This window comes from Streptomyces sp. NPDC041784, assembly GCF_055591025.1.
On sequence record NZ_JBVJAB010000018.1, the window covers coordinates 108,227 to 162,424 of the forward strand.

The window sequence follows — 54,198 nt, forward strand, 5'->3', positions numbered from 1 at the left end:
GTCACCCCCACCCCCCCCCCCCCCCCCCCCCCCCCCCCCCCCCCCCCCCCCCCCCCCCCCCCCCCCCCCCCCCCCCCCCCCCCCACGGCCCCTTGCCCAGGAGAACGAAGCCCATGAACAGACGCGTGCCGCTGCTGACGCTGGTCGCGGTGTCCGCCCTCTCGTCGCTGGGAACCGCGGCGACCCTGCTCGCCGTCCCCTGGTTCGTCCTGGAGAGCACCGGCAGCGGCATCAGCACCGGCCTGGTGGCGGCGGCCGAGACCGTGGGGCTGCTGTGCTCCGCCGTCCTCGCCGGCCCCGCCGTGGACCGGCTGCCCGCCCGCACCGCCGGCGTCGCCGCGGATCTGCTGACCGCCCTCGCGATCGGCCTCATCCCCGCCCTGCACCACACCGTCGGCATGTCCCTGCCCGTCCTGGTCGTCCTGGCACTGCTCGCCGGTGCCGCCCGCGGCCCCTCCGACACGGCCAAGCAGGTGCTGGCCATCAGCGCGATGCGCCGAGCCGGTACACCGGTCGAACGCGGCACCAGCGCCATGGAGGGCGCCCGGCGCATCGGCACCATGGCGGGCGCCCCGCTGGCGGGCCTGCTGGTCGCCTCCGTCGGCCCGGTGTCGACGCTGTGCGCGGACGCGGCCGCCCTGCTGCTCTGCGCGATCCTGGTCCGCGCCCTCGTACCCGACGAACCCCGTGCGCCCGAGGGCGCCCAGGCCTCGGACGGCTCCTACGGCTCCCGGCTCCGGGCCGGATTCACGAGCCTGCGCGAGGACCGGCTGATGCGGGCCGTGGTCGGTGTCCTGCTCGTCACCAACGCCCTCGACAGCGGCCTCAACGCGGTCCTCTACCCGGCGTACGGCACCCGGGTGCTGCACAGCAGCTCCCTGCTCGGCGCGATGATGACCGCCATCGGACTCGGCGCCCTCGTCGGGACCGCCCTGCACGGCTGGCTGGGGCACCGCTGGCCCCGCAGGACCGTCTTCGCCGGCTGCTTCGTGCTGCTCGGCGCGCTGCGCTGCGCCCTTCTCGCCCACCAGGCGTCCACCGCCGTCCTGCTGGCGGGCCTGGTGGTCTCGGGCATCGGGTCGGGCGTCGTCAACCCGCTGATGATGTCCGTGGCCTACGAACGGGTGCCGGAGGACGTCCGCGGCCGGGTCTTCGGACTGGTGGTGGCCTGTGCGCTGGCGGCCACCCCGCTCGGTGCCCTCGCCGCCGGACTGCTCCTCGACCGGCTGGACCTGACAGCCGCGCTGGTGCTGTTCGGCGGCGTGTACCTGGCGATCGCGCTGGCTCCGCTGGCGTTCACCGTGTGGCGGGAACTGGACGGGCCCCGGCCGTCCGCCGGAGCGCGGACGGCCGAGGCCCGTGTGTGACTTGTTCATGACCGGTCCATGCACCCGGACGGCACCCGCACCGGCTTGCGCCGGCGGCGGGCGCCCGAACGGCCCGTCACCAGAACGACGGATGCAGCGCGAGCACCTGGAGCGTGCACGGTGTGTGCACGGAGTCCAGGGTGTAGACGAAGCCGCGCGGCACGTACAGCGCCTCACCCACCCGCAGCCGCAGCTCCAGCGAGTGTTCCAGGGCGGCCGGGCCCCCTCCCGGGGGCGGCGCCTCGACCCGGCCGCCGCAGCTGCCCTTCACGGGCAGCAGCACCAGATCGGTGCCGGCGGTGTTGCCCCGGCTGCGCCCGCCGACCGCCAGCGCCACCGAGGAACTGGTGACCTCGGAGCCCAGCAGGGCCCCCAGGGCGGTGGTCAGTTCGGGCAGACCCGTGTCCGCCCCGGCGACCACCGCGTCGATGCCGTCCGGCCACACCAGCGCCGGACTCCGGTCCCGGTGCACCGACAGACACAACGCGAGGTCCCTGACGAACAGGTCCAGCCCGGATTCCGCCCCTGCCGAGGCCGGTTCATAGTCCACGTCCCACTCACGCTCCCCGTCACGCGGGCTCTCCGCGCGTGCCGTGGTCCGGGTCCGGTCGCCCGACGCGCGTCCGATCCGCATGCGGCGGATCTGCGTCGGGGCCAGCAGGTACCGGCATGCGACGCGGCTCGCACACGGACGACCCGTCCCTCGCGCACGGAACACGGATCAGGACGAGCCCGCTGTTCTTCCGTCACATGACCGCAGTGACCGGTGGCACCGTCGGACGGGCCCCTTTCTGCGGAGTTGCAGGAACTTTCGCGCACGGGGAGGTGAACCGGCAGTCCCGGGTTCACGGTACCGCACGGGCAGACGCGGGTGACCGCCCGGGCGGTAGCGTGAACTCACCACGGGGGAAGGGCGGTTCACCCGGACGGCGCGGAGTCCGTGCCCTCGTCGCCGAGCAGCCCCTGACGGGCCGACAGGAAGCCCGCCTGGAAACGGCTCTCGGCTCCCAGGGTCTCCATGATGTCCGCGATGTGCTTGCGGGCCGTTCTCAGGGACATGCCGAGGCGGCGCGCGATGGTCTCGTCCTTCATGCCCGCGGCCAGCAGCCGCACGATGGTCCGGTCGATGTCCTTGGCGACGGCCTCCAGACCGTCGGTCACCGCGTCCGCGAACGGTTCCGCGTGGGTCCAGCTCTGCTCGAACACCTCGCACAGGTAGTGCACCACCGAGGGCTCCCGGATCACCACCGCGCCCCAGTTGTCGCCCTGTTCCGGAATGAACGCCACCCGCCGGTCGAAGACGATCAGACGCCCGAACAGCTCGTGCGCGGTCCGGTACTCCGCGCCGAGGCCCGACACCATGGCGACATAGGCCTGGCTGGGTCCGTTGAACCGGGCCGTGTGGTGGTACAGCGTGCGCATCCGCACCCCGCGCGAGAGCAGCGCGGTGTCGCGGGCCAGGGCCTCCTGGAGGGCGGCCGGCACCCGGTTCCCGCCGGGCTGGCTCGTCAGCATCTCCTCGGCGCACTCGGCGGAGGCGCGGTTGAGGGCGGCGCGCACCTCGTCCAGGCCGGGTATCACCTCCAGGCCGACGGAGACCCGGCTGAGACTGTCCCGGTAGTGGCCGCGCAGATTCGCGAACTGGTCACGGATGCGGTGCAGTTCGGACTGCTGGGCACGGATGGTCTCCTCCAGCGAGGTGGTCACCACCGCCGCGACCAGGTCCGGATCCACCGGGCGCAGCCGGGTGGGATCGTCCACGTCCGCCTTTAACAGGCCCAGTTCGGTCAGCGCCGCGAGGGCCGTGCCGACCTCGCCCCGGGTGAGCCCCAGCTCCCGCGCGGCCCGGTCCGGGTCCAGCCGTTCGTTGCCCGCCACCCATTGATAGAGGGCCACCTCCCGGTCCCCGGGCCACGGGGACGGATCGATTGTCCTGATTTCCTCTGCTTTGAACATTTCGTCCCCTGTTCGTCTTGCTGCGGGGCAGCTTGGTGAGCGCCTCGGTTCATGGCCCGGCCGTCCCCGACACGGAAGTCTTGAAGCACCGGAAGGAGCGGGCACACCGCACCTCCGGATCCGGTCCCAGAAAACGACAGAGGAGAGTCCCCATGTCCCGCATGAAGTCCCTGAACTCGGCCGCCGTCGCCCTTGCCGCCACCGCCGCCATCGCCCTCGGTGCCTTCACCGCCGTCGCCCCGCACGCGCACACCGGGACGGTGGCGGCGGAGAACGCCGGGACGGGCGACACGAACGGGGACAGCGGCTGGGGCGGCCGGATCGCCAATGGCGTCATCGTCGTCACCGGCGCGGTGTCCACGACGGACGGCACGGACAGCGCCGGCGTCTGATCCGGTTCCCGGCGACGGTCGAGGGGACCGCCGGCACGGTGCGCGGGCTCCGGCAGTGGGACCACTGTCCGGCAAGTGCCGCCGCCACGTCGTCTATCGAACACGCGTCGCACCATAACCCGTGCCCCCCTCCGGGACGCCGGAGGCGCGAGGGACGCGCGTGACGCCGCCCGCGGCAGAACCGCCGCCGAGGCCCGTACGACCGTCCGGAACGGCTCCGCCCCGGCGGAGCGCCCCACCCTCCCCGAGGCGCTCGACCCCCATGAAAGGCACGCTCGTGAGTTCGTCCGCCACCGACATACTCGAACTGCTGAGTTCGCGCGAGATCGAGGTGCTGGGCCACCTCGCAGAAGGTCACACCTACACCTCCATCGCACGGAGGATGCAGCTGAGCCCGCACACCGTCGACACGTATCTGCGCAGGATCCGGGGGAAGGCGGGGGTCAGCAACCGGGCCCATCTCATGATCCTGGCGCTCCAGGTCACCCGGCGCGACGGGGTCCGGCTGACGGGCACCTGAAGGGACCCCAGGACCCGCTCACCGGGACGGCGGTGAGGGCCGGCGGCACGCCCCCGCCCGCCCTCACCGGACAGCGGGGGGGGGGGGGGGGGGGAACCCCCCCCCCCCCCCCCCCCCCCCCCCCGCCGTCGTGGCGTCACTCGGGACGCAGCCACACCGCCGTGTCCGACGGCAGCGCTCCTTCCGTCAGGGGACCACTGGAGAGCAGCACCTCGTGCCCGGCGGGGAGCGACACCCGCCGGGGGGAGAGGTTCACCCGGCACATGAGACCGTCCGCCCACCGGAAGGCGAGCACCCCGTCGGGAGCCGGCAGCCAGCGGAAGCCGGCCGCCTCGTCACCCGCCCCCGTCCCCGCCCGCGCCGCGCGTCGCACGGCCAGCGCTGAGCGGTACAGCGACAGCATCGACCCCGGCGCCGCGCGCTGCGCCTCGGCCGTGAGCCCCGCCCACGCCCGCGGCTGCGGAAGCCAGGGCCGCGAACCGCCGGGTCCGAAGCCGAACGGCGCGGCGGTGCCCGACCAGGGCATCGGCACCCGGCAGCCGTCACGCCCCGGATCGGCCCCGCCCGACCGCACGAGCATCGGATCCCGCCGGCACTCGGCGGGCAGGTCCTCCACCTCGGGCAGACCGAGCTCCTCCCCTGGTACAGGTACACCGATCCCGGCAGGGCCAGGGTCAGCAGACAGGCCGCCCGCGCCCGCCGGGTGCCGAGCTCCAGGTCCGCGGGCCCCTCGGACGCCCCCCGCCCGAAGTCGAAGACGTGTCGGCGCGGCCGTACCGGGTGACCGTGCGCGGCACGTCGTGGCTGGCCAGCACCCAGGTCGCCGGCGCGCCCACCGTCCGGTGCACGGCCAGGGTCGCGTCGACGCGGGCCCGCAGCGCCCCCGCGTCCCACGGGCTGCGCAGCAGGCCGAAGTCGAACGCCGTGTGCAGTTCGTCCGGGCGCAGACAGCGGGCGAGCCGCATGGGATCGCGCAGCCATGTCTCCCCGACCAGGATCCGGTCGTCGCCGTACGAGTCCGCGATCCGGCGCCACGCGCGGTAGACCTCGTGCACGTCCTCCCGGTCCGCGTACGGGTGCGGCCCGCCGGCCGTCCGGTCGGGCCGGGGTTCTTGGTGAGGAGGGTGGCGGAGTCGACCCGGATACCCGCCATGCCGCGGTCGAACCAGAAGCGCAGCACCGACTCGTACTCGGCCCGCACCCGGGCATCGGCCCGGTTGAGGTCCGGCTGCTCGGCCGCGAAGAGATGCAGGTACCACTCGCCCGGAGCGCCGTCGGGCGCCACGACCCGGGTCCAGGCCGGCCCGCCGAACTCGGAGACCCAGTCGTTCGGCGGCAGCGCCCCGCCCGGACCCCGGCCGGGACGGAAGTGGAACAGGGCGCGCTCCGGGCCGCCGGGCGGCGCAGCGAGAGCGGCCCGGAACCACGGATGGGCCTCGGAGACATGGTTCGGCACCACGTCCAGGATCGTGCGCAGTCCGCGCCGCCGCGCCTCGGCGATCAGCTCCTCGGCCTCGCCCAGGGTGCCGAACAGCGGGTCCACACCCCGGGGATCGGCCACGTCGTACCCGCCGTCCGCCATCGGCGAGGGATACCAGGGGGTGATCCACAGCGCGTCGACACCGAGCCGCACCAGATGGTCCAGGCGCCGCCGCAGCCCGGCGATGTCGCCGACACCGTCGCCGTCGCCGTCGCCGAAACTGCGCGGGTACACCTGTGGACGACCGCGCTCCGCCACCACGGTGCGGCTCGGCGCGGCTCACCGGCGGCGCAGCCGGACGGTGACCGGACGGTGGTCGGAGGCCAGGGGACGCCCGTCGTAGGGCTCCGGACGCGGGTCCGGCGCGCGGTAGGCGGCCAGCTGCGGGACGAGCGAGGCGGACAGCAGGAACAGGTCGATCCGGCGCGCGGCCTCTCCCGGCAGGAACTCCCCGTAGGTCGGCGAGCGGTCGCCCAGATGGGCGCCGGCGTCCACCAGCAGCGGATCGCCGGGGTTCCCGAGGAGCGTGGCGAGCGGGGTCCGGTCGGCCAGCCGTCCGCCGGGGAGCAGCAGGTCGTCCCTGCGGTGGCGGGCCACGCGGGTCCAGTCGGGCTCGGGGTCGCCGGGCGGCACGGAGTTGGCGTCCAGGCCGATCACGAGCGGCGGAAGGGCGGGATCCGCGTGATGGCGCAGGTGATCGGCCTCCATGCGCCGGACGGTGGGGCTGAAGGGATCGAGGTGGGTGACGAGGAACCGCAGCGGGGTGCTCCAGCCCGGCAGCCGCAGGGTGACCAGCCCGTGGCCGTGCCAGTGGGCCAGCTCGGGGGCGACCCGCTCCACGGCCACGCGCTCGACGTCGGGTTCCCAGAACACGGCCTGGTGACAGCCCGTCTTGGCGGTGAACAGTTCGCCGTCCATGCCGAACGCGGCCTTGGCGTCCTCGAACAGGGCCCCGCCCGCGCGGTGCCAGCCCCAGCCCTCGGTCGTCAGCAGGACCCGCGGCCGCTCGGCGGCGACCAGCGCGACCTGCGCCTTCCACCGCTCGTCGTCGCCCCGCAGACGCTCGATGCCGGTCTCGTACAGGTTCCAGAACATCAGCAGGTCGGTCCCGTCCGGACCGCTCCGGGCGGGGGAGGGCGCGGCGCTCACCTGATGCCGACCAGGAGGGACTCGGGGCCGTCCAGATGCTCCACCCGGGTCTCCCGGAAGCCGGTCTTCCGAAGCCACTCGAGGCCCTGGGCGCCGGTGTAGTCGAATCCGCCCGGCACCTCGGCGTGCATGATCAGGCTGAGGATCAGGCCGACCGCGTTGCTGCGGCGCTCGTCGTCGATCAGCGTCTCGTGGATCAGCACGGCCCCGCCCGGCGGCAGCGCGGCGTACGCCTTCTCCAGCAGCAGGAGCTTCTCCGGTTCGCTCCAGTTGTGCAGCACATGGCCGAGGACGACGACATCGGCCCGCGGCAGCTCGTCCTCGAAGAAGTCGCCCGGCCGGAACTCGATCCGGTCGGCCACGCCCAGGCGCTCCATGTACGCCTCGAAGCCGGGCCGGGCGGGCGGCAGGTCGAACCCCACGGCGGTCAGATGCGGGTGCCGGCGCAGCACCCAGCCGGGTACCGCGCCCTCCGCGCAGCCGACGTCCACCAGGGTGCGGTACCGCTGCCACGGGAACCGCTCGGCGACGGCCCGCGCCGACCCGATGCTCAGGGCCGTCATGTCCCGCTGGAACGCGCCGGCGGAGGCCTGTGTGGCGTAGGCGCCGGCATAGAAGTCCCGCCCGTCCCGGCCGCCGTGGGACGCCTGCCCGGTGCGCAGTACGGCGACCAGGTCGTCGGCGAGCCCAGGCCCCCGGGACAGGAAGCTGGCGCCGAGATAGGTGGCGGGCCGGCCCGCGTCCAGGTACTCCAGGGTCTCGGGCGTGCCGGCGTACCGGTCCCCGGAGCGGTCCAGCAGGCCGAGCGCCACCAGGGCGTCGAGGAAGTCCGGCGCCGGGCCCGGGTGCAGTCCGGTGCGTGCGCACAGCTCGGCGGCGGCCAGCGGTCCGTCGGCGAGCGCCGTGAACACACCCAGTTCCACGGCGCCGAGCAGAGTCCTGGTCTTCCAGTGCGCCCACATCAGATCGGTGACGGGCTGGGGCGAGATCATGGTGCGGTGTCCCTTGGCTCGGAGGTGGGAGGACGGGGGAACGGGAGTGGGGGCGGTGGACGACGCCTTCAGCGGCGGTCGGCCGGCGCCGCCGGGGCGAATCCGGGCGGGGTGAAGGAGGCCGTGCACGCGTCGGAGAACGGCGCCTGGGCGAACAGGCCGACCCGGACCTCCGGGTCGCCGCCGCCGGTGAACGTCCGGACGAACCGCCAGTCCTCGTCGTCGTGTTCCCGGTGGAAGACGGCGTGCCGCCGCCCCTCCCGGGTGACGAGGAGCGCGGCGCCGGGCCCGGCGAGGGCGGGGCCCGTGGCCTCGTCGGACAGCGGACGGCTGACGACCGTGACGATCGCCCAGCCGCCCGCGCGGGTGCGTTCCACACAGACCTTGAACCAGCCCTCCCGGTCGTGGACGACGATGCCCCCGGCGTCCCCGAAGGCCCGCCCCTCGACCCCGACCCGGGTCCACAGCGTGTGGTCGCCCGCCACGGAGCGCCCCCAGGTGCCGACCCCGGACGCCTCGTAGGAGCCGGGCATACGGAACAGGTCGGCGCCGCGCGGCACCCGCACCCGCAGCTCCCCGGGGTGCGGCAGGGCCGTGCTCCCGGGGCCCTCGAAGCTCCACCCGGGGTCGTCGAGGGCCAGGACGCTCGCGCCGGGAAGGGCGGCCGGTGTCATGGCGTGGTCATCCCGCCGTTGACGCTGACGGCCTGACCGGTGACCCGGGGCGCCGACGCCAGATAGCGCACCAGACCCGCGATGTCCTCGGGCGTCTGGAACGCGCGCTGCGGGATCATTCCCCGCATCCGTTCCCAGCACTCGTCCTCGGTCTCACCGGGCCGGGCGAACTCCGACAGCAGATAGCGCCACATGTTGGACCGGACCATGCCGGGGCAGACGGCGTTGACCCGGATGTTCTCCTTCGCCACCTCCAGGGCGAGGGCGGCCGTGAACCCGACCACCCCGAACTTCGCCGCGCAGTAGTGGGCGACCTTCGCGAATCCCGTACGCCCCGACACGGAGGAGAAGTTGACGATCGACCCGCCCCCGCCGGCGCGCAGCAGCGGCAGCGCGGCCCGCGACGACAGGAACACCCCGTCCAGATTGCCGGAGACGACCTGCCGGAACTCGGCCAGCTTCATCTGCTCGACGGTACTGACGTGGGTGACTCCGAAGGCGTTGACGACGGTGTCGAGACGGCCGGGACCGTCGGCGATCCCCCGGTAGAGGCGGCGGATCGCCTCCTCGTCGGTGGCGTCCGCCTCGGCCGCCGTCACCGACAGCCCCTCGGCGGTCAGCTTCCCGGCCAGCTCGTGCGCCTCCGCGTAGCCGGTGACGTCCGTGGCCCGGTAGTGGTTGTACGTCGACGGCAGCCGGTCGGTGTCGGCGACCACGACCTCGGCGCCCCGCCGGGCGAAGTCCTCGGCCACGGCGGCGCCGATACCCCGGCCGCCGCCGATCACGAGGACCACCTTGCCGGTGAACTCCCCTTCCGCACCTGCTGTCATCGTGTCTCTCCCGTCGTGGCGGCACCCGCGGGGGCGGGCGCGAGGGTGTAGGTCAGCGGCGGCAGGACGAGGGCGTCCAGCAGCCGCGGGAAGGCCCGGTAGTCGGCGAGATTGCGCTCCGGGGCGGCGACGAGCGCGCGCAGGCCCGGGTCGTCGCGCCCGGTGCGGGCGGCGAGCGTGTCGAGCGCGGCCGTCAGGATGCCGTCCCGGCGCCCGAAGAACGCCCGGAAGACCCGCTCCGCCTCGGCCGCCCGCTCCGCCGGGGCCGCTCCGGCGCGCGCCGCGACCCGGATCGCGTCGGGCAGGACCCGGTCGTGCGGCACCTCGACGGGGGCCGGGGACCCGGCGAGCGCCTCCAGGAACGCCTTGTCGGTGTAGGGCGCCTCGTGGCGCACGGCGGCCGGCGCGAAGTCCCGCGTGAGCAGCTTCTCCACCAGGACGTCCTCGTCGACGCGGCCGAGCGGGCCGACCCGGCCCATGTCGAGGACACCGGCGGTGTCGAGGGCGGTGGGCACCAGATTGCGGGCGGGCAGCAGCTCCACGGCCGGGCCGACGTCGGCGGCCAGCACCGGCACCCCGTGGGCGAGAGCCTCGACGACGACCCGGCCCAGCGTCTCCCGCGACGCCGTACTGGGGAACAGCAGCACGTCGACGGCGTCGAAGAACTCCCCGAGACGCTCCTGGGACCAGACGCCCGCCACACGCACCGAGCCGGCCGGCACCCCGGACCGCCCGAGGGCCGCGCGCACCGCGTCGGCCTGCCACCGCGGATCGTTGGGCTTGCCCGCGCACAGCAGTTCCGCCCGCCCGCCGCTCTCCCGGTGCAGACGCGCGAAGACCGACAGCACCTGGTCGACGTTCTTGGCCAGCGACAGCGCCCCGAGATATCCGACGCGCAGGGGGCGGCCCGCCGGCGGCAGCGGCCGGGCGGGGCGGCGCGGCATCCGGTCGAGCATCGGGTACGCCACGGCCGCGCCGCTCGCGGCCGTGGCCGGGAAGTGCCGCAGGAACAGCCGGCGCGTGTACGCCGTCGGGAAGAGCGCCAGGTCCCCCGGCCGCAGCAGGGGTGCGCACAGCTCCTCCTGGGCCCAGTAGCCGGACCACAGCGCGGTGTGCACCTCCCGGACGATCCGGAAGTCACCGCCCGTCCGCTCCCGCCAGAGGTGGTAGAGGAAGGCGTACGGCCCCGAACCGGCGTAGACGGTCTCGCCCGCGCGCACCCCCGCGAGCCGGCCGGCGCCGGCCGTCAGGTCGTGCGGGGCGAGCGTGTGATGGCGCGCCAGCAGCTGGGACGCCTCGCGGTGCATCAGGACCGCGCCGTCGACGATGCCCTCCGTGTCCGGCGCGCGGTAGTCATGCGTGTGCAGGCGCACGCCCGGCCTCCCTGCTCTCCAGCAGCCGCACCAGGCGCTCCCGCAGCATCTCCGGGGCCATGCCGTGCAGCGGCAGCTGACGGGCGTGCACCTGCCGGGCGATGTCGCGCCGTACGCCGTGGACCTCCACCGGCAGCAGATGCCGTGCGCGCAGCCCCTCGCCGAAGCCGCCCCGGGCGCCGTTGTACTCGACGCTCAGCAGACGCCGGCTGCCCCGGAGCACGGCCAGGTCGGCCGGCGCGAGACGGGGGGTGAGGGCCGCGCAGTGCAGATGCGGGACACCGAGGCCGCGGTTGGCCTCGTCCACCAGGACGCCCGCGTACCCGAAGGTCACCACGGCCGCGTCGGCGCGCTCCGCGCCGGGCGGGGTGAGCCAGACCCCGCCGTCGATGTCGGCGGAACAGTCCTCGCCCGGCGGCTCGAAGGCGGCGTCGACCATGCTGACGACATGAGCGGTGGCCGGGTCCCGGCCCAGCCGGGCCAGGCACGCGGCGAACTCCGCCGCGGTGACCGGCTCGTAGACCCGGGTGTGCAGCAGCTGGCCGAGCAGGTTCGTGGCGTTGTGCGCCCCGCCCCAGGCACCCCAGCTGCGTCCCGCCAGGACCAGCAGGTTGCGCACGCTCGTGGTCGCCTCGGTGAGCATGCTCAGCGAGTCCATGTAGTACATGGCGTCGGTGGCCACCACCTTCAGGGTGTCCTCCGGCAACGACAGCGTCATGCCGACCGTCAGCGTCTCGGCCAGTCCCGTGTTGGTGTACGGCACCTGTCCGCGCAGCCCGAACCGCGCGGCCAGGTCGGGGGTGAACACCGCCATCTCGCGTCCCGTGCGCTCCTGGTGCCGGGCGAGCATCCGGCCGGCGGTCGCCGCGAACGACGGGCGGGCCGGTCCGCGCGCCGCCGCGTCCGCAGGCCGGAAGCTGTGCTCCCCCTTGCTGGTCCGGCACACCAGCACCGACGGACCGGGCAGGGCCAGCAGCGCCCCCAGGGCCGCCTGCACCGCCCACTCGTCACGGCCGTCGGCCTCCATCAGCCGGCCTAGATAGGCCGCGAGATAGCCGGTGTTGACCGGCTTGGCCAGCGGCTCGATGCCCTTGGCGTTCGCGTCGACGACCAGCACGAGATTGGTCAGGCCCACATCGTGCGCGAACCGCAGCGCCTCGAAGGCGACCCCCTCGTGCAGCTCGCCGTCGCCCGCCAGACACACCACCTTGCGGTCCGTGCCGCGCCTGGTCAGCTCCCACGCCAGACTCACCGCCTGCGCGACACCGACCCCGAGGCTGTAGCGCATCGTGTTGCGGAAGCCGAGTTCGCGGTCGACGACGCCCGTCAGCCCGCCCTGGTGCAGGGTGGCCAGCGGGGTGAAGGGCAGGGTGCCGCGCACATAGTGCTCGGCGTAGAAGGCGGGGGCGATGTGCCCGCGGCCCACGATCAGTTCGGCCGGCCCGCCGCCGCCCTCGCCGCCGCCGTCGGGGACGAGGCCCAGCGCGAAGCAGGCCCGCACCAGCGGGAGCGAGGACAGATTGCTCTGGAGGTTTCCCGAGCCGGCGATCTCGTGCATGCGCAGCAGCACGTCGGCGCTGTCGGCGTACAGCCGCTCGGGAACCTCGGCGGCGAGCCCGCGCAGGCTGTCGAGCAGTGAACCGGGCGGCCGGCCGTCGAGGCCGGAGCCGGGCCGTGCCGACCGCTCCAGGCGGTCGAGTTCGCGCAGCACGACGGCGCCCTCGGCGGGCGTCAGGCGGGGCAGCGCCGCACGCGCCGGGCCGGCGAAGCGGTCGTACGGCGTGTTCACCGCCCGTCCCCGCAGACCTCGTCCAGGGCGTCGCCGAGGATCTCCAGGATCTGGTCGGCCTCGCCCGGCGTGGTGACGAACGCGGGCGCCAGGACCACCCAGTCGTCCTGTCCGCGCAGGATCAGACCCCGGCTCATACAGGCCGACGCCAGCCGCTCACCGGCGCCGTCGCCGCCGCCGGTGAGCTTCACCCCGTACAGCAGCCCCAGGGCGCGCACCGTGCCGCGCCCGCCGACGAGCGCGCGCAGCCGAGGCTCGACGTACGCGGCCAGGGTGCCGATACGGTCGAGGTAGCCGTCCTCGCGGAACAGGGTCACGGCGGCGAGGCCGGCGGCGGCCGCCATCGGGTTGGCGGCGTAGGTGTGCGACGGCGCGAAGGACACCGGCCCGCCGGCCTCCCCGAGCACGGCGGCGACGTGCTCGCCCATGAGGACGGCGGCCAGCGGGGCGAACCCGCCGGAGATGCCCTTGCCCACGCACAGGATGTCCGGGGTGACACCGAAGGTCTGGGCCGCGAAGGGCTGCCCGGTGCGGCCGAAGCCGGTGACGATCTCGTCGAACACCAGCAGCACCCCGTGCCGGTCGCAGACCTCGCGCACCCGCGCCAGGTAGTCCGCCGGCGGGACGGCCATGCCGCGCAGGTGGATGACGGGCTCCATGACGATCGCCGCGACCGACTCCGGGCCCTCGGCCTCGATGGTCCGCTCGATCATGGCGGCGGCCAGCGCGCCGGACGACTCCCGGGGCACGTCCCAGAACGACTCCAGGCAGTCCGGCGGCCACACGTGGACGATGCCGGGCAGGCCCGGTCCGAACCGGCTGACGTCGGGCCGCCCGGTCAGCGACAGCGACCCGTAGGTGGCCCCGTGGTAGCCGTGGTAGTAGCTGAGGACCTTGACCCGGTCGGGGTTGCCGTGGGCGCGGTGGTACAGCCGGGCCAGCCGGACGGCCGCCTCCACGCTCTCGGAGCCGCCGTTGACGAGCTTGGCCGCCGTGATGCCGGCCGGCGCGAGATCGACGAGCCCCTGGGCCAGATCCAGGGCGGCGCGGTTGGTGCCGTGCAGGGGCGGGTTGAAGGGCAAGGTGCGCAGCTGGTCGGTGACCGCCCGCGCGATGGGCTCGCAGTCGTAGCCGAAGCAGGTGACGAACACCCCGGACAGGGCGTCCAGGAAGCCCCGGCCGGTCGCGTCGGTGAGCCGGATGCCCTTGCCGGACGTGAACAGCAGGGACTGCTCGGAGTGCGGTACCTCGAAGCAGTAGGCGGACAGGTCCTCGGGCCAGACGGACAGGGGTGCCAGGTCGACGGTGGTCATGGGGCAGCTCCTCAAGGGCGAGGGTCGGGTGGGGGACGGGCGGGCGGCGCCCGGACGGTGTGCGGGGGAGAGCGGTGGAAGTCGGTGGGGGCCTGGGTGCTCAGGGGCGGTCCGCGCCGGTCAGCAGCCGGTGGACGGTGTGCCTGCGCCCGGGGGAGAGCAGCGCGAAGTAGTCGAGCCACTGGGGGAGGAGGATGTCCCGGTCGAGGATGTCCTTGGCGATGTCGACGATCACCGGCAGCGAGTACGCCAGCAGCAGCGGCATCAGCCGTGCCTCGTCGCCGGCCCCGAGCAGCCCCCGCCGCCGTCCCTCGGAGAGGAACCCGGCCAGCGCCCGGCGAGCCCCGGCACGGTCCGCTCCGCAGGCGTGCGCCACCGTGTCGGCGAGCCAGGCCAGATCGAGCAGCCGGTCGGCGACGTGGAGGTTGTCGAAGTCCAGCACGGCGACGACCCGGGCCGGCTCCCGCGCCAGCAGGAAGTGCCGCAGATGCAGATCGGCGTGGACGACCCCCGGACGGGACATGACGAGGGCGTCACGGTCTTCCCCGTCGTGCCGCGGACGGGACACGGCGAGGTCGCCACCGTTCTCCCCGTCGCGCCGCAACAGCGGTGCGGTGGCGCACAGTTCGCGCAGCACCTCGGCGGCGGCACGATGCCACGGGCCGCTCCCGCGCTCCGCCTTCGGCAGCAGCCGACGCTCGGCGTCGTCCAGGGCGGCCGGCCAGTCCTCCTCCTCGACCAGCCGCGGCAGCGGTACGGCTGCCAGCTCGTCCGCGACGGCGGGCGGCAGCCCGTCCAGCGCCTCGCGCAGGTCCAGCCCCGCGCGGACGACGGCGGCGACCTGGTCCGGCGCGCCGCCGGCGAGTGTGCCGGCGCTGAGCGGGCTCAGCTCGCAGACCAGCCCGTCGAGGCGCACGCCGGGACTCCCGTCCACGGCCGGCACCACCGGCAGCGCCGGCACGCCCTGGTCACGGCAGTGGGTGATGACACGGTCCTTGAGCGCGGCGAACCGTTCGGCCCGCACGGCCTCGGGGTTGAGCTGCGCCTTGAGCACATGGCCGCCCCCGGGACCCGACACGTGCCACAGCCCCGCCGTGTGGGTCAGGGGCCGCGCGCCGTCCACGGTGAGCGGCCGCAGCTCGCACTCCTCCCAGGGCCCGGCCCAGTGGGCGCGCAGCACACGGCGTACCCACTCCTCGGTCCCGGCGGACACGGTGATGGTCATGGACTCCTCCTCCCTACGGCTGCTCGACGTCGTAGAACCGCTCGCCGTCGAGGTAGCGGACGGTGGCGAGGTCGCGCAGGACGACGTCCTGGACCTCGTGGCGCAGCTCGACGAGCAGCGGATAGGTGAGGTCGTCGACGGTCCGCCTGATCCGGCCGCCGGGCTGCACGAACGTCCGCAGCCCGTGGTAGCTCTCCAGGTGCTTCAGTTCCTCCAGCCCCCGGTATGCCCGCAAGGTGCCCTCGACCGGCGAGATCAGGGGCGCGCCCGCGATGAACTCTCGTACCTGGTAACGCTCCTGATGGCGTGCCAGGAAGCGTTCCGGGGCGGTGTAGGCGTCGACCGTCCAGTTGAGCTGGGACTCGCCGGTACCCATCCGCGCGTAGTGGTCCGTCCACCCGCCGCCCATCCGCGCGCCGACCTCGATGAGACAGGGCCCGGACGGGGTCAGCTTGACGTCGAGATGGGCGGGACCGTGGCGGATGCCCATGGCGTCCAGCACCTGCTCGCAGTAGGCGACCACCGTGTCGACCCGCTCGCCCTCGTGCGGGAGCAGGACCAGGCCGTCACAGAGGTCGAGGACCCCGTTCGCCGTGATCTGCGTCGCCGTCCAGATGTCGCACAGATGGTGCCTGCCGTCCCGGCTGACCGTGTTGACCGAGTACTCCGTGCCGACGAGGTACTCCTGCGCCACGACCGCGTCGTTGCGCATCGAGAAGATGTTCTCCGTACCGATCAGGGACCGGTAGGCCGCCACCGCCTGCTCGGGGGTGTCGCAGTAGTGGACACCCTGACTGCCGGCGCTGCTCAGCGGCTTGATCACGATCCGGCCGGCCAGCTCCCGGTGCCAGGACGCCAGTTCGTCCGCGTCCGTGACGAGCAGCTGCCGGGCACCGCGCAGCCCGGCCGCCTTGACCGTCTCGATCATCCGGTACTTGTCGCGCCGCGCGGCGCTGAGCCCCGTCCCGTTCGTCGGCAGCCCCATCCGCTCGCTCAGCAGATCCGCGAAGGGCACACCGAACTCGCTGTCCGGCACGACCGCGACCGGCTCGTGCCGGGAGAGCAGGGCGATCGTCCTGTCGAGGTCCCCGTCGTGCACGACCTCGTCCACGAAGCCGGTGGGCACCACGGCCTCGTACATCTTCGGACGCACGGGCGTGCTCTGGACGTAGACGCACTCGTATCCGGCCTTGCCGAACTCGGAGACGAGGTTGCCGGTGGGACCGGCGGGGCTCGGGTCGACGATCGCGACGCGACCTTTCAGCATGGTTGTTCATCCTCACTGGAGTTCACGGGGACGGGAGACAGGGCACGCAGCCGCGGGGCGCCGCTTCGACGAGCAGCCTCCGGGCCTCGAACAGGTCCGTCACCACGTGGTCGGCGGACGGGTGGGGGAGATGGCGGGTGAGGGCGGTCGGGACCGCGACGACCGTGCATCCGGCCGCGCGGGCGGCCGCCGTACCGGTCGGCGAGTCCTCCACCGCGACACACCGGTGCGCCGGCACTCCCAGCCGGTCGGCCGCCTGGAGATAGGCCATCGGGTCGGGTTTCCGCCGGGTGACCTCGTCCCCCGACACGATCACCGCGAACCGGTCCGCGAGGCCGAAGTGGCCGAGCCAGCGCTCGACCCACTCCCGCGCGGACGAGGACGCGACGGCCAGCGGCTTGCCCGCCGCCCGCAGACCGTCGAGCAGGGCGACCACGCCGGGCATCAGCACGACATGGTCGGGAGTGAAGAACCGCTCCCAGTGGGCGCGCAGCCGGTCCTGAAGCTCCGCGTCCGCGACACCGACCCCGGCGCGCTCCCTGAGCACTTCGAACAGCGACGGATAGCCTTCGGCGTTGCCGCACACGTGTTCGGCCCAGAACTCCGGGACGAATGGCGTACCGAACTCCTCGAACAGCGCCTTACACGCGAGGAAGTCCGGCCGCACCGAGTCGACGAGGGTTCCGTCGAGGTCGAACACCACCGCGTCGAACGACCCCTTCGAACCCGCGGCTCTCATGACGCCCGCTCGGCGTCCTGGTCCACCAGTCGCACCACGCGCGCGGGATTGCCCACGGCGACGGCGTTCGCCGGCAGATCCTTGGTGACCACACTCCCGGCCCCGACGACGGCGTCGGCGCCGATCGTGACCCCCGGAAGGACGATCACCCCGCCGCCGAGCCACACGCCGTCCTCGATCCGGATCGGCTTCGCGCTCTCCCACATCCCGCGCCGTGCCGCGGCGCCGTGCGGGTGGTCGGCGGTGTACAGCTGGCAGCGCGGGCCCATCCGGACGTCGGACCCGATGACGATCGGAGCACAGTCCAGCAGGACCGCGTCGAAATTGATCCGGGACCGGTCACCGATTTCGATGAAGAACCCGAATTCACAGAGGAATCGCGGCACCACCCGCACACCCGCCCCCACCGCTCCCAGCAGTTCGGGCAGGATCGCGTCCCTGGCCGGCTGGTCACCGAGCGCGGTGGCGTTGAAGCGGTCCAGCAGGCTTTCGCACCGTTTCCGGTACGGACGCAGCGACGGATCATTGGCCAGGTACGGTTCACCGCCCGCCATCCGGCGTCTGAGTTCGTCGAATTCCACAGGGCGACCTCTGACTCTTCTCGGAATGGCCGGGGGCCGATATGACATCGGCCCCCGGCTGGCCGTTCGTGGTGCGTCAGCGCTGGTAGTGGACCTTGATGGTGCGGGCGGAAACGGGCTTGGCGGCCAGCTCGATCTTCTTCATGGGGTGTTCCTTTCGATAGGTGAATCCGGACGGCGAATGCGGTCGGTGCTCGCGCTCGGCGGGACCGTCCGTGAATGCGCCGGGAATTCGGTGGGTGAGCCCGTTCGGCTCGACACCAAGTAGAGCCGGGAGGCGGGGCCTTCGGCATCGGTCGCCCGACTGGTCCTGACCGCCGGGTGCCGGCGGCAGGTGACGGACAGTCGGGTGTCGGGCCCGTTCACCTGCGGATTCGTGGGAATCCATGTCCCGGCGGGGGTGCCGGCGCCAGCCGTGCGGGTCGGGCCGGGGGCGGATCCGGCCGGCTTTCCGGTCCCGCTCCTTGAGCCCGGACACCGATGAGGGACAGCGGCCCGCCTTTTCCTCGCCCAGGCGTCCGTCGACCTACCGGCGGAAACCGTCCGGCAGGACCAGTCGGGCGACCGATGCCGAAGACCCCGTACTCCCGCTCTACTTGGTGGCGAGCCAGACGGGCTCACCCATCGAGAGGAGCACACCATGAAGAAGATCGAGCTGGCCGCCAAGCCCGTTTCCGCCCGCACCATCAAGGTCCACTACCAGCGCTGACGCACCACGAACGGCCAGCCGGGGGCCGATGTCATATCGGCCCCCGGCCATTCCGAGGAGAATTCATGCTGCTCCGGCGCGCGCACAACGTCGTCTGCTACTGGCTCGACGGTTCCTTCGTCATCCAGAACTACCTCACCGGCACCCAGCTCTCGCTCGCGACGAGCGCGGCCGAGATACTCGCCGCGTTCACCGACTGGACGTCCGAGGAGGACGCCGTCTCGGCCTTTCCGGACTACGACCCGGAATCCTGCCGCGCGGCGGTGCGACAACTCCACTCCTACGGCTTCCTCGTCGCCCCCGACGAGAACGAACGCGACGAACGGCTCGCCGAACACTGGCAGACCTGGTCGCCGGAGGCGGCCGCCCTGCACTTCTCCAGCAAGCACGCCGACTACACCGAATCGCCCGAGATCAACGACGAGTTCCGGGCCGGAAAGCGCTCGGCGCTCTTCAAGAACTACCCGGACGCCGACCGGATCCTGCTGCCCCGCGTCCCGCCCGACCTCGACGCCCCCTTCGTCCGCACCCTGTACGGCCGCCGCACCCACCGCAGCTTCCGGCCGACCGCGCTGCCCCTGCCACGGCTGTCCCAGCTGCTCGCCATGGTCTTCGGCCCGAGCGAGTTCCTCGACGGCCAGGACTTCGGCGCCCTGATGAAACGGACCAGCGCGGCCGGCGGCGCACGCCAGGAACTCGAGGCGTACGTCGCCGTGTCCGCCGCCGAGGGCATCGCGCCCGGCCTCTACCACTACAACGTCCTGGAGCACTCCCTGGAACTCCTGGACGACGGCTTCACCCGCGAACACGCGGCCCATCTCTGCTACGACCAGGCGGCGATCGGCGAGGCGGCGATGACCGTGTTCGTCACCGGCGTGGTCGAACGCATGAGCAGCAAGTACCGGGCGCCCCGCGCCTACCGGGTCATGCTCACGAACGCCGGCCACCTCGGCCAGACCTTCGCCCTCACCGCCACCGCACTGGGCCTCGGGCCGTTCCAGACGCTGGCCTTCCGGGACGAGGAGGCCGAGGACGCCCTCGGGGTGGACGGCATCGGCGAGACCGTCCTCTACGTCCTCGCCGCCGGCCTCCCCGCCGAGGAGCCGGAGGCCGAGTACGGCGCTGGCCTGGACGCCTTCCGGCGGGCCGACCTGTACCCGGGCTGAGAGCCGCACCACGGACACCGGCGAGCCCCTCGTTCCGCATCGTCACCACGACGTGCCGGAACGGGGGCTCGCTCGTGCGGCGGGCCCGCCCCCGGGGACCGCTCCGGGGTTACGCGCGCTCGGCGGCCGGTGTCTGCGACACGTCCAGGGGCAGCATGCGCAGCTGATGCCGCGACGTGATCCCGAGCTTGGGGAACACCTTGTAGAGGTGGTGCCCCACGGTCCGGGGACTCAGGAACAGCTGCCGCGCGATGTCGCTGTTGGTCTTTCCCTCGGCGGCGAGCCGCACGATCTGCGTCTCCCTCGGCGTGAGACCGGTCGGCGTGTCCGGGTGCGCTCCGGCCGGCTTCTCGATCTGCTCACCGGCCGCCCGCAGTTCGTCCGACGCCATGTCCGCCCAGGGAGCGGCCCCGACGGCACGGAAGAGGCGCAGCGCCTGGTGCAGCTGGTCCCGCGCGCGTTTGACACGACGCGCCCGCCGCAGCCACTCCCCGTACAGCAGATAGGTGCGCCCGGCCTCGAACGGCGACGGGGCGGCGGCGTCGAGCGCCGCGCCGAACAGCGCGTCCGCCTCTCGCGGTGTGCCCGCAGGGTCGTCGTCGGCGAGCAGCGCCCGGCAGCGCAGCCACGCAGCGCGAAGGACAGGCACGTCCGCCGCACCGCGCTCGAACCGCTCGAGGGCCACCCGGGCGTGCCCGGTCTCCCCGGCGCGTGCGCAGGCCTCGACCAGGTCGGGCAGCACGAGCCGGCTGATCGCGAAGTGCTCCGCCGGCGCGCCGGGCGTGGTGACCTCGCGCAGCAGCCGGGCCGCGCCCGCCGTGTCGCCCTCGGCCAGCGCGTCGAGCCCGAGCGCCCAGTGGACGAGCGCGAGAGCGGCCGCGCTCTCCCGCGGCGCTGCGACGGACAGGACCTCGTCGGCCAGGGCCCGGCACTCGTCGCCCTCGCCACGCACGGCGGCGGTCCACGCCAGTACGGCGCGCAGCTGGGCGGCGGCGGCGAACTGGCCGGTCTCGTCGGCGGCCGGGAGCGCTTCGCGGGCGTGGGCCGTCGCGTCGGTCCACTGCCCGGTGACCAGCTGGAGCGAGACCAGCGGCAGCACCGTCAGCGGCAGCGCCCCGGTGGCGCCGTTCCTGCGCACGGCCGCGACCGCCTGCCGCAGGGCCTCCGACGCGGGTTCGGTCTCGCCCGTGAAGTACGGCAGGAAGTCCGGAGGCCACCGGGACCAGGGCGGGGTGCCTACGGCGGCGTACCAGGGCGGCGGCACACGGCCGGGGCCGTCCCCGGCCCCGTCCCCGCCTGGTGCCGGGACGGCCAGGCCGGCGAGCCGGCGCAACTGCGTGCGGAAGTGGTCAGGGGTCCGGCCGGTGGCCGCGCCCGTGCGCTCCAGCAGGAGGGCCGTCCTCGCCAGCTCCCGTGGGCGGTTCGCCGCCCATGCCGCGCGGGCGGCCGTCACCAGCAGCTCCTCCGCCAGCTGGGGATCGTCGTCGAGGACGAGCCGCGCGCCGTCCAGGAGAGTGCGGAAGGCATGGGCCGGGTTGCCCGCGGCGAGGGCCATGGTGCCGCGCACCCGGGCCGCACGGGCCCGGTCGGCCGGATCACGGGCCAGGTCCTCGGCCTCCTCCAGCAGGGCGACGGCCCGGGAGGGTTCGGCCGTGTCCCAGGCGCAGCCGGCGGCATCGGCGAGCCAGCGGGCACGCTCCCGGGGAGAGGTGGTGAACAGGGCGGCGCGGCGCAGGGCCCGGCCCGCGGCCACGGGCCGGCCCGCGTGACGGGAGCGGGTGCCGCTGGCCGCCAGCAGTCCGGCGACGGTGTCGTCCTGGCCCACCGTCGAAGCGGCGAGATGCCAGACCCGGCGGTCGTCGTCCTCGTCTAGGATCCGGGCCAGAGCCCGGTGCGCCGCGTGGCGAGCGCCCAGGGGGGCCGCCTGGTACAGCGCCGAACGGACCAGCGGGTGGCGGAAACGCACCCGCTGCTCGTCCAGATCGATCAGGCCGGCGGCCGCCGCGGCGTACAGCGAGGCCGTCGCCGCGTCCCGGTCACCGGCGGCGGTGAGGATCGCGGTCAGGTCCCCGTCGTCCTGGAGCGCCGCCAGCAGCAGCACCTCGCCGTGCTGCTCGGCGACCTCGGCCGTGCTGTCGAGGTGGATCTGCCGCAGCCGGGGTTCGAGGGGGAGATGGTCGGGGAGCGGTGAACCGCCCCGCAGCTGGGCGGCGGTGAGCGCCGCGGGCAGCGCGCGCAGGGCGAGGGGGCTGCCCTCCGCCTCGTGCAGGATGCGTCGCCGTACGCTGCGGACGGCCTCCGGAGCCGTGCGGTCCAGAAGGGTCTCGGCGGCGTCGGGCGGCAGCGGCCCGAGGACGGTCTCGGGCAGGTCCGGTGCGGTGAAGGGGCGGGATCCGTCGCGGGCGGCGAACACCATGGCCAGGCCCTCCGTCTCCAGCCGGCGGGCGATGAACAGCAGCACATCGGCCGAGGCGGGATCCAGCCACTGAGCGTCGTCCACGAGCAGCGCGGCGGGACCGTCCGCGCCGGCCTGGGAGAGCAGGGACAGCGCCCCCAGGGACAGGAAGAAGGGGTCGACGGCGTCCGGTCCCAGCCCGAACGCCGCCCGCAACGCCACGGCCTGCGGTTCGGGCAGCCGGTGCAGACCGGGCAGCAGCGGCCGCAGCACCTGGTGCAGCCCGGCCCAGGGCAGCTCGGCCTCGCTCTCGACTCCCGTGGCCCGCAGCACCCGCACCCCCGGGGGAACGTCGTCCGCCAGGTCGTCCAGCAGGGCGGTTCTCCCGATGCCTCCCGGACCGCGCAGCACGAGCGAGCCGCCGTGTCCCAGCCGCGTGCCGCGCACCAGGCCACGCAGCCGCTCCCGCTCGGGTTCCCGCCCCACGATCACGGTCTCCGTTCCCTTCGTCGAGGAGTACTCCGTCTTCTTCGCCGGGGAGCACCCCGTTCCCTTCGTCGGGGAGCACTCCGCTCTTTTCGTCGGGGAGCACCCGACTCCCTTCACCGAGGAGCGTTCCGCTCCGTTCGTCGAGGAGCATTCCGCGGACCGCATGCCGTTCCTCCCGTCACCGAAGGCCGGACGGCGGACCCGGAAACCGTCCGACGCGCCGACGCTCCCGAGCACCGCGTCGGATGCCGGGCAGGACGCCGTCGCGGTCCCGGACTCGGCGGCCGGGCACCGCGACGATCGCCACGTCGATGATTTCCTCCGGCGGCGACCCCGCTCAAGTCACGTGTTCTCGTGTGGCGTCGGGACCGTGTGCCGTCGTGGACGCCGCCGTGCGCAGGGCGCGAGGGAGGCGCGGGGCGTGTCCGTGTGACAAATCCGTTAGTGATCGCTAAGGGCTTGCCGGGAAACAAGTCGTGGCTTCCAGCTGTGGGACTCGTTGTTCTGGTATGGGGCGAGTGGAGGGGATCGAGGCCGTCCTGGCTGCGAAGTTCCAGGTGTTGTTGCCACATCTGGACGAGCGTCAGCGTCGGCTGGCCATAGGGGCGGAAGCGCTGTCGCTGGGGCATGGTGGGATCAGGCTCGTCGCTGCCGCGGCCGGGGTCCGGGAGGGCACGGTCTCGCGCGGAGCGGCTGAACTTGAGTCCGGCCAGGCTCCGTTGGGGCGGGTCCGTCGTCCTGGTGGGGGCCGGAAGAAGGCGGTGGACCTTGTCCGGGGCTGCGGCCGGCGCTGCTTGCGTTGGTCGAGCCCGACGAGCGTGGCGATCCGATGTCGCCGCTGCGGTGGACGACGAAGTCGACCCGGAAGCTGGCAGCGGAGCTGACCCGGCAGGGCCACCGGGTCTCCGCCGACACAGTCGCCGGACTGCTGCGGGAAGAAGGCTTCAGCCTGCAGGCCAACACCAAGACCATCGAGGGTGCTCAGCACCCGGACCGGGACGCCCAGTTCCGCTACCTCAATGAGCAGGCACGAGATCACAGGGACGCCGGTGACCCGGTGATCAGCGTGGACAGCAAGAAGAAGGAGCTGATCGGCGACTACAAGAACGCCGGGCACGAATGGCGGCCCGCAGGGCAGCCCGTGAGGGTCAAGACGCACGACTTCCCCGGCCAGGCCGAGAAAGCGATTCCGTACGGAATCTATGACATGGCGGCGAACACCGGCTGGGTCAGCATCGGCACCGATCACGACACCGCGGCGTTCGCCGTCGCCTCGATCCGGCGCTGGTGGCAGGCGGTCGGCCGGCACGACTACCCCCGCGCCCGCCGACTGCTGATCACCGCCGACGGCGGGGGCTCCAACGGCTACCGCACCCGCGGCTGGAAGACCCAGCTCGCCGACCTCGCTGCCGAGACCGGCCTTGAGATCACGGTGTGTCACCTTCCGCCCGGCACCTCGAAGTGGAACAAGATCGAGCACCGGCTGTTCTCCCACATCACCATGAACTGGCGCGGCAGACCCCTGACCAGCCATGAAGTCATGCTCCAGACCATCGCCGCGACCACCAGCCGCACGGGTCTCACCGTCCATGCCGAACTCGACATCGGTGAGTACCCCACCGGCATCCGCGTCAGCGACGACGAGATCGCCGCCCTGCCCATCACTCGCCATCGCTTCCACGGCGACTGGAACTACACCCTCGACCCCCTGCGTCCGATGCACGCGGCGACCACCGGCACACCGGACGACGCCCTGGCGGACAGACTGACTCGCCTCACGCGGCGTTCGCTCCAGGACCCGGAACTGACCGGGATGACCCGCCGGCAGCTCAACGAGCTCATCGACTCGTTGACGCCAGCGATGGAGGTTCAACGCGAGCAAGTGCTCCGCACACGTCGAGGCCACGAGCGCCTGGTGGCCCCTGGCGCAGGTGCCAAAGCCAAGCTCACCTCAGCCGACCGGGTCCTGGTCACCGTGCTCCACCTGCGAAAACTCGCGACTGAGGCTGATCCCTTGGAGTGGACACCCTGACAATGGATCTTGAGGGTCCAGGAAGGGATGTTCAGGTGGGACGCCAGTCTCCGGACCCGAGGAGTTCCGTAAGGACGCCGTTGCGCTGTATCGCGCGGCCGGCGGTAAGCGCACGTATGCGGTGGCGACCGCCGAACTCGGGATCACCGGGGAGACACTGCGGACCTGGGTCCGCAAGGACACCGTCCAGCAGGCGCCCGAACGCCATGGACCGGACGGCGCTCACAGTCCGGCCGAGGAACTGGCCCGGCTGCGGGCTGAGAACGCCCGGCTGCTGAAGGCGGAGAAGGAATGGCAGCTGGAACGCGAGATCCTGCGCCGGGCAGCCGCCTATTTCGCCAAGGAGGTGAAGTGACAACCCGCCGCTGGGACTTCATCTCCGACAACCGCGCCGAGTTCGGCATCAAGCGGCTGTGCCGGGTGCTGGGGATGTCCCGCTCCGGCTACTACCGGCACCAGGCCACTGCCCAGGCCCGTGTCGAGCGTCAGGCCGAGGAGGCTGCGACGGTCGCCGAGATCCGCGCCATCCACGCAGAACACCACGGCGCCTACGGTGCGCCGCGTATCCATGCCGAACTCCGATCGCGCGGGCGGAGGATCAACCGCAAGCGCGTGACCCGGCTGATGCGGATCAACCGCGTCATCGGCCGGCACCTGCGGCGCAGGAAGCGCACCACGATCGCGGACAAGACCGCCCCGCCTGCCCCGGATCTGGTGATGCGCGACTTCACCGCGCAGGCGCTGAACACCAAGTGGTGCGGCGACATCACCTACATACCCGTTGGGTCCTCGTGGCTGTATCTCGCCACAGTGATCGACATCTGCTCGCGCCGCGTGGTGGGCTGGTCGATCGCCGACCACATGCGCACGTCCCTGGTGACGGACGCGATCGAGATGGCCGTGGCCGCCCGCGGCGGTGACGTACGCGGCGTGCTCTTCCACACCGACAGGGGAGCCCAGTACACCGGCGCCGCCTTCGCCGACGTCTGCCGTCGGCACGGCATCCGCCGCAGCATGGGGCGTGTCGGCTCGAGCTACGACAATGCCCTCGCCGAGTCGTTCTTCCAGGGCCTCAAGCGGGAGCTGCTACACGAACGGCGCTGGACCTCCAAGGCTCAGGCCCGGCTGGAACTGTTCCGCTGGCTGGCATACTACAACCGGCGGCGCCGCCACTCCGCACTCAGCTACCTCACACCAGTCGAGTTCGAACAACGACTGATCACACCACGTACTCTGTCACTCGTCGCATGAAATCCGGTGTCCACTCCCGGGGATCAGCCTCAGCTATTCGGCTCGCCCCGCCATGCAACCAAACGTGGTTGCAGGCGTACGGGCACGACTTGCTTGCCGCATCCCGTCAAACTGGATCAACGTCGGAAGATCCTGAGAGCGGGCGTCGACGTGCTTGCGTAGGTCCCTGACACGGTTCGAGTCTGTAGCTGCTTGAGCTTGCCGTCGGAGTTGCGCCTCCACCAACGTCCCAGGGCATCGCGGAACTCAAGCACTGCAGGTTCGGGGGTAACAGTTTCGGACACCGTGTGGGTCTCGATCGACACGACCCACACGCTGATGCCGCCAGAGGCTTCGATGGGAGTTCCTGCCGAGGGGCTGTCTCCGGGGAGGTCGAAAGTGGCCTCGCCGTCTGCTGGCAGTTGGCGGATCCCCTTCTCCCGAACGTCGCTGGTCTGGAGCAATGCTCAGGACTTGTGGATCAGTTCCTCGGGAGGGCGCGTGTAGGGCGTACCTTCCCGAGTGAGTGATCAAGTCACCGAGTGGGCCCGCGCTGTGAACGCGGGTCGGGAAGGTACGCCCGTGCTCAGCGTAGTCAACGAAGACGGCACCACGGAGGCCGGTTCTCTGATCGACGAGATCGTCCGTGAGGGCGCTCGGCGGATGCTGGCCGCCGCTCTGGAGGCGGAGGTGGACCAGTACATAGCCGAGCTGGCTGGGCAGCGTGACGAGGCCGGTCGCCGGCTGGTGGTGCGCAACGGCCGGCACCGGCCGCGGACCGTGACCACGGCTGCCGGGCCCATCGAGGTGGCCGCCCTGCGGGTGAACGACAAGCGGGTCGACGAGGCGACGGGTGAGCGTCAGCGGTTCTCCTCGAAGATCCTCGCGCCGTGGTGCCGGAAGTCCCCGAAGATCAGCGAGGTGTTGCCGCTGCTCGATCTCCACGGCCTGTCGTCGGGCGACTTCGTGCCCGCGATGGAGCAGTTCCTGGGCTCGGCGGCCGGCCTGTCGCCGGCCACGGTGACCCGGCTGACGAAGCAGTGGGCCGCCGATCACGCCGGCCTTCCAGCGTCGTGACCTGGCCGATTCCGATTACGTCTACGTGTGGGCCGACGGCGTCCACCCCAAGATCCGCTTGTCCGAGACGCACTCCTGCCTTCTGGTCCTGATGGGCGTCCGCGTCGACGGCACCAAGGAACTGATCGCGATCGCCGAGGGTCTGCGCGAGTCCACCGAGTCCTGGGCGGACCTGCTGCGCGACTGCCGACGGCGCGGGATGCGCGACCCGGTGCTCGTGGTCGGCGACGGCGCGATGGGATTGTGGAGGGCACTGGCGGAGGTGTTTCCGCAGGCCAGGCACCAGAGATGTTGGGTTCACAAAACCCGGAACGTCACGAACGCGCTGCCGAAGTCCGCGCAGCCCGGCGCGAAGAAGGCTCTGCAGGAGATCTACAACGCCGAGGACCGTGCGCACGCCGAGAAGGCGGTCGACGCGTTCGGGAGGGCATACGGCGCGAAGTGGCCCAAGGCCGTCGCGAAGATCACCGACGATGTGGAGGAGCTGCTGGCGTTCTACGACTTCCCCGCCGAGCACTGGGTCCATCTGAGGACCACGAATCCGATCGAGTCGACCTTTCTCCACCGTGAAGCTGCGGACCAAGGTCACCCGCGGCGCCGGCAGCCCGGCCGCGGCCCTCGCGATGGTCTTCAAACTCGTCGAGTCCGCCCAAGCCCGCTGGCGCGCGGTCACCGCACCCCACCTCGTCGCCCTCGTCCGCAACGGCACCCGCTTCGAAGGCGGGAGCATTGTCGAGGACCCGCAGCCTTCCGCAGCGTGAACACCTCAGCGGGCTATCACCGTATGGTTCGGCAGCCAACCATGCGCGAGCAGTGATCTTCATCGGGCCGGAGCAGACGTAGGGTGCTTCGTCATGAACAGCGAGACAGACAACGCCAAGTTGCACGCTATGGCCAGCACCGCCGGATACGGTGAGGCGGCGGAGGCTCTTGCCGGGCAGTACGAGAGCGTGACCTTCAACGAGGTACAGCGCGAGGTGCTTCACCTGTTTCCCTCCCAGCCGAGCTCCGTGCTGGATGTCGGGGCGGGCAGCGGGCGCGACGCGGCGGCGCTGGCCGCCCTGGGGCACCGGGTCGTCGCCGCCGAACCCACCGCCGAGCTGCGCGCGCTGGGTCGGCGTATCCATGCCGACCAGGAGATCGAATGGGTCGACGACGCACTTCCCGAACTTCTCGGGCTGACCGCACAAGAGCGCCGCTTCGATCTGATCCTGCTGACCGCAGTCTGGATGCATCTCGACGAGCGACAGCGCACCTCAGCCATGGCCCGCCTGGTCAGCCTGCTCGAGAGCGAAGGCCGGGTGGTCCTCTCGCTGCGTCATGGCCCGGTCCCGGCGGGCCGCCGTATGTTCCCCGTCTCCGCCGAGGAAACCATCAGCCTCGCCCACAGCCACGGCCTGGACGTCGTCCGCAAAGCTCAGCGTGAGGACCCGCACGGGCGCCTTGGAGTGGCATGGACCTATCTCGGCCTCCAACTCAATGCAGGACGGAAAGTTCCTGGCCTCACCACCCAGCAGTAGCCGCTACACCTCCCCCAATCCACAGGAATTGACAATTTCTCCTGGTCTGCACGGTCACTTCATAGATGGGAGCGTCGCTGGAGTTCCGAACGTGAAGTCGCCGCGTCCTCCGTGGGCGCTTGGTCTTGTCGTCAGGCTCATAGGAGACGCTGATCCAAGCCGCAACCTTGCTGGCTTGTTCCAGTTCCCTGTCACGCACGCTCCGCCGGTAGGTCAAGGCGGCCACCAACACTGAACTGCTGGTGATGATGGTGCCGACCCATGCTGGCACCGTCCCCCAGTCCCACCCCAGCCAACCGCTCGCCATGATCCTCCCCAAGACGCTAGAACTCCGGCTCAGTCTGCTTCCACCGCCGTCAATCTTCGGTGAGACGCGAGCAAGGTTCACTGAGACGGGACATCTGTGCCGACAAGGTCAGGTGTCCCGTCTCTGTCGATCTGGCCCCTGTCTCAGGTGATCTGGTTCGATTGGTACGTACCCCAGTGGTCGGCCTACTCAGGCCTCAACTGGTCGCGGTCACGCGCGGCTGGGCTATGCGGTCCTGGACGAGGAACAGGGCCGTCACCAGCGCGGCTAGGAGGGCCAGGGCTACAAGGGACGGGACGAGGGTGACAGCAGGGCCGACGGCGAGGCAGACGGCCGCGCCAACGAGGAAGACCGGGGAGCGGTGGTTCGCGGTGCGGAGAAGGAGGGCCGCCGAGGCGAGGAGGAACACACCGACGCCTCCGGGCAGGGCCCAGGCGACGACACCGTGCAGGGGCTCGGCCAGGTCGTAGTGGCTGGTGTCGGCGACCTGTTGGAGGACCTTCTTCATGCCGAGGGCCGTGATGACGACTCCGGCCACCAGCGGCAGGTGGAGGAAGGTGTACGCGTCACGGGCGAGCCGGGTACGGTCGTCGCCGGTCAGAGTGGTCAGCCGGTGCTCGGCTGCCTCGGCGACCTGACGGAAGTACAGGCGAAACAGGCCTGCGGCGACGAGCAGTCCCAGTGCGGCGGCGGCCATGACAGGGGCGCTCAGCGGGAAGCCGGACATGCCGACGCCGATTGCGACGATCGACTCGCCGAGGGCGATGATGACGATCAGGCCGTGACGTTCGGCGAAGTGGCCGGGGGAGGCGACTCGCCAGCCCGAATTTCCGGTGAGGAAGATGCCCAGGTAGTCGATGGCCACCGCGGCGAGCCAGATCAGGATCTGAGTCAGGCCGGTGAAGGCCGCGCCCACGAGGAGCAGGGCGAAGGGCGGGGCCACCGAGAGCAGGGCCGTGCGGCGCAGGACGCGGTGCAGGGCCTGGTCGGTGGGGTCGGAGAGCCAGTAGGTGACCAGGTGGAGGACGCGGACGGCGCCGTAGCAAAGGACGAAGACCAGCGGGGCGGGCAGTCCGCCAGGGGCGTCATCGTAGACCTCAGGCACGGTCAGCGACACGATCAGGACGACGGCCATGACGGACACCAGTACGGTGAACATCGCGCCGGAGTCGGCTCGCACCACGTTTCCCAACCAGGCGAAACAGCACCAGCACCACCACAGCAGCGCCAGCGCGACCATCCCGCCGAGCAGCCGGAGCCCGCTCGGGTCGGCCGACATCAGCGCCGTGACCTGCGTGATCGCGTACACGAACACCAGGTCGAAGAAGAGTTCCGCCGGTGTCACCCGATGGCCACCCTCGGTCGCGACCAGCCGCGACCGCTCGCTGTTCGTCACCACAGCTCCCCCCATCTGGGCGCCCCGCCGCCCACGTGCGGAACGATACCCACTGGACGCGGCCGAGGATGGATGCTGCGGCCTGTGGGAGTTCGCTTCCCGCGTACACACGGATGAGGGAGGCAAACCTCCGTACTACGCCGGTCTCACCGAAGACAATCTGTGGACGTCCCGGGCCGTCCCCTGACGCCGGATAAGAAGCCCTGGGCGGGGGGACGCGTTGTGGGGTGCTCACGGGATCCAGGAATGGCTCGTCGTCCGTCGCGGCGCGCACGCGCGGTATCAGTTCGAGGCAGCGGAGCCGGACCAGATCAGCTGAGACAGCATTTGGCATTCCCCCGTCCGGGCCGGGCGATCCGCCACCTGCTGCGGCGCCGGGGCATCGCTGCCACGATCCCCGAACGCCGCGACCAGGCGGCCAACCGCCAACGCCGAGGGCGCCTCGGCGGCTGCCCGCCCGCCTTCGACAAGGAGATTTACCGCGACCGCAACGTGGTCGAACGATGTTTCGCCCGCCTCAAGCAGTTCCGCGCGATCTCGACCAGGTTCGACAAGCTCGCCGACCGCTACCGCGCCGGAATCGTCCTGGCCTCCCTGATCCTCTGGCTCCGCGAACCAGCCAGGTGATCATTTGTCAGACACGCCTTAGCACCCGTTCGCGAGCCCGGGGAGCCCGATGCGTGACCGTTTCCGGGTGGTGCCCGACCGGGCCCCGCCCCGTGGCCGCCGCGTGATGGGCATTCGACGTCATGGGTGTGGGCCAGTGCTCCTCGCGGCAGGGGGAGGGGGGTTGGTTGTTGTGGATGGGGATTGGGGTGGGCGGATCATGTCGAGTGCTGGGTGGGGTCAGATGCCGAAGGCGGTGTACGTGCCGAGGGTGAGGCCGGTGAAGGTGATGAGCTGGCGGGGTTTGAGGCAGGTGAAGGCGGCGTGCATGGCGATGCCGGCGGCGACGGCGTACGGCGTGGTCTGCTCGATGAGCAGTGCGGGTGGCAGCGCGATTTCCGTCGTGATGACGGTGACCGCGACCGCGCGCCAGAGGCGGACGTCGCCGGCTGCGAGGTTGCCCGCGTGGCGGTGGACGGGGCCGGGGACGGCGTACTGGCGCCGGTAGGGCAACTGGTCCCTGACCTGGTGGTAGGTGTGGATCCACTGGGCGAGGTAGAGGTCGCTGCGGAACTGGGGGGAGCGGAGTTTGTGCCAGGCGCTGTTCCAGTAGATGTCGGTGGTGATCAGCACGAGGAGGCACTGCGCCCAGGTGTTCGCCGTGTTCAGCCCGTGCTCGACGAGGGGGCCACGGCCGAGGTCGCCAGCGAACAGAAGGCAGGTGCCGGTCAGCAGGGTGTAGCGGATAGCGTTGGGGCTCTTGAGGTACAGCAGCTCCATCGCAGTGCCGGACAGGACCGCCAGCAGTGCGAGGCGGGGCGCGAGGCCGCAGGCCAGGGCCAGGGCGGCGCCCGTACGGATGATCAGCACGGGCCGGTAGACGGCGATCAGGAGGCGGGCCCGGGCGGGGCCGAGGTGCTGTTCGGCGAGGTGGGCGCTGAGCGAGCCGGGGGTGAAGCGGTCCCAGCCGCCCTGGCCGAAGGCGAGGGCGAACCGCGCGGTGAGCACGGTGGCGAAGATGATCCGGAACCACTGGAGGCGGCCGGGGTCGGTGGGGTGCTGGAAGCCGGAGGCGAAGGCGTCAAAGAACCACACGGCTGCCCCTGACTTCCACGGTGTGCTCGCCGCGGGCGGACAGGACCCGGCCGTGTCCGTCGATCCGGTCGTAGCAGCCGCTGCGGACGAGGTGGTCGAGGATCGTCTGGAGCTGGGGCGGGCCGAGGATGAAGCTCCCTGGGGAGAGGTGGTCGTAGACGTTCACGGGCTCGGTGCGCCCGTCCTTGGTCGTGCCGGTGAGCGTCACGATGGTGAAGGTGGCCCGGCAGAACATCTTCCAGCGCAGCCAGCGGCCGGGCAGGGCGGTGAAGCCGGTGATCATCCACGCCACCAGGCCGAGAGTGACGGCGACCTGGACAGCGGGCAGTACGGGTGCGTGCATGGACAGGAACCTCCGGGTGGAGGGTGACGGTGGAGTGGGGCGGCCCGTGAGGGCGGGCCGGCTGGGGGTCAGCGCTCGGGCTTGGGGGGCCGCTGCATCAGCGCGGCCGCGGCCTCGTCGAGGGTGACCTTCTCGTGCAGCAGGGCGGAGATCACTTCCGTGATCGGAATCTCGACGCCGTGAGTTTGGGCCAGGGCGAGGATTGCTTCGGCCGATTTGACGCCTTCGGTGGTCTGCCGGGTGGCGGCTGTCGCTTCCTCGACGCTCAGTCCCCGGCCGAGGTGGGTGCCGAAGGTGCGGTTGCGTGACAGCGGCGAGGAGCAGGTGGCCACCAGGTCGCCCAGGCCGGACAGGCCGGCGAGGGTGGCGGGGTGGGCGCCCATGGCCACCGCCAGCCGGGTGGTCTCCGCCAGGCCCCGGGTGATGAGCAGGGCCGTCGCGTTGTCTCCCAGGCCCATGCCGGAGGCGATGCCGACCGCGAGGGCGATGACGTTCTTCACCGCTCCGCCCATCTCGCAGCCGGTCACGTCGGTGGACGTGTAGGGGCGGAAGTAGCCGGTGTGGCACGCCTTTTGGAAGCGGTGGGCGGCGTCCTCGTCGGCGCAGGCGACGGTGGCGGCGGCGGGCTGGCCGTCCATGATCTCGCGTGCCAGGTTCGGGCCGGACAGCACCGCGACCCGGCCGGCGCTCACGCCCGTCACCTCGGTGATGATCTGGCTTGCCCGCAGGTGGCTGTGCTGCTCGATGCCCTTCATCAGCGACACGATCACCGTGGCGGGTCCGATGTGCGGCGCCCACGTGGCGAGGTTGGTCCGCAGACTCTGCGCGGGGATGGACAGCACGAGGAAGTCCGCGCCCGCGAGCGCGGCGGCCGGGTCGGTCGTCGCGGTCAGGGATGCGGGCAGCTCGACGTCCGGGAAGTAGCCGGGGTTGCGATGCACCGTGTTGATGGAGTCGGCGATCTCATCCCGGCGGGCGTGCACGATGACGCTGGTGCCGGCGTCGGCCAGGATCTTGGCCACGGCGGTGCCCCAGGACCCGGCCGACAGTACCGCAGCACGGGCGGAACGGCGCTGGGTCACTGTGGGGTCCTCTCGTCAGAGTGGCGGCCGAGCCCGGGCATCCTATCGGCCGCGCCAGGCGCGATCGGCTGCTCCGCGTCGTGCTGCAGCGTCAGCAGGACCGCGCGGCGGCCCGGCAGCGTGGGCAGCACCTGGTGCGCCTCGCGCAGCATGTTCCGCGCCTGGACCTCGCCCAGCTCGCTCAGCAGTTCGTCGGCGTGGGCCATCCACAGCCGGTAGAGCCGCTCCCACATGGCGGGCTCGGCGGGCCGCTCGTCCACGTACTCGACCGTGAACCCCGTGGTGCGGGCCTGTTCCAGCCAGGCGGGGTCTGTACCCAGCCGCGAGGCCCGTGTCATCACCAGGCGTCCGCCCGGGGCCAGGACGCGGCCGAGCTCACGCAGCGCCGCATTGCGGTCGGTGGCACCGCCGAGAGCGTCCACGCACACGATGCCATCGGCGCAGCCGTCGGGCAGGCCAGTGTCCTCCAGGTCGGCGACGCGGAAGGCGGTGCGTTCGGTGGGCAGGCCGAAGAGGGGACTGCGGGCGGCGGCCCGGGCAACGGCGACCGGCGAAAGGTCGAAGCCTTCCAGGCGCAGGCCGAGTGCGCGGGCCAGCCACAGGCCGATGCCGCCGGTGCCGCAGCCGGCGTCCACCAGGAACTGGCCGGGCCGCATCCGCAGTCGGGCGGCCATCAGCCCGAGCAGAGGCCAGTCGCAGGAGCTGGACGCCGCGACCTCGACGGGGTAGTCCTCTCCCATCGCTGCGGCGTACAGGCGGGCGACCAGATCGGTGCGGGAGCGGGCGGTGTGGAAGGCGTCGTACGCTGCGGAGCGCTGCTCCGCGGGCGCGGGCAGCACCGTGGTGGGGTTCATCGGGGCATCAGCCTTCTGATGCGCGATCGGGTGCCGGGGCAGACGGTCTGCACGACGGCGACGGGAGCATCGGGGGCGGACAAGTCCACGGCCACCGGCTCGTGGCCGGTGACGTGTGCGAGCCGTTGCGCCACGTCCTTGACTTGCTCGGCGAAGCCGCCGCCTGCCCGGATGAAGTGGCCGGTGGCTTCCGGCCATGGCACGAGAGCTGTCGGCGTGGTCGGATGAAAGGGCGGGCTCGGGCTGACGGGGTCGCTGGGCAGGTCGTCGCGGGTCCCCGCGATGGCGGTCAACCGGGACTGCGCGGCCTCGGTCAGTGCCCGGGTCAGCGCGATGGCCGCACTGACGTGGCAGCCGCTGCCGGCGAAGCAGACCGGATAGTCCTCCGACCACAGGTAGGCGAGACATACCGGTAGCCCATACGGGCCGTCGACCAGCGCAATCTCCAGCGCCATGTCCGCGGCCGTCAGCCGGCTGATGACCTCCTGGCCGTGCGGGTCGTCGACCGTCCCCGGCGTGATCAGGATGCGCCGTCGCCCGCCCACCCATGCGTCCCGGTACAGCACATCTCGCTCCACCACCTCGAACAGGGCGTGCAGCAGCGCCTCCTCGCGGGTGTTCCCGCAGGCCAGGCCAGTGCTCGTCGCGCGCAGCAGATCCGGGCTCCATTCCGGCCGCTGGGCGCGACGGCGGACCAGATCGACCGGCAGCAGCACCTTCGTGCCGCTGATCAGTCCGGTACCAAGGGTCCATTCCCACACCATCCGGGCCAAGGCAGGTCCGGGGTGCACGACGGTCAGCGGCAGCGCCGTGACAGGGCAGTGAGAGGTGAGGAGCTCCCGTCGGCTGGTGCCGACGGGAGCTACGGGTGTGGTGGCATGCGTCGCTGAGTTGATGCGCTCTCCGCATGCGGCCAGGATTTTGGCTGCTGATCGTCAGGTGGACAACACGGCACGCTGTGCCTCGAGGCATTGTTAGCCGCGCGGACCGGGTCGCCTCCCAGTCGTCCGTGAAATCGACGAACGGATCAAAGCCCACATCATGCTGGACACGGCGGAGCGAAGCGCGTGCAGCCGCTTGGTCACCGGCGTGGACCCGCGGGGCTCGGCCACCGGGACGACGGCCTCCACCAACCGCGGATCCACGCCGTGTACCGGCACGACACGGTGTTGCTCACGCCGAGCCGCAGCCGCCGGCACCGGCGGTTCATGCCCGTTCAGGCGCGGACCAGAGGGGTATCCACCAGGTGCTCGGCCAGGAACCACGCCTGGAGTTCGCCGGTCCGGATCACCTGTGAGACCAGGAGGTCGTTGGTACCGTCGTCGCCCAACTCCCCAATGCGGGCCGCCGCGTCATGGGACTCGATGAGGATGGCCTCGTGGGCCTCCAGCAGCCGTGACAGCATGGCCGGCACCTCCTCCACCCCGTCCGGCGGCCGGGGGATCGACGTGATTTCGGCGACGTGCCGGGGGTCCCCCACCGCGACGCCGCCCAGAGTCTGGACCCGTTCCGCGAGGGCGTCGACGAGTTCGAGCTGTTCCCCTGCATGCTTGTCCAGCACCAGGTGCAGCTGGTAGAAGGTCGCCCCGCGCATCAGCCAGTGGTGCTTCTTGTAGAGGCCGTAGAGAATCTGAGTGTCGGCCAGGACTCTGTTGAGCCGCTGGCAGGAGTACATACGGGTTTCGTAGGACAGGCCGAGAGGGAACTGCTTGACGGTCCCGAACTCCTGGATGATCTCGCCCTTCTGATGCAGCCGCGGCTGGCTGCTCACGTGCTGGGTGCTGATGGTCATGATCCGCCTCCTGCAGGCTGGGCTCTGTTTGCACGAGTGACGCTAGGTGCCCGCACAGCGGACTCTTGTCCAGGAGCGCATGCGGAGGTGCTCGTGAGCGCACTCGGCGAGGAGCCCGTGCCCGGTGTTCGCTCTCGGGCAAGTCACCGTGCGCTGGCGGGCACGACCCGGGCCTTGCCCCCTCTAGCCTCGGGCGCACGGCGCGAGCCGACGACCAGCAAGGAGAGGTGGGCGCAGTCAGCCGGGATGACCCCGTGGCATCCGCACCACATCGCCGAGCGGTACGAACTGTTCACCCTCATCGTGTTCGGTGAGTCCGTCGCCGCCGCCGCGGCGGTCCGCAGCGCCTTCGACCGGCACCGCAACGCCGGTGCGCTGTACATGCTGGCAACAGCTGGCCTGCTCATGGTCTTCGCCATGTGGTGGCTGTACTTCGCCAGACCGGCGCACACCCTGCTCGCCACGACGCACCAGGCCCATCGCAAGAGGTTCACCTGGACGTACGGCCACTACCTGATCTTCGCTTCGGCAACCGCCGAGGGGGCCGGCCTGGCGGCGTACGCCGAGCTGATCACGCGGCGCACCGATGTCCCGTCGCCGGCAGCAGGTGTCGCGATCACCATGCCGGTGGCGATCCGCGCTGCTTGGCCATCAGCGTCAGCGCGGCGCTCATGTTGCCGCCGACCGAGTCTCCGGCCACGGCCAGCCGGGAGCCGTCCAGGTCCTTGGTCGCGCCCTGCTCGACGACCCACTTGGCGACCGCGTAGTTCTGCTCGATGGCGACCGGGTAGCGAGCCTCGGGCGACCGGTCGTACTCGGGGAAGACCACGGCGGCGCCCGCGCCGACGGCGATTTCGCGCACCAGACGGTCGTGGGTGTGGGCGTTGCCGAACACCCAGCCCGCACCGTGGACGTAGAGGATCACCGGGAGGGTGCCCTCGGCGCCGGCGGGCTTGACGATCCGGCATGGACGCTGCCCGTCGGCCCGCCCGAGACGGTGATCCACTCCTCGTCGACCGCGGGCTTGTCGATCTCGCCGGACTGCGCCTCGTCGGCAGCCTTGCGCCCTTCCGCCGGGGACAGGTCGAACAGGTACGGCGGATTGGCGGTCGCCGCGGCGAAAGCAGCTGCCGCGGGTTCCAGCACCGGCTGAAGCGGCTCGACGGCAGCGGACATGTGAATCTCCTGGAATGTTCTTGAGGACGCCGGTCCTTCCGGCCACAGGGCTCGGATTCCGCGAAGGGCGTCCCGGATCCGCTGTTCCCCACGCTGAACCGCCGGGGGGGCACGGTGATTGCCCACGGGTGCACTGCTGCTGTCCTCGCAGCGCACGGGCTGCCTTCGGGCTTTCTCCCATTTGCATTCAGAGCATGGACGAGTCAGTGCGCCGTGAGACAAAGTCCTGTGCGCTGCGGGACATGGGGGGGCGGGTCTGCGGTGTCTATCGTGGCTGGCGTAGCAACCGCGGCCCCTCATACACAGGGCCTGCCCTCGTTCTCAGGGCACGACGAGTGTCGGTGGAATTCACCCGGTTCAATTCGAGCAAACAGGCATTCGGGCGCGACCGAATCGCCAAAAGATGCCTGTAGCGGCCATGACTTGGATCGAAGTCGTCCTCCCAGAGGGGGTTTCCAGAGATGTCAACAATGCCTGTCGGCGGGCTGGTTCCGCAGGCCACCGACGATGCCGCGGACCTCGTCGTCCGCAACGCGAAGATCCACACCGGGGACCCGGGCCGCCCGCAGGCGCAAGCGCTCGCCATCCGCGACGGCTTCATCACGGTCGTCGGTGACGACAAGGACGTGGCTCCCCACGTCGGCGCAGGCACGAAGGTGGTCGACGCGCTCGGGCGACGGATGATCCCCGGCCTCAACGACGCCCACCTGCACGTGATCCGCGGGGGCCTCAACTACGTACTCGAACTGCGCTGGGACGGCGTACGCAGCCTGCGTCAAGGCCTGGCGATGCTGCGTGAGCAGGCCGCTCGTACCCCGAAGGGCCAGTGGGTGCGGGTGGTCGGGGGCTGGTCGGCCGAGCAGTTCACCGAAGGCCGGCTGCCGACCGTCGCCGAACTGAACGCCGCCGCCCCGGACACCCCGGTGTTCGTCCTGCACCTGTACCAGTCGGCCGTGCTGAACCGGGCGGCGCTCAAAGCCGCCGGCTTCACCAAGGACACGCCCGACCCCAAGGGCGGCCAGATAGTGCGGGGCCGGGACGGGGAACCGACCGGCATGCTGCTGGCCGCTCCCAGCGCCCTCATCCTCTACTCGACCCTGGCCAAGGCGCCGGTGATTCAGGGCGAGGACAAGAAGACCTCCACCCGCCATTTCCTGCGGGAGTTGAACAGATTCGGACTGACCTCGGCGATCGACGCCGCCGGCGGGTTCCAGAACTTCCCCGACAACTACGCCACTGTCGTCGAACTGGCCAAGGCTGGACAGTTGTCGTTGCGTATCGCCTACCATCTCTTTCCACAGACTCCTGGCCAGGAGATCGACGATCTCGCCCGCTGGATCGAAATGGCCCGCCCCGAGGACGGGGACGAATGGCTGCGACTGAACGGCGCCGGTGAGAATCTCACCTGGGCGGCCGCCGACTTCGAGAACTTCACCCAGCCGCGGCCGGAACTCGCCCCGGACTACGAGGCGGAGTTCGAGAAGGCAGTGCGCCTGCTCATGGAGAACGGGTGGGGCTTCCGGCTGCACGCCACGTACGACGAAACCATCCGCCGTGACCTCGCGGTGTTCGAGAAGCTCGCCGCCGAAGGGCTCTTCCCGGCCGGGAACCGGTGGCTGTTCGACCATGCGGAGACCGTCTCCGCGGACAGCCTCGACCGCATCGCCGTCCTCGGCGGCGCGATGTCCGTGCAGAACCGCCTGTCCTTCCAGGGCGAGGCGTTCGTACGGCGCTACGGTCCCGGCGCTGCCGCTGACGCCCCTCCGATCCGGGCCATGCTGGACCGCGGCCTGACCGTGGGCGTCGGCACCGACGCCACCCGGGTCTCCACCTACAACCCCTGGGTCGCCCTGCACTGGCTCGTCAGCGGCCGCACCGTCGGCGATCTGGCGCTGCGCCCGCCGGCGAACCGCGTCGACCGGCAGACGGCGCTGGCGATGTTCACCCGCGCCGGCGCCGCACTGACCGGCGAGGACGAGGTCAAGGGCGTGCTACGGCCGGGATGTTACGCGGACCTGGCCGTCCTGTCCGAGGACTACTTCGCCGTGGCCGAACCGGACATCGCACACATCGAGTCGCTGCTGACGGTGACCGGCGGCCGGATCGTCTACGCCGCCGCCGAGTACGAGGGCCTCGACGAGGAACTCCCCCCCCGTCAGCCCGGCCTGGAGCCCGGTCGCGCACTTCGGCGGCTACCAGGCGTCCCGCCGGCCGAGCCCTCCTGGCGCCCACCAAGCGGAGTTGCTCGGCCAGGCCATCGCCGAGTCGGAGCAGCACCGTCAGTGGCGCATCGCGCGTGGCCAGGCCCCGGACGTCGCGAGCACCCCCTTCGATCCCTGCTTCGTCCTCTGAACTCCCGGAAGGGGCCTGGCCTTTGAGCCGCCCCTTCCGGGAACCCACCAGCTCCGTCCACCGGACGGTTCTTCCCACGGCACGGACAGCAGTCCGCGCCACCGCTCACCGAGAAAAGGCTCACACTCATGGTCAACATCGCCAACGTCACTGCGGCCCCCAGCCCCGACCTGCTTACCTCCGACAACTGCGCGGTCCTGTTCATCGACCACCAGCCGCAGATGTTCTTCGGTGTCGGCAGCGGCGACCGCACCGCCATCATCAACTCCGTCGTGGGCCTGGCGAAGTCCGCGAAGGCGTTCGATGTCCCGGTCGTGCTGAGCACGGTTGCCGCCGAGTCCTTCTCCGGCCCGATCATGCCGCAGCTGGCGGACGTCTTCCCCGACAACAAGATCATCGACCGCAGCACGATGAACGCCTGGGAGGACGTCGCCTTCGTCGAGGAGGTCAAGGCGACCGGCCGCCAGAAGCTCGTCATCGCCGGTCTGTGGACCGAGGTCTGCGTCGTCCTGCCGGCGCTCTCCGCCATCGCCCAGGGCTACGAGGTCTACGTGGTCACGGACGCGTCCGGTGGTGTCAGCCCGCAGGCCCACGAGCACGCGATCCAGCGCATGGTGCAGGGCGGCGCGATCCCGGTCACCTGGCTGCAGGTGCTCCTGGAGCTTCAGCGTGACTGGGCCCGCACGGAGACGTATGCCGCCGTGGGCGACGTGGTCAAGGAGCACGGCGGCACCTACGGCCTCGGCATGGTCTACGCACAGGCCGTCATCGGCGCCCACGCCGCCGGCTGATCACGCCGGCACCGAAACGTCAAGAACAGGCAGGGACACGATGGACGCTGGACTGTTGATCCTCCGGCTGGTGGTGGGCTTGCTCATCGCCGGGCACGGTGTGCAGAAAGTGAGCTTCCGGCTCGGAGGCAACGGATTGGCGGGCGCGAGCGAGGAGTTCCGCCGTGACGGATTCCGCGGCGGTCGCCTGACCGCGCTCGTGGCGGGAGCCTGCCAGATCGGTTCCGGCCTGTTCCTGGCGGTCGGGCTGCTCACGCCCCTGGCGGCGATGGCCGCCATGGGCGTGATGACAGTGGCGGGCACCGTGAAGTGGCCCAAGGGGCTGTGGGTCCAGAACGACGGCTACGAATACCCCCTCGTCCTCGTCGTCGTCTCCGCCGCACTGGCCCTCACCGGGGCCGGGCGGTGGTCCGTGGACCACGCGCTGGGGGTCACCCCCTGGCCGGTGTGGGTCGCCGTCATCGCGATCGTGATCGGGCCGGCCAGTGCACTGCTCACCCGCATGGTGCTGCACCGGCCGGTCACCGCGACGGAAAGGACGCGGTATGCGCGGGCTGCTGAGTGACGCGGCACGCACCCTCGTACCGCGTGGAGAGGAACGTCACGGTCCACTGCCTCCCCTGATGTTGATCCTGACGGTGGTCACCGGGCTGGTCGACGCCGTGAGCTATCTGGCGCTCGGGCACGTCTTCGTCGCGAACACGACCGGCAACGTGGTCTTTCTCGGGTTCGCCCTGGCCGGCGCCGAGAGCCTGTCCGCGCTCGCCTCCGTCGTCTCGTTGGCCGCGTTCCTCCTCGGCGCGCTCGTGGGGGGCGGGCTCGGCACGCGGTTCGCCACGCACCGGGGGCACTTGTTGAGGTCGGCGACGGCTGTGCAGACGGTCCTGGTCGCGGTCACCGTCGTGGTCGCCGCCGTATCGGACGGCCGGGTGACGACCGGCGTCCAGTACACGCTGATCGTGTTCCTGGGGATCGCCATGGGCCTGCAGAACGCGGTCGCCCGGCGCCTCGGCGTTCCGGACCTCACCACGACTGTACTGACCCTGACCCTGACGGGCCTGGCAGCGGACTCCACCCCGGTCGGCGGCGAGGCGCCACGCCCGGGCCGCCGGATCCTCTCCGTGCTCGAAATGTTCCTCGGCGCCCTCGTCGGAGCGCAGCTCGTCCTGCGCGGCCACCTCGTCCTCACCCTGGGACTGACACTGGTGCTGCTCGCGGTCACCTCCGTGACCATCCATCGTCTCTCGACCGCCGATGCCGCCTGGATCCGGCCGCGGCCCTGAACAACACACCGGCCCACCGGTGGCACTGGGCCGAGGGAACCCACCCTGTGCGCTGACGGTCAACAACGACCGGTGGGCCGGACCTGGTTTCAACACGACAACAGCCGCCTGGCATACGCGACATCTGCCGGAGTCAACGCGTCCGCACCCACCCCGCATGGACCACCATGAGCCCTGCACCACCCTCCACACCGACACAGTCCCCGAAGCCGGATTCGGCATGGGCGCCGCTCGCAGCGCGCGTCTTCCGGGCGCTGTGGATCGCCCAGTTGGTTTCCAACATCGGCAGCTGGATGCAGGTGGTGGGCGCCCAGTGGCTGCTGATCGGGCACGACGCGGCACTGGTGACGCTCGTCCAGACGGCCTCCAGCCTGCCCGTCGTGCTCCTGGCTCTGCCCTCGGGTGTGGTCGCCGACCGCTACGACCGTCGCAAGGTGCTCCTGGCCGCGCAGTTGGCCATGCTCGTGGTCTCCGGGGCGCTGACCGCGCTGGCGTTCTCAGACGCGCTCACCCCGGTGCTGCTGCTGGTGCTCACCTTCCTGCTGGGATGCGGCGCCGCGTTGATGGGCCCGGCCTGGCAGGCGATCCAGCCGGAGCTGGTGGAACGCCGCCAGCTGGGACAGGCTGCGGCGCTCGGCGGCGTGAACATGAATCTGGCCCGCGCCCTCGGACCGGCCGTAGGCGGAGTGGTCGTAGCGGCGGCGGGCGCGGGGTGGGTTTTCGCCTTCAACGCCGCCTCCTGTCTCGGCATCGCCGCCGTGCTGCTGCTCTGGCGGCGTCCCCGGACGGTTGTCCCCGTCCCCAGCGGTGAGAAGCTGCTGACCGCCCTCGACGCAGGCCGCCGCTACGTGTGGTACGCACCAGGCATCCGCCGGGTCCTCCTGCGCATGATCCTGTTCATCCCTGGTGGCGCCGCCCTGTGGGCGCTGCTGCCGCTCGTCGCGAGCCGCTCCCTGCACCTGGACTCGGGCGGCTACGGGTTGCTCCTGGGCGCGGTCGGCGTCGGAGCGGTCGCGGGCGCCTTCGTACTGCCCCACAGCAACCGGGTCCTCGGCGCCAACGGCACTCTGGGCAGCGGTGCGCTGGTCTTCGCGAGTGTCCTGGTGGTACTGGCCACCGTACGCATCCCGTGGCTGGTGACGGTGGCGCTGCTGTTCGCCGGTCTGGCGTGGATCGGGGTCCTGTCCACCCTCAACGCGGCCATGCAGACGCGCCTCCCGGGCTGGGTCAGGGCCCGTGGCCTCGCCGTCTATCTCCTTGTCTTCCAAGGCGGCCAGGCGCTGGTGGCGCCACTGTGGGGCGCCCTCGCCGACCGGCTGGGGCTCGCCGTCCCCCTCCTGGCCGGCAGCGCGTTGCTGCTGGTCAGTGCCATCAGTCTGCGTCGCTGGCCGCTGCACGGGGCGGAGGGCGTCGACCCCTCCCCGTCCGAGCACTGGCCGGTCCCGCCCCTGGTGTTCGAGCCCGGGCCGGCCGCCGGCCCGATACTGGTCACCGTCTCCTACCGCGTCGCCCCGGGGAACGGCTCCGCCTTCAGTGACTGCATGGATCACGTGGCCCGTTCCCGGCGGCGCACCGGAGCCCTCACCTGGGGCCTGTTCCAGGACGGCCAGGATCCCGGGCACTTCATCGAGAACTACCTCGTCGCCTCCTGGTCCGAGCACCTCGCCCAGCACAGCGACAGGCTCACCCTCACCGACCGCCGCTACGAGGAGCGGGCACGCCGTCTCCTCGTCCCCGGCACCCGGCCAGAGGTCACCCATGCCTTCGACACGTCCTCGGGGCCAGTCGTCCCGGAAGACGGCGAAGCGATCCCGATGCCGGACCTCCGTCGCATGCCGGAGGAACAGGAATAGCAGGCAACGAACCAGTCGTGGAAAGGAGGCCGTGCCTGGTGAGCAACGTCGAAACAGAGCCGACCGAGCTGTACGTCGGAACACCGGCCGACGGCGAACGGAGCGCGAGGGTCCCGCACGTCGACATACTCGCCCCTCGGGACGTCCCCCTGGGCGGGCCCCGGGCGATGAAGGTACGGCGCACACTGCCGCAGCGCGCCCGGACCCTGATCGGAGCCTGGTGCTTCGCCGGTCTCCCCCACGCTCGGCTTCGCTCGCGCGGGGGCACCCCCATCGGCCCCGACGACGTCGCCGAAACGGGTGGCATGGATGTCGCCCCGCATCCGCACACCGGGCTGCAGACGGTGAGCTGGCTGTTCAGCGGGGAGATCGAGCACCGGGACAGTCTCGGAAGCCACGCGCTGGTACGACCGGGCGAGCTGAACCTCATGACCGGCGGGTACGGCATCAGCCACTCGGAGGTCTCGACCGCGCGGACCACGGTCCTGCACGGCGTGCAGCTGTGGGTGGCGCTGCCCGAACAGCACAGGCACGCGGAACGCGACTTCCAGCACTACGTACCCGGCCCCGTACGGATTGCCGGGGCCGAGGTCAGGGTGTTCCTGGGCTCCCTCGCCGGGAGCGTCTCCCCCGTACCGACCTTACGCCCCTGCTCGGTGCCGAGATCGTCCTGGAGCCCCGCGCGGCCGTCACGCTCACCGTCGACTCCGGCTTCGAGCACGGCCTTCTCGTCGACCACGGACATGTCCGCATGGCCGACACGCTTCTACGTCCTGCGGAGTTGGGATACGCCGACACCGGAAACGACACGTTGACGTTGACGAACGAGTCGGACGACAGAGCCCGGACCGTCCTGCTCGGTGGAACGCCGTTCGACGAACAGATCGTCATGTGGTGGAACTTCATCGGCCGCACCCATGACGAGATCGTCCGGGCCAGGGAGGACTGGCAGAACGCCTCCCAACGCTTCGGCACCGTCGAGGGATACGACGGCGACCGCCTTCCCGCGCCGGCCCTGCCGAACGCCGTGATGGCACCGCGTGGAAATCCACGGCGGCGATGAGTGCGCTCGCACCGTCTGCCCTCAGCGGCCAAGGGGGCTGGGCCGCGCGTGCGATGAGGGCGTAGTCCCCTTTGAGAGTAGGCCGCTGGGCGGCCCCCACGGCCCTGGTTCGGCGACCTCGCTGTCATCCACAGCCCTCAGGCTGCCGCGGCCCCTTCGCCCCGCCGGCCCGGGCCCGTCAACGACGGCACGAGCTTCCCGCGCTGCTGCCCCGATCCGCTGTGATGCATCCACTCGGCCAGCTGCCATTCGCGGGGAGACATTCCGTACGCGGCGCGAAAGACGCGGCTGAAGTGGCTCGGGCTCACAAAACCCCAACGCCGGCCGACCGCCGCGACCGTGCGGAGCGGGCCCGTGGCCTGCGACAGATCCCGCCTGCACCTCTCCAGCCGTTGCTGCAGGATCCAGCGGCACACCGTGGTCTCTTCGTACTCGAAGAGCTTGTGGAGATACCGGACCGAGACGTGGTGCGCGGCCGCGATCACCTCGGGTGACAATTCGGGATCGGACAGATTCCGAACGATGTTCTCCTTGATCAGCGTCAGGATGGCGTTGGCCGATTCCGGCGCCTGCGGGTTCAGCTTTCCGGACCGCTCTTGGACGAGCAGTGCCAGGAGGTCCGTTGCGATGATGCCGAGCCTGCGTCGGACAGACACATCGAGGGCCTCCGTGCCCTGTGCCAGGCGCGTCAGGTACGTTGCCACCAATCCGCTGCTGCCTCCGCTGCTCGAGAAGACGGTGGCGGTCAGCGCCCGCAGGTCCTGCTCAGGCACTCGGAGATCCTTACGGGCCAGGTGAAACGCTGTGAAACTGAACCCCTCCGCCAGTTCCTTCCGGAAGGGTCGGCCGGAGTCGGACATCGCGAACTCGCCAGGCCGCATGAGGACCTGCCTGCCGTCCTGTTCGAGCGCGGCGGTCCCTCGGTGCTGAAGTGCGACAATGATCCACTCCTCGCCGTCCTCGGCGATCAGGCGTGGAGTGCGGGTGACCACCTGTGGGCCTGCCCGCACCACAGACATCTGCAGGGATCCGAGCTGCTCGCTGGATATCGTCCCCGCCGAAGGCTCATGCTCGAGTAGCTTCACCTCGAGCGGTATGAACGTGTTCGAAACCATCTCGTGCCAACATTCCGCCCGCTGGGACGGAGGCAGCGGTGCGGTCGAGAGAACGACAGGCATGGGACCTCCTAGAAGGATGTGAGTGGATCAACTCGGCTGTCAGCCCAACTTCGTGTCCAGCCACTGGAGGACCTCTGGGGTCACCGGATCGGTGATGTCACTGAACTCCCCCTGCCTGTCCAGGTACTTGGCCACATAGGGACAGACCGGTACGACGCGCTTACCCGACCTGCGCACGTCGGTGAGTGCCTCATGGACCAGCTGCGCGGCCAGCCCCTGTCCGGCGAAGGCGTCGTCGACTTCCGTGTGGTGGAAGACCCGCTGCTCACCACGGTCGCGGTAGGCGGTCAGGCCGACGCGCTTCCCGTCGACGAAGATTTCGTAACGGTGCCTGTTGTCTCTCCGCTCGACGGTCGGAGCGGCGGAAGGCTGGGTCATCGGGATCCTTTTCGGTTGGTGCGGGGCAGTTGCCGAAGATCAGCCGTCAGCCCGTGCGTCGGTGAGCGTCGAGTCGACGCCCGACGCTGCCACTGCCTGCCACTCGCTGGGGGACATGCCGTAGGCGTCCCGGAAGGTACGGCTGAAGTGCGATGCGCTGTTGAAGCCCCAGCGGTGCGCCACAGCGGCCACGGTTATCCCTCGGTTCGACGTCCGAGCCAGCTCATTTCTGCAGGAGTCGAGCCTCCGCTGCCGCACCCACTGGCTCACTGAGGTGCCGTCGTTCTGGAAGAGCTTGTGCAGGTAGCGGACGGAGATGTGGTGCGCGCGTGCGATCGATTCCGGTGACAGGTCCGGCTCCATCAGATGCTCTTCGACGAAGATCCGTATCCGGGACAGCATCTCGCTGCCGGCCTTCGACGCGCCGGACGTCTCCTCTCCCGCCTCCGTCTGGAGGAGTTCCATGACGAGGACGGCGAGGAGATCCACGGCGCTGCGGGCGAGCCGGTCACCGATCGTCGACCGGTGGAACTCCGCCTCGGCGGCGAGCGCGGACAGGAAGTCCGACACCAGCGCGCCCATGCCCTCGCCGTGCCGCACCGGCACACCCAGGACACGGTCCAGGTCCGACTCCGAAACGCCCAAGTAGCAGCGGGGTATACGGAAGAACGTCATCTGGCAGTCCTCGCCGAACTGCAGGAAATGACGCCGAGCCGGATCACAGAAAACAACGTCACTCGGCTCCAGGAAAACTTTGTTCCCAGCCCAGGCGGTCGCGACCGACCCACGGACATGCATTCCCACGTACAGGAATTCACCAGCATCGTCGTCGGGTATTCCGGAAAGAAACCGAATAAATCCGGGATCAGAAGGAAAAAGGGGATCGGGCGCTTGGCCACCCCCCGTTTTGGGGACACGTGTCATCAATGACTGGACCATAAGAACTCCAACCGAAATGTTCATCCAGTGGCCGAAGCCTAAAATTCAGCTACCTGCGCCAGGAACTTCTCCACCACGGCATTGAAGGCGGTGGGGTTTTCGAGGAAAGGAAAATGCGAGCTTGCCACCTCGGTCGGGAAGACGTGAAGTCGTGCGTCCGGAATCTGAGAGGAACGCCGGCACAGGGCGGCGTCGATGTGATCTGCTCGGCGACGAAGGCCGGCATCTGGGGGTCCGGGTCGCCGGAGAACATGCCGCGCACTCTTGGCGCGTCTTCTCACCGTCCGGGCCGGCGAGCACCGCACCGGGTTCCATGAGTCCCGCCACGTCGAAGATGGCGCCGGAGTCCGGCTGCTCCTCGACCGTCATCCGGGGAACGGTCGCAACGGCCGCGGGCTGGTCGACGGCGACGAACCGTCGGATCCGGCCGGTGCCGTACTGGTCCGTGAAGCTCCACCACACCGAGACGCCCATGAACTGGCCCAGCGTCGAACCGGTCAAGGTGGAGCTGGTCGACGAGTTCGAGCACATCGCGCGCCAGGCGGGCGACGCGGTATCCGTGGTGCCGGTTTGCCGGACAGTCCGTGGCCGCGCAGATCCAGTGTGACGACCCGGCGGGACGGGGACAGGCCGCTGAGCTGGTGCCGGAACATCTCCTGTGTCTGCCCCCAGCCGTGAAGCATGACCAACGGGACGCCGTCGCCTCCACTGTCGCGGTACTCGTCCGGGACGACGAGTCTCCACAGCACCGGTTCGGAGCTGATCACCACCGGTACCGGTGGTGTGTCCGTCTCCCGTCCCGAATCCAGAAACAGCTTGCGCCGATCCTCTGACCCATGGCCCACCGACTGATCGCGCGGGCCGGTCGAATGCCTGGCTCATCGAGTGTCCTCCCCTGTATTCGAGCGGCCCCTGCTTGTGAGGGATGTCGGGTATCTCCCCGGTACGCAGCCGAATCTAGAAGGGACCCTTCCGCATGCGTTGACGGAGAGCGCACTGATTTTTGTCCGACGCCGACTGGCTGACGCCGGATGCGCGCGGCGCGGAAGGGGGAGGTGGCGGCCAAGCGGCAGGGCGGTCGGCGATCACCACTCGGATCCATCGCTGAGCCCCCGTCAGACGGCGAACCTCTGCCGGGGGCTCAGCGTTCGGTGGCTCAGGAGAAGAGCAGGCGCCAGGTCAGCGGGCCCGGCTGCCCGTCAGCGTCGCCGCGCACCTCCTTGCGGGACTTCTGGAAGTCCCGCACGTTCAACCGGTCGGGCTGAGGACCTTTCGCGCTCTGTAGAAAGCCGCGGAACTCCGCGACGTTCGACGAGGCGACGTCAGACACCCAGGCAGAGGTTCGAGCGGGTGAAGCGTTCCTGCCGCTGCAACCAGGTGGGACCGTCCGGGGTGCAGGTAATGACCCGTAGATAGCCGTCGGCCGAGGCGGTACACCATGCGGCGCCGTACAAGGTGCTGCATGCGTTGGGAGTGCCATCGGTGGCCAACCAGGTCACCTCAAGCTGCCACCCGTCGTCGAAGCAGCGGGCGATAGGACGACCCACGATCGCCACGCCACGAAGTGTCCCGGCTCCGTCCTCCTCAGCCGCCTCCTTCCCGTCCTCGACGCGGTCGCCGAGACCGCCAAGCACGGCTGAGCCGAGCGACGGCTTGCGCCACGTCGCCGAGGCCCTGGAGACGGAGCTGGCCGGACTGGGCCTGACGACCTTCGGCGCGGCGGGCGATCCCTTCGACCCCCGTATCCACAAGGCCGTCGCCTACCTCCCCTCCGACCGGGCCGACCGCCCCGTCTGCACGGAGGTCGTACGCCCGGGCCACCGCGTAGGCAGCCAGCTCCTCCGCCCGGCGGAGGTGACGGTCACGAGGCCACCGACGACACGGCCCTGATCCTCCGGTAGCCGCCGGGGTGGCATGGTGTGCCGACGGGTCACCCCGCAGTGGCCTCGGCGCACCGGCAGGGCACGCCGTCGGCCAGGCCGCTCCGGCAGCAGGCGGCCGTCCCAGAGGCGTGGTGCTCCTCCCGGGACAGCCAGGCCGCCCGGTCAGCCGATGTGTACGCAGCGCAAGATCGTGCTACGGGCTCACGGCAACCGGCTTGCGGCGCGGGATCAGCCCGTCGCATCGGCGTCGTGGGCCGCCGCCTGCCATGCGCTGGGGGACATGCCGTAAGCCGCCCGGAAAGCCCGGGTGAACTGGGCGGGGTGGGAGAAGCCCCAGCGCTGTGCGATCGCTGACACGCCGGGACCGGATGGCCCGCCGCGGCCGAGTTCGTCACGGCACTTCTCCAGGCGGCACCGTTGGATGAGCCGGCACACGGTCAGTTCCTCGTCCTGGAAGAGCTTGTGCAGATAGCGCACCGAGAGGTGGTGGGCGCGGGCGATCGATTCCGGTGTCAGGTCCGGGTCGGCGATATTCTCCAGGATGAAGGACTTGATCCGTCCGAGAAGCGCAGGGCGGGCGCCTTCGGTGTCGCCGCCCTGATGGTGCGGAAGCTGCTCGGCGACCAGGCCGGCAAGGAGGTCCATGGCCTTGCCCGCGAGCCGCTCGCCGACCTCGGGCTCCCAGTCAGCTCCTTCAGTGGCGAGTTCGGAAAGGAAGGACGACACCAGCGCGCCCAGCCCCTGGTCGCCACGGACGGTCGCACCAGTCAGGCGCCGCAGCTCGGGGTCGCTCAGTCCCAGGGCATGACGTGGCACGACGAAGCACACGAGCCGCCCTTCGGAGCGCACGTCGAACGGACGGGCCGCCTCGAAGATCACGAAGTCTCCCGCCGTCAGGGCGACCTCCCGGTTGCCTTGGGTGATCGCCCCCGCCCCCCGGTGCTGCAGGGCGACCACGAACCCTGACTCGCCGCGCTGGATGTCACCCGGGCCGTCCATCCGCCGGTCGGCGGTGCCGTCCACCGTGAAAATCTCCACGTACCCGACGTGACGGGAGGCGCCCTCGGCAAAAATGTTGATCATGGACTTCTGATTCCGCCTTCCCGTGCGGGACACCTCAGGTCTTATGACTCACGCCGCCCCTTTCTTGCCCTAAGAAGCGTGATACGTGATATCGCAGCCCGAGAAAAGGGGTGTTCCACCATGTGAGCCAGGGATTCCCGGTCGGGGAGGGTGACACCCTCCGCACGTCATCACTGGGCGCAGGAGCCGGGCCGACCGACCCGGAACGGGCGACGCACACTCGGTCGGCTGCGTAAAGATGACGCAAAGCAAAGAACCCATTCAGCATTCGCCGCGGCCATCGGCGGCCCGGAAACTCAGAGCGATGCGCACCCATCGCGCCACAGCAAGCCCCTATGGAGTCACCATGGCCGTCCATGTGTCCACGGGGGCCCGGGCCTCTTCGCCGACGTCGTGATGCAAGCGAATCGCCTCTACGTCATCGGCTTTCCGGCGGGGCCGCGGGCTCGAAGCAGCGGTGCCGAACAGCCGGCCCGACGCCGTGGAGGCAGATGACCACCGGCAGGGTGACCGTCGCGCCGGCTGGGCGGACGATACGGGCCGTGACCGATCCGGTGGGCCCGCCCTGCACGGTCACCGACTCCTCGTCGACCTCAGGCTTGCTGACCTCCCCTGGAGGGGCGTGGAACGGCGGCCGTCCAGTCTGGCTCTGACTGTGCCCGGCCAGGTGGCGGCGCCTCCTGCCGCAGTCCCGGGAAATCGCCGGAGTGGCTGATCGCGCGCCACTCACGGGGCGACACCCCATAGGCCGCCCGGAAAGCGTGGCTGAAGTAGGCCGCACTGGTGAACCCCCAGCGCCGTGCCACCTCACCCACCGCAGGCACACGAGGGCCACTTCGCCCCAGCTCGCGGTGGCATTCCTCAAGCCTGCGGCGCAGTATCCACCGGCCCACTGTGGTGCCCTGCCCCTGGAAGAGCCTCTGCACATGCCGCGTGGAGACGTGGTGTGCCCGGGCGATCGACTCGGCCGACAAGCCGGGATCGGCCAGGTTCCGGTTGATGAAGGACCGGACCCGCAGATGCAGCACGCGCTGGCCTGCGTCGACGTCGAACCTGTCGTGCCCGAGCCGTTCGGCCGTGAGTGTGGCGAAGAGGGAGGTCGCGTTGCGTGCGACCTCCTCGCCGGCTTCGGGAGTGTACGAGTCCGCGGTGTCGACAATCCGTGACAGGAAGGACGACATCAGCCTGCCCAGTCCCTCGTCCCCCCGGACGACCGATCCGGTGATGCGGTACAGATCGGAATCCGGCACCGCCAGAGCGCGCCTCGGCAGCACGAACGTCGCGATCTCCAGGGACTCGCCGTACTGCGCCGTAACAGGAATACTGGTGGTGAAAAGGGTGAAATCGCCCGGCCGCAGGGAGATGGCTTCCCGGCCGTCCTGCAAGAACGCGGACGCTCCCCTGCGTTGCAGGCCGATGAAGACGTATTCGTCAGGATCGTGCGAGATCATTCTCCGGGTGCGGCTGACCTGGTACGGCTCGGCGAGCAGATTGGACACCTGGAGCGGGCCGAGCCGGTTGCTGGTGAGGGATGCCGAGAACGGCCTCGGCCCTTCCGGAATGGTGATGGCATTGCGGAGGTATGCCTGCCCCAGCGCGTCGGCGAAGAAGGCGGCACGGTCGCGGACCGGTACTGACTCCGTGGATATGTGGACGGTCATGGCGACTCCGTCGGACATGCCGCGGCGCGGCGACGGTGCGGAGCGACCGGTCACCACGTGCGGCGGTTCGCCGATCGCCACCCCCGGGGAACGGAAAGCTACTTTGTCGGCGAGTTCCCTGTCACCCAAAGGCCGGGCATACGTCGGATGAACCTTTCCCTGTCAGCGCCGAGAACGGTGTTCTCTTTCCGGCTTCTGCACCAAAGGAATCGCCGTTGCCGATACCGGAATTGACCCGCAGCTTCCGGCTGTCACGCGAGAGAAACCACCGTGCGCGGGGCGGTTCCGGCCTTGGTGAAGATTTTACGCAAGTGCGCCCCGCCGTGCAGGGTGGGACGTTCACCGCAGCCACACCCGAACCGCGAAGTAACCTCATGGTCGCTGCTGCCGCAACGGCTCCTCGCCAAACCGGCGCGGGGGGAACGAGCTCACCCGATGAGGACCAGCGGGGGCTGACCGCCCTGTTCTGGTCGAACCTGACGCGCCACCGAAGGCGGTGCACAGGTGGCGACGGCCTGGGCGACCTGGGTTCCGCGCGGGACGCCGGCGGAGGCGCTGCCGGCCGCCGTCCACTTCGCCCAGCAGGCCGAAGCCCTCACTGTGGGCGACCCCCTCGGCGGGGCGGGTCGGCCGCCCCACGGAGGGGGCGCTGGTGGATGCGGGCTGCGGCACCGGCGGCATCGGCATGTGGCTGGCCCGCGCCCTCGCCGTCCGCCTGGCGGGGTTCGACCTGTCCCCGGTCGCCGTCGCCCCGGCCACCGACCGGCGTCCCGCTTCGGCCTGTCCGCCAAGCGGGTCGCCTTCCGCGTCGCCGAGCTGGAGAGCGGTCGGCATCGCCTCCGGCATGGGCCTGGGCCACAACGCACAGGCCATGCTCACCACCCGCGGCCTGGCGGAAACCACCCGGCTGGCGGTGGCCATGGGCGCCCACCCGGCCACCCTGTCCGGCCTGTCCGGCCTGGTGGCCACCTGCTCCTCGCCGCTGTCGCGCAACCGCACCTTCGGCACCCACCTCGGCCAGGGGCTGAGCGTCGAGGAGGCGACGGCCGCCACCCGGCAGACCACTGTGGGTTCTCACCTGGAGAGGTCCGCCAGGCGGGTCAGGGCCGAGGCCAGCCGGGCAGGAACCGACGCCGTGGCCAGCTCGAGCCGCACCGACTCCGCCTCACGTACGCGGGCAATGGCATGCCGCAGCAACGGCGCCAGCAAGTCGTACTTGTCCACGAAGGCAAGGAAGTCCGCGGCCGGAACGATGTGCACCACGCAGGTCTCCGCCGCAATGACCGACGCCGAGCGGGGCTGGGAGTCCAGCACCGCCAGCTCACCCAGCAGTTCACCGGCTCCCCGCACGGCCAGCAGCGTCCGTTCCCCGCTCTGGCCCGTCAGCGTCACGAGCGTGGAACCGGAATCCAGCAGGATCACATGCGTCCCGGGATCGCCCTGCCGTAACAGCACACTGCGCGCCGGCCGCGACCTCCGCGGTGCGAGATCACGCAACTGAGACCACAACTGCTCACCGATCACTGTGATATACGGCTGATACACAGTCCCCCCAGGTGTGGCGCCCCTCACATCCGGATGGTCTCAACATGGCATGTAGGTGATCAACAGCCCAATTCCGGCCACCGCCAGGGCAACCACCACCAGATCCACCGCCAGACGGACCGCCCGGAACTTCCGCCGCACCAGGACAGCCATCACCGACAACCGCTTCTCCGCCAGCTGCCGTTGGCGCGCACTACTCATCTCGGCCAACGACGCCACCAGCAACCCGGCGTCCGCTCCCCGCCGCAACCCGAGCAGTTCGCCAGGCACACCGGCCGGGGGAAGCACCGGGCGCAGAGCCCACAAGGCCGCGCCTACCGCCGCCGTCAACAACAACGAGGTGGTGGCTTCGTAGGTGAGAACGGAGAGCGAATGTCGCCGGGGTCTGGCAGCGGTTCTTGATCGAGGCGCCCAGCAATGTCGATGAGAACTGGCAGCGCCCAGAGGGCTTGGCTCGGGCGTGTCGGCACGGACGGACATAATGCGGCTGTGGACCTGAGACCGGAGTTGTTGCCCCCGCCCGTGAGTCGGCAGCGGCTGGACGAGCTGTGCGCCGAGGTCGAGCGGATCGCTGACATGCTGGAAACCCGCCGGGCGGCAGCGCGTGAGGCAATCACGGCCTTCAACGCGATGACCGGTCATGACTACGAGGTCCTCGACTTCGCTGAGTACGACGGAAGCAGGAGCCTGGAGGAGTTCGCGCGGGAGGCGGCCCGGCCGGCTCGCCCCGTGGTTGCGGACATCACCCGGGACGAGCTCGTTGAGATCGTTCGCAGACTCCTGCTGGCCGACCCGGAGAGCGACTACTACCTGCGGCTCCTGGAGGCGAACGTGTCGCACCCCCGGGTGAGCGACCTGGTCTTCCACCCCTCAGACGACCTTCGGGGCGCGTCTGCGGAGGAGATTGTCGACGAGGCTCTGAAGTACCGGCCGATCGCGCTCTGAGCCCTGCGGGAAGTCAGCCGGCCGTGGCCTGCTGTTCGGCGCGGGCTCGGGTGGTGGCGAGGCGGTAGGAGTCGGTGCCGGTCTCGATGATGTTGCCGCCGAAGGTGAGACGGTCGACGATGGCAGCGCAGAGGCGAGGGTCAGTGAAGGTCTTGGTCCAGCCAGAGAACGACTCGTTCGAGGCGATCGCCACGCTGTTCCTCTCCTCCCGCTCCGTCAGAACCTGGAAGAGGAGTTCGGCGCCGCGGCGGTCGAGTTCCATGTGTTGGGTCGGGGACGGGACGCCGTGCACCGTTTCCGGTGTCGGTTTTCCCGTCCCCGCCCGCCG

At 70.9% G+C, this 54,198-nt stretch carries 44 protein-coding genes and 10 pseudogenes; 20 read left to right on the forward strand and 34 right to left on the reverse strand.

Annotated elements, in window-relative coordinates:
- The first annotated feature begins 113 nt into the window (after nucleotides 1-113).
- Entirely contained in the window at nucleotides 114-1,367 is a 1,254-nt protein-coding gene (locus ACZ6D7_RS32425; RefSeq protein WP_469498546.1) for an MFS transporter, read from the forward strand.
- 76 nt (nucleotides 1,368-1,443) lie between these two features.
- Here ACZ6D7_RS32425 and ACZ6D7_RS32430 read toward each other — a convergent pair whose 3' ends face one another.
- Nucleotides 1,444-2,001 carry a hypothetical protein gene (locus ACZ6D7_RS32430; protein ID WP_469498549.1) on the reverse strand — a complete coding sequence of 186 codons (558 nt, stop codon included), beginning with the start codon at nucleotides 1,999-2,001 and terminating at the stop codon, nucleotides 1,444-1,446.
- Between the two features lie 284 nt (nucleotides 2,002-2,285).
- A complete protein-coding gene (locus ACZ6D7_RS32435; RefSeq protein ID WP_469498552.1) occupies nucleotides 2,286-3,263 on the reverse strand; it encodes a helix-turn-helix transcriptional regulator in 978 nt (325 codons plus the stop codon).
- Nucleotides 3,264-3,475: 212 nt separating this feature from the next.
- Between ACZ6D7_RS32435 and ACZ6D7_RS32440 the strand changes: the two genes are divergently transcribed.
- Together ACZ6D7_RS32440 and ACZ6D7_RS32445 are read left to right on the forward strand one after the other, a co-directional pair.
- A complete protein-coding gene (locus tag ACZ6D7_RS32440; protein ID WP_469498554.1) occupies nucleotides 3,476-3,715 on the forward strand; it encodes a hypothetical protein in 240 nt (79 codons plus the stop codon).
- Nucleotides 3,716-3,977: 262 nt separating this feature from the next.
- Nucleotides 3,978-4,235 carry a response regulator transcription factor gene (locus tag ACZ6D7_RS32445; protein ID WP_469498556.1) on the forward strand — a complete coding sequence of 86 codons (258 nt, stop codon included), beginning with the start codon at nucleotides 3,978-3,980 and terminating at the stop codon, nucleotides 4,233-4,235.
- Between the two features lie 136 nt (nucleotides 4,236-4,371).
- Here the strand turns inward: ACZ6D7_RS32445 and ACZ6D7_RS32450 are convergent.
- The 12 genes and pseudogenes from ACZ6D7_RS32450 to ACZ6D7_RS32505 form a co-directional block, all read right to left on the reverse strand.
- Nucleotides 4,372-5,999 (reverse strand): annotated as a pseudogene (locus ACZ6D7_RS32450) (glycoside hydrolase family 13 protein); the annotation flags it as partial.
- The gene (locus ACZ6D7_RS32455; RefSeq protein ID WP_469498558.1) at nucleotides 5,995-6,864 is read right to left on the reverse strand and encodes an exonuclease/endonuclease/phosphatase family protein; all 870 of its coding nucleotides are present in this window, start codon (nucleotides 6,862-6,864) and stop codon (nucleotides 5,995-5,997) included. The pseudogene ACZ6D7_RS32450 and the gene ACZ6D7_RS32455, both read right to left, overlap by 5 nt.
- Nucleotides 6,861-7,856, reverse strand: coding sequence for a methyltransferase (locus ACZ6D7_RS32460; RefSeq protein ID WP_469498561.1), 996 nt, complete (start codon nucleotides 7,854-7,856; stop codon nucleotides 6,861-6,863). Before ACZ6D7_RS32460 ends, ACZ6D7_RS32455 begins: the two co-directional genes overlap by 4 nt.
- A 68-nt stretch (nucleotides 7,857-7,924) precedes the next feature.
- Nucleotides 7,925-8,530 (reverse strand): DUF1349 domain-containing protein, encoded by a 606-nt coding sequence (locus tag ACZ6D7_RS32465; RefSeq protein WP_469498564.1) that lies wholly within the window; start codon nucleotides 8,528-8,530, stop codon nucleotides 7,925-7,927.
- Nucleotides 8,527-9,360: an SDR family oxidoreductase gene (locus ACZ6D7_RS32470; RefSeq protein WP_469498567.1), complete on the reverse strand. Its 834-nt coding sequence runs from the start codon at nucleotides 9,358-9,360 to the stop codon at nucleotides 8,527-8,529. Before ACZ6D7_RS32470 ends, ACZ6D7_RS32465 begins: the two co-directional genes overlap by 4 nt.
- Entirely contained in the window at nucleotides 9,357-10,733 is a 1,377-nt protein-coding gene (locus tag ACZ6D7_RS32475) for a glycosyltransferase (protein WP_469498570.1), read from the reverse strand. The genes ACZ6D7_RS32470 and ACZ6D7_RS32475 overlap by 4 nt, the downstream gene beginning before the upstream one ends.
- Entirely contained in the window at nucleotides 10,714-12,522 is a 1,809-nt protein-coding gene (locus ACZ6D7_RS32480) for a 1-deoxy-D-xylulose-5-phosphate synthase N-terminal domain-containing protein (RefSeq protein ID WP_469498573.1), read from the reverse strand. Before ACZ6D7_RS32480 ends, ACZ6D7_RS32475 begins: the two co-directional genes overlap by 20 nt.
- On the reverse strand, nucleotides 12,519-13,835 hold the full coding sequence (locus ACZ6D7_RS32485; RefSeq protein WP_469498576.1) for an aminotransferase family protein: 1,317 nt from the start codon (nucleotides 13,833-13,835) through the stop codon (nucleotides 12,519-12,521). Before ACZ6D7_RS32485 ends, ACZ6D7_RS32480 begins: the two co-directional genes overlap by 4 nt.
- 100 nt (nucleotides 13,836-13,935) lie before the next feature.
- Nucleotides 13,936-15,060 (reverse strand): phosphotransferase, encoded by a 1,125-nt coding sequence (locus tag ACZ6D7_RS32490; RefSeq protein WP_469498579.1) that lies wholly within the window; start codon nucleotides 15,058-15,060, stop codon nucleotides 13,936-13,938.
- Nucleotides 15,061-15,073: 13 nt separating this feature from the next.
- The gene (locus ACZ6D7_RS32495; protein ID WP_469498582.1) at nucleotides 15,074-16,327 is read right to left on the reverse strand and encodes an ATP-grasp domain-containing protein; all 1,254 of its coding nucleotides are present in this window, start codon (nucleotides 16,325-16,327) and stop codon (nucleotides 15,074-15,076) included.
- 22 nt (nucleotides 16,328-16,349) lie between these two features.
- On the reverse strand, nucleotides 16,350-17,066 hold the full coding sequence (locus ACZ6D7_RS32500) for an HAD family hydrolase (RefSeq protein WP_469498585.1): 717 nt from the start codon (nucleotides 17,064-17,066) through the stop codon (nucleotides 16,350-16,352).
- Nucleotides 17,063-17,620, reverse strand: coding sequence for a sugar O-acetyltransferase (locus ACZ6D7_RS32505; protein WP_469498660.1), 558 nt, complete (start codon nucleotides 17,618-17,620; stop codon nucleotides 17,063-17,065). Before ACZ6D7_RS32505 ends, ACZ6D7_RS32500 begins: the two co-directional genes overlap by 4 nt.
- An 801-nt stretch (nucleotides 17,621-18,421) precedes the next feature.
- On the opposite strand from ACZ6D7_RS32505, the gene ACZ6D7_RS32510 reads away from it, so the two are divergent.
- Nucleotides 18,422-19,522, forward strand: coding sequence for a SagB/ThcOx family dehydrogenase (locus ACZ6D7_RS32510; protein ID WP_469498588.1), 1,101 nt, complete (start codon nucleotides 18,422-18,424; stop codon nucleotides 19,520-19,522).
- 109 nt (nucleotides 19,523-19,631) lie between these two features.
- On the opposite strand, the gene ACZ6D7_RS32515 is transcribed toward ACZ6D7_RS32510, so the two are convergent.
- On the reverse strand, nucleotides 19,632-22,403 hold the full coding sequence (locus tag ACZ6D7_RS32515; protein ID WP_469498591.1) for a helix-turn-helix transcriptional regulator: 2,772 nt from the start codon (nucleotides 22,401-22,403) through the stop codon (nucleotides 19,632-19,634).
- A 512-nt stretch (nucleotides 22,404-22,915) separates the two neighbouring features.
- Here ACZ6D7_RS32515 and ACZ6D7_RS32520 point away from each other — a divergent pair.
- From ACZ6D7_RS32520 to ACZ6D7_RS32535, 4 genes and pseudogenes are all read left to right on the forward strand, one after another.
- Nucleotides 22,916-24,408: pseudogene (locus tag ACZ6D7_RS32520) on the forward strand (ISAzo13 family transposase); the annotation flags it as partial.
- Between the two features lie 115 nt (nucleotides 24,409-24,523).
- Nucleotides 24,524-25,689 (forward strand): IS3 family transposase gene (locus ACZ6D7_RS32525; protein ID WP_469498663.1). Its coding sequence is split into 2 segments (ribosomal slippage): nucleotides 24,524-24,725 and nucleotides 24,725-25,689, totalling 1,167 coding nucleotides; the frame shifts between segments, so codons are not numbered across the junction.
- A 561-nt stretch (nucleotides 25,690-26,250) separates the two neighbouring features.
- Nucleotides 26,251-27,506 (forward strand): annotated as a pseudogene (locus tag ACZ6D7_RS32530) (IS256 family transposase).
- 93 nt (nucleotides 27,507-27,599) lie between these two features.
- Complete coding sequence (locus ACZ6D7_RS32535; RefSeq protein WP_469498595.1) at nucleotides 27,600-28,265, forward strand: class I SAM-dependent methyltransferase; 666 nt, start codon at nucleotides 27,600-27,602, stop codon at nucleotides 28,263-28,265.
- A gap of 503 nt (nucleotides 28,266-28,768) precedes the next feature.
- Here the strand turns inward: ACZ6D7_RS32535 and ACZ6D7_RS32540 are convergent.
- Nucleotides 28,769-29,968, reverse strand: a complete 1,200-nt coding sequence (locus ACZ6D7_RS32540) for a low temperature requirement protein A (protein WP_469498597.1) — start codon at nucleotides 29,966-29,968, stop codon at nucleotides 28,769-28,771.
- 345 nt (nucleotides 29,969-30,313) lie between these two features.
- Here ACZ6D7_RS32540 and ACZ6D7_RS32545 point away from each other — a divergent pair.
- Nucleotides 30,314-30,617, forward strand: a pseudogene (locus ACZ6D7_RS32545) (transposase); the annotation flags it as partial.
- A 197-nt stretch (nucleotides 30,618-30,814) separates the two neighbouring features.
- On the opposite strand, the gene ACZ6D7_RS32550 reads toward ACZ6D7_RS32545, so the two are convergent.
- From ACZ6D7_RS32550 to ACZ6D7_RS32575, 6 genes are all read right to left on the reverse strand, one after another.
- Nucleotides 30,815-31,669, reverse strand: coding sequence for a hypothetical protein (locus tag ACZ6D7_RS32550; RefSeq protein ID WP_469498600.1), 855 nt, complete (start codon nucleotides 31,667-31,669; stop codon nucleotides 30,815-30,817).
- Nucleotides 31,656-32,012 carry a hypothetical protein gene (locus tag ACZ6D7_RS32555; RefSeq protein WP_469498603.1) on the reverse strand — a complete coding sequence of 119 codons (357 nt, stop codon included), beginning with the start codon at nucleotides 32,010-32,012 and terminating at the stop codon, nucleotides 31,656-31,658. Before ACZ6D7_RS32555 ends, ACZ6D7_RS32550 begins: the two co-directional genes overlap by 14 nt.
- A 68-nt stretch (nucleotides 32,013-32,080) precedes the next feature.
- A complete protein-coding gene (locus tag ACZ6D7_RS32560) occupies nucleotides 32,081-33,094 on the reverse strand; it encodes an NAD(P)H-dependent glycerol-3-phosphate dehydrogenase (RefSeq protein ID WP_469498606.1) in 1,014 nt (337 codons plus the stop codon).
- Nucleotides 33,091-33,948 (reverse strand): class I SAM-dependent methyltransferase, encoded by an 858-nt coding sequence (locus tag ACZ6D7_RS32565; RefSeq protein WP_469498609.1) that lies wholly within the window; start codon nucleotides 33,946-33,948, stop codon nucleotides 33,091-33,093. Before ACZ6D7_RS32565 ends, ACZ6D7_RS32560 begins: the two co-directional genes overlap by 4 nt.
- On the reverse strand, nucleotides 33,945-34,868 hold the full coding sequence (locus ACZ6D7_RS32570; RefSeq protein ID WP_469498665.1) for a YcaO-like family protein: 924 nt from the start codon (nucleotides 34,866-34,868) through the stop codon (nucleotides 33,945-33,947). The genes ACZ6D7_RS32565 and ACZ6D7_RS32570 overlap by 4 nt, the downstream gene beginning before the upstream one ends.
- A gap of 296 nt (nucleotides 34,869-35,164) precedes the next feature.
- Nucleotides 35,165-35,740: a Dps family protein gene (locus ACZ6D7_RS32575; RefSeq protein ID WP_469498611.1), complete on the reverse strand. Its 576-nt coding sequence runs from the start codon at nucleotides 35,738-35,740 to the stop codon at nucleotides 35,165-35,167.
- A 246-nt stretch (nucleotides 35,741-35,986) separates the two neighbouring features.
- Between ACZ6D7_RS32575 and ACZ6D7_RS32580 the strand changes: the two are divergent.
- Nucleotides 35,987-36,316: pseudogene (locus tag ACZ6D7_RS32580) on the forward strand (low temperature requirement protein A); the annotation flags it as partial.
- A 49-nt stretch (nucleotides 36,317-36,365) separates the two neighbouring features.
- Here ACZ6D7_RS32580 and ACZ6D7_RS32585 read toward each other — a convergent pair.
- Nucleotides 36,366-36,916 (reverse strand): annotated as a pseudogene (locus tag ACZ6D7_RS32585) (alpha/beta hydrolase); the annotation flags it as partial.
- Between the two features lie 461 nt (nucleotides 36,917-37,377).
- Here ACZ6D7_RS32585 and ACZ6D7_RS32590 point away from each other — a divergent pair.
- The 6 genes and pseudogenes from ACZ6D7_RS32590 (at nucleotide 37,378) to ACZ6D7_RS32615 (ending at nucleotide 44,258) form a co-directional block, all read left to right on the forward strand.
- A pseudogene (locus ACZ6D7_RS32590) lies at nucleotides 37,378-39,268 on the forward strand (amidohydrolase).
- Nucleotides 39,269-39,396: 128 nt separating this feature from the next.
- Nucleotides 39,397-40,059, forward strand: coding sequence for a hydrolase (locus ACZ6D7_RS32595; protein WP_469498613.1), 663 nt, complete (start codon nucleotides 39,397-39,399; stop codon nucleotides 40,057-40,059).
- Nucleotides 40,060-40,099: 40 nt separating this feature from the next.
- Entirely contained in the window at nucleotides 40,100-40,624 is a 525-nt protein-coding gene (locus ACZ6D7_RS32600; protein ID WP_469498615.1) for a DoxX family protein, read from the forward strand.
- Complete coding sequence (locus ACZ6D7_RS32605; RefSeq protein WP_469498617.1) at nucleotides 40,605-41,342, forward strand: YoaK family protein; 738 nt, start codon at nucleotides 40,605-40,607, stop codon at nucleotides 41,340-41,342. Before ACZ6D7_RS32600 ends, ACZ6D7_RS32605 begins: the two co-directional genes overlap by 20 nt.
- Nucleotides 41,343-41,509: 167 nt before the next feature.
- The gene (locus tag ACZ6D7_RS32610) at nucleotides 41,510-43,195 is read left to right on the forward strand and encodes an MFS transporter (RefSeq protein WP_469498620.1); all 1,686 of its coding nucleotides are present in this window, start codon (nucleotides 41,510-41,512) and stop codon (nucleotides 43,193-43,195) included.
- A gap of 38 nt (nucleotides 43,196-43,233) precedes the next feature.
- Nucleotides 43,234-44,258: pseudogene (locus tag ACZ6D7_RS32615) on the forward strand (pirin family protein).
- Nucleotides 44,259-44,395: 137 nt separating this feature from the next.
- Here ACZ6D7_RS32615 and ACZ6D7_RS32620 read toward each other — a convergent pair.
- The 3 genes from ACZ6D7_RS32620 to ACZ6D7_RS32630 are packed head-to-tail and all read right to left on the reverse strand — an operon-like array spanning nucleotide 44,396 to nucleotide 46,777.
- Entirely contained in the window at nucleotides 44,396-45,436 is a 1,041-nt protein-coding gene (locus ACZ6D7_RS32620) for an AraC-like ligand-binding domain-containing protein (RefSeq protein ID WP_469498622.1), read from the reverse strand.
- Between the two features lie 39 nt (nucleotides 45,437-45,475).
- Nucleotides 45,476-45,814, reverse strand: coding sequence for a GNAT family N-acetyltransferase (locus tag ACZ6D7_RS32625; protein ID WP_469498625.1), 339 nt, complete (start codon nucleotides 45,812-45,814; stop codon nucleotides 45,476-45,478).
- A 39-nt stretch (nucleotides 45,815-45,853) separates the two neighbouring features.
- Nucleotides 45,854-46,777, reverse strand: coding sequence for a helix-turn-helix domain-containing protein (locus ACZ6D7_RS32630; RefSeq protein ID WP_469498628.1), 924 nt, complete (start codon nucleotides 46,775-46,777; stop codon nucleotides 45,854-45,856).
- A gap of 289 nt (nucleotides 46,778-47,066) precedes the next feature.
- Here ACZ6D7_RS32630 and ACZ6D7_RS32635 point away from each other — a divergent pair, with 289 nt between their 5' ends.
- Nucleotides 47,067-47,360, forward strand: a complete 294-nt coding sequence (locus ACZ6D7_RS32635) for a hypothetical protein (RefSeq protein WP_469498671.1) — start codon at nucleotides 47,067-47,069, stop codon at nucleotides 47,358-47,360.
- Nucleotides 47,361-47,373: 13 nt separating this feature from the next.
- On the opposite strand, the pseudogene ACZ6D7_RS32640 reads toward ACZ6D7_RS32635, so the two are convergent.
- The 3 genes and pseudogenes from ACZ6D7_RS32640 to ACZ6D7_RS32650 all read right to left on the reverse strand — a co-directional run.
- Nucleotides 47,374-47,436 (reverse strand): annotated as a pseudogene (locus ACZ6D7_RS32640) (hypothetical protein); the annotation flags it as partial.
- Between the two features lie 473 nt (nucleotides 47,437-47,909).
- A complete protein-coding gene (locus ACZ6D7_RS32645) occupies nucleotides 47,910-48,083 on the reverse strand; it encodes a hypothetical protein (RefSeq protein ID WP_469498631.1) in 174 nt (57 codons plus the stop codon).
- Entirely contained in the window at nucleotides 48,076-48,309 is a 234-nt protein-coding gene (locus tag ACZ6D7_RS32650) for an XF1762 family protein (protein ID WP_469498633.1), read from the reverse strand. The genes ACZ6D7_RS32645 and ACZ6D7_RS32650 overlap by 8 nt, the downstream gene beginning before the upstream one ends.
- Before the next feature lie 97 nt (nucleotides 48,310-48,406).
- On the opposite strand from ACZ6D7_RS32650, the gene ACZ6D7_RS32655 reads away from it, so the two are divergent.
- Entirely contained in the window at nucleotides 48,407-48,643 is a 237-nt protein-coding gene (locus tag ACZ6D7_RS32655; RefSeq protein WP_469498635.1) for a nucleotide exchange factor GrpE, read from the forward strand.
- Nucleotides 48,644-48,864: 221 nt separating this feature from the next.
- Here the strand turns inward: ACZ6D7_RS32655 and ACZ6D7_RS32660 are convergent, their stop codons facing one another.
- A complete protein-coding gene (locus ACZ6D7_RS32660; protein WP_469498638.1) occupies nucleotides 48,865-49,719 on the reverse strand; it encodes a helix-turn-helix domain-containing protein in 855 nt (284 codons plus the stop codon).
- Between the two features lie 593 nt (nucleotides 49,720-50,312).
- Nucleotides 50,313-51,380 (reverse strand): helix-turn-helix domain-containing protein, encoded by a 1,068-nt coding sequence (locus ACZ6D7_RS32665; RefSeq protein WP_469498639.1) that lies wholly within the window; start codon nucleotides 51,378-51,380, stop codon nucleotides 50,313-50,315.
- Nucleotides 51,381-52,203: 823 nt separating this feature from the next.
- Between ACZ6D7_RS32665 and ACZ6D7_RS32670 the strand changes: the two are divergent.
- Nucleotides 52,204-52,512, forward strand: a pseudogene (locus ACZ6D7_RS32670) (NAD(P)H-dependent glycerol-3-phosphate dehydrogenase); the annotation flags it as partial.
- On the opposite strand, the gene ACZ6D7_RS32675 reads toward ACZ6D7_RS32670, so the two are convergent.
- Both ACZ6D7_RS32675 and ACZ6D7_RS32680 read right to left on the reverse strand, forming a co-directional pair.
- On the reverse strand, nucleotides 52,455-52,952 hold the full coding sequence (locus ACZ6D7_RS32675) for a Crp/Fnr family transcriptional regulator (protein WP_469498668.1): 498 nt from the start codon (nucleotides 52,950-52,952) through the stop codon (nucleotides 52,455-52,457). The pseudogene ACZ6D7_RS32670 and the gene ACZ6D7_RS32675 overlap by 58 nt on opposite strands.
- Nucleotides 52,953-52,964: 12 nt before the next feature.
- On the reverse strand, nucleotides 52,965-53,405 hold the full coding sequence (locus tag ACZ6D7_RS32680; RefSeq protein ID WP_469498641.1) for a Pycsar system effector family protein: 441 nt from the start codon (nucleotides 53,403-53,405) through the stop codon (nucleotides 52,965-52,967).
- Nucleotides 53,406-53,414: 9 nt separating this feature from the next.
- On the opposite strand from ACZ6D7_RS32680, the gene ACZ6D7_RS32685 reads away from it, so the two are divergent.
- Nucleotides 53,415-53,870, forward strand: coding sequence for a hypothetical protein (locus ACZ6D7_RS32685; RefSeq protein WP_469498644.1), 456 nt, complete (start codon nucleotides 53,415-53,417; stop codon nucleotides 53,868-53,870).
- Between the two features lie 13 nt (nucleotides 53,871-53,883).
- Here the strand turns inward: ACZ6D7_RS32685 and ACZ6D7_RS32690 are convergent.
- Nucleotides 53,884-54,198, reverse strand: a 315-nt coding sequence (locus tag ACZ6D7_RS32690; RefSeq protein ID WP_469498649.1) for an ATP-binding protein, incomplete at its 5' end; no start/stop codon positions are given.

What these genes read in the sequence shown, in the direction of transcription:
- ACZ6D7_RS32425 (WP_469498546.1), top strand. Translation starts at nt 114, where the DNA reads ATGAACAGACGCGTGCCGCTGCTGACGCTGGTCGCGGTGTCCGCCCTC.
- ACZ6D7_RS32430 (WP_469498549.1), bottom strand. Translation starts at nt 2,001, where the DNA reads ATGCGGATCGGACGCGCGTCGGGCGACCGGACCCGGACCACGGCACGC.
- ACZ6D7_RS32440 (WP_469498554.1), top strand. Translation starts at nt 3,476, where the DNA reads ATGTCCCGCATGAAGTCCCTGAACTCGGCCGCCGTCGCCCTTGCCGCC.
- ACZ6D7_RS32445 (WP_469498556.1), top strand. Translation starts at nt 3,978, where the DNA reads ATGAAAGGCACGCTCGTGAGTTCGTCCGCCACCGACATACTCGAACTG.
- ACZ6D7_RS32460 (WP_469498561.1), bottom strand. Translation starts at nt 7,856, where the DNA reads ATGATCTCGCCCCAGCCCGTCACCGATCTGATGTGGGCGCACTGGAAG.
- ACZ6D7_RS32465 (WP_469498564.1), bottom strand. Translation starts at nt 8,530, where the DNA reads ATGACACCGGCCGCCCTTCCCGGCGCGAGCGTCCTGGCCCTCGACGAC.
- ACZ6D7_RS32470 (WP_469498567.1), bottom strand. Translation starts at nt 9,360, where the DNA reads ATGACAGCAGGTGCGGAAGGGGAGTTCACCGGCAAGGTGGTCCTCGTG.
- ACZ6D7_RS32485 (WP_469498576.1), bottom strand. Translation starts at nt 13,835, where the DNA reads ATGACCACCGTCGACCTGGCACCCCTGTCCGTCTGGCCCGAGGACCTG.
- ACZ6D7_RS32490 (WP_469498579.1), bottom strand. Translation starts at nt 15,060, where the DNA reads ATGACCATCACCGTGTCCGCCGGGACCGAGGAGTGGGTACGCCGTGTG.
- ACZ6D7_RS32495 (WP_469498582.1), bottom strand. Translation starts at nt 16,327, where the DNA reads ATGCTGAAAGGTCGCGTCGCGATCGTCGACCCGAGCCCCGCCGGTCCC.
- ACZ6D7_RS32500 (WP_469498585.1), bottom strand. Translation starts at nt 17,066, where the DNA reads ATGAGAGCCGCGGGTTCGAAGGGGTCGTTCGACGCGGTGGTGTTCGAC.
- ACZ6D7_RS32505 (WP_469498660.1), bottom strand. Translation starts at nt 17,620, where the DNA reads ATGGCGGGCGGTGAACCGTACCTGGCCAATGATCCGTCGCTGCGTCCG.
- ACZ6D7_RS32510 (WP_469498588.1), top strand. Translation starts at nt 18,422, where the DNA reads ATGCTGCTCCGGCGCGCGCACAACGTCGTCTGCTACTGGCTCGACGGT.
- ACZ6D7_RS32535 (WP_469498595.1), top strand. Translation starts at nt 27,600, where the DNA reads ATGAACAGCGAGACAGACAACGCCAAGTTGCACGCTATGGCCAGCACC.
- ACZ6D7_RS32555 (WP_469498603.1), bottom strand. Translation starts at nt 32,012, where the DNA reads ATGCACGCACCCGTACTGCCCGCTGTCCAGGTCGCCGTCACTCTCGGC.
- ACZ6D7_RS32565 (WP_469498609.1), bottom strand. Translation starts at nt 33,948, where the DNA reads ATGAACCCCACCACGGTGCTGCCCGCGCCCGCGGAGCAGCGCTCCGCA.
- ACZ6D7_RS32575 (WP_469498611.1), bottom strand. Translation starts at nt 35,740, where the DNA reads ATGACCATCAGCACCCAGCACGTGAGCAGCCAGCCGCGGCTGCATCAG.
- ACZ6D7_RS32595 (WP_469498613.1), top strand. Translation starts at nt 39,397, where the DNA reads ATGGTCAACATCGCCAACGTCACTGCGGCCCCCAGCCCCGACCTGCTT.
- ACZ6D7_RS32600 (WP_469498615.1), top strand. Translation starts at nt 40,100, where the DNA reads ATGGACGCTGGACTGTTGATCCTCCGGCTGGTGGTGGGCTTGCTCATC.
- ACZ6D7_RS32605 (WP_469498617.1), top strand. Translation starts at nt 40,605, where the DNA reads ATGCGCGGGCTGCTGAGTGACGCGGCACGCACCCTCGTACCGCGTGGA.
- ACZ6D7_RS32610 (WP_469498620.1), top strand. Translation starts at nt 41,510, where the DNA reads ATGAGCCCTGCACCACCCTCCACACCGACACAGTCCCCGAAGCCGGAT.
- ACZ6D7_RS32620 (WP_469498622.1), bottom strand. Translation starts at nt 45,436, where the DNA reads ATGCCTGTCGTTCTCTCGACCGCACCGCTGCCTCCGTCCCAGCGGGCG.
- ACZ6D7_RS32625 (WP_469498625.1), bottom strand. Translation starts at nt 45,814, where the DNA reads ATGACCCAGCCTTCCGCCGCTCCGACCGTCGAGCGGAGAGACAACAGG.
- ACZ6D7_RS32630 (WP_469498628.1), bottom strand. Translation starts at nt 46,777, where the DNA reads ATGAACATTTCGGTTGGAGTTCTTATGGTCCAGTCATTGATGACACGT.
- ACZ6D7_RS32635 (WP_469498671.1), top strand. Translation starts at nt 47,067, where the DNA reads ATGAGTCCCGCCACGTCGAAGATGGCGCCGGAGTCCGGCTGCTCCTCG.
- ACZ6D7_RS32660 (WP_469498638.1), bottom strand. Translation starts at nt 49,719, where the DNA reads ATGATCAACATTTTTGCCGAGGGCGCCTCCCGTCACGTCGGGTACGTG.
- ACZ6D7_RS32665 (WP_469498639.1), bottom strand. Translation starts at nt 51,380, where the DNA reads ATGACCGTCCACATATCCACGGAGTCAGTACCGGTCCGCGACCGTGCC.
- ACZ6D7_RS32680 (WP_469498641.1), bottom strand. Translation starts at nt 53,405, where the DNA reads ATGTCCGTCCGTGCCGACACGCCCGAGCCAAGCCCTCTGGGCGCTGCC.